The organism is Gordonia oryzae (assembly GCF_003797185.1).
GTDB classification, from domain to species: domain Bacteria; phylum Actinomycetota; class Actinomycetes; order Mycobacteriales; family Mycobacteriaceae; genus Gordonia; species Gordonia oryzae.
Map to the genome: position 1 here is coordinate 1 of NZ_RKMH01000001.1, position 57,671 is coordinate 57,671.

A 57,671-nucleotide genomic window follows, 5' to 3' on the forward strand; every position below is an offset into this window, starting at 1 on the left:
CCGCAGAATCCATCATCGAGAAAGTCCAACGCGGACGCGACGCCCTCAACCAGATCAAATCCCAGACAGACCACTAGCGGGCAGGGGCGTTGATTCCCTGGAGGCTCAGCCTTGTCTCGTACCGATGCTCACGCACCGCTCGCAGTCCGCCTGCATCGCGGCGAACTCGCCGCTTTTGCCGAGCATGACCATTCGAGTGCGGAGGGCGATCTGCCTGCTCGTCCGCCCGTCGATCCCGTGTCGGCCCGCACCGCGTGCCGGTGGGTGTGGCGCTACTGCGGTGTCCACGTCTGCGCGTGTTCTCCGTGCCACGCTGGCGACCACGCTCGTCGCCGCAATCGTGTGGTGCGCAGGCAGGGTCGGCGTCGTCTCGATGAGGCGCTCAACGAATGGCGCGCTGGGGAGAGTGTCGGCGTCGATGATGTCACCGCACCGATATGGCGGCGCGAGTAGCGTTCGGTCGTACCTGGTCTCACGCCGACGCCTGCGCCCCATCGAGGGAGCGCAGGCGTCGGGTGTGCCGAGACCGTGTGGTGATCTGTCAGTGCGTGGCGAACGGATTCGCGGTGACCGGGATGTCCAGGGCGATACCGACTTCTGGGGTGAAGAGTTGTCCGTCGTGGGTCGACAGTCCGGCGGCCAGCGAGGCGTCGTCGCGGCAGGCTGCCTCCCACCCCTTGTCGGCCAGGCGCAACACGTAGGGCAGGGTGGCGCCGGTGAGGGCTTGGGTCGAGGTGCGCGCAACCGTGCCGGGCATGTTGGCCACGCAGTAGAAGACGGTATCGTGCACGGTAAAGGTGGGGTCGTCGTGGGTGGTAGGGCGTGAATCCTCGAAACAGCCGCCCTGATCGATCGCGATGTCGACCAGTACCGAGCCCGGCTTCATCTGTGCGACAAGGCTGTTGGGTACCAAGACCGGCGCCTTTGCACCCGGGACGAGGACCGCGCCGATGACCAGATCGGCCTGCTTGATCGCCTCGGCCAAGGCCAGGGACGTCGAGTAGCGGGTATGCACCCGACCACCGAAGCGTGCGTCGATCGCACGCAGCTTGCTGATGTCGAGATCGAAGACGGTGACCTGGGCGCCCATGCCCACGGCGATTGTCGCTGCGTTGACACCGCTGACGCCACCGCCGATGACGACGACGTTGGCCGGCTCGGTCCCGGGGACGCCGCCCATGAGGACTCCGCGACCACCTTCGGATCGCATCAGGTGGTAGGCGCCGACCTGCGGGGCGAGGCGGCCCGCCACCTCACTCATCGGGGCCAGCAACGGGAGCGAGCCGTCGGCGGCGCGAACGGTCTCGTAGGCGATCGAGGTGGTCTGCGATGCGAGCAGCGCGTCGGTGCAACCTCGGCTGGCGGCCAGATGCAGATAGGTGAACAGGGTCTGCCCGGCACGCATCCGCGAGTACTCGGCAGCGATGGGTTCCTTGACCTTGAGGATCATCTCGGCCTGATCCCAGACTTGGTCGGCGGTGGAGAGGATTTGCGCCCCGGCGTGTTTGAAGTCGTTGTCGGCGATCGCCGATCCGAGTCCGGCGCCGGCCTCGACAACCACCTCGTGGCCGCGGTGGGTCAGCTCGGCGACACCGGCCGGGGTGGCCGCGACGCGGTACTCGTTGTTCTTGATCTCGGTGGGAATGCCGATCCGCATGGTGGGGTGCTCCTCGGTGTTGGTGGTCTGTGTTTCGACGACGGTGATCGTCGGCCGGGATGTACTTCGCCGAATGTTTCTCGATCAACTAGCTTCAAGAGTGAAGTAGCTTCGAAATGTGCACAAGGCTGTCGAAAGTAATTCTCCAGTTCGTCGGTCTGGAGAAGATCCATCGCCCAGGAGGTATCTGATGCCCGCTTCACCGAAGGATGTTCGGCCACAGCTCGACGAGGTCGATCGCCAATTGTTGCGGCATCTACAAGCCGACGCCCGGATCACCAACAGCGACCTCGCCACGCGCGTCGGGATCGCTGCATCGACCTGCCACGGTCGTGTCCGTCGGCTGCGGGATCTCGGTATCATCCGCGGCTTCTTCGCCGACGTCGATCCCGCTGCGGTGGGTCGCCCGCTGCGTGCGATGGTCGCGGTCAGCCTGCAATCGGATGCCCGTGGACAGATCCGCAAGTTCGTCGGTGAGATCACCGGCCACAACGAGGTGATCGACGTGTTCTTCCTCGCCGGCTCCGATGACTACCTGCTGCACGTCGCGACCGCAGACACCGAGGAATTGCGTCGCTTCGTGGAGATGCTCAATGCCCGCCGAGAGGTCGCGGGCACGACCACCTCGCTGGTATTCGACCACCGACGCGGCGACGCGCCGATCTACTGACCCGCCTGCGCACAGCCATTTGGGCGCCCTCGTGTACCGGCCGTGGCGCCTGCGAGCGGGCCGGTCGACGCGTCCCCATAGACTTGACGCGGGCCCAATCGGGTCGTACGCGGTAACCCGTCAAGAGAGGCTGACATGGCGCAGGGCATCAGGGTTGGGGTCTTCGGCTCCAACGGCAAGGTCGGCAGGGCGATCGTGTCGGGCATCGAGGCGGCCGACGACCTCACCTACACCGTCGGTGTCGACAAAGGCGACGCTCCGGAGTTCTTCACCGACACCGACACCCAGGTCGTCGTCGACTTCACCCACCCCGACGTGGTGATGGACAACCTGAAGTTCCTCATCGGCAACGGGATTCACGCCGTGGTCGGGACCACCGGCTTCACCGACGAGCGCCTGGCACAGGTACGCGAATGGCTGGCCGAGGCACCCGGCGTGGGCGTGCTCATCGCGCCGAACTTCGCGATCGGTGCAGTTCTGAGCATGCGCTTTGCCCAACAGGCGGCCCGCTTCTACGACTCCGTCGAGGTGATCGAACTGCACCATGCGGCCAAGGCCGATGCGCCTTCGGGCACCGCCTATCGCACCGCGTCGTTGATCGCCGAGGCCCGTGCGGCTGCCGGCGTCGGCCCCAGCCCCGACGCCACGACCGCGGAACTCGACGGTGCGCGCGGTGCCGACGTCGACGGTGTGCGCGTGCACTCGGTGCGCCTCGCCGGCCTCGTCGCCCACCAGGAGGTCCTGCTCGGCACCGAGGGCGAGACCCTGACCATCCGTCACGACTCGCTGGATCGCACATCGTTCGTCCCGGGTGTGCTGCTCGGCGTACGCAGCATCTGCGAGCGGCCGGGACTGACCGTCGGTCTCGACGACCTCATGGACCTGTAGGGGCGCAGCTCATGGCTCCCGACCCCGATCCGTCGCGTCCCGATCCGACCGGATCGGATGCGGATCAGTCGTCCGCCCGGTCGAAGAAGGTCCGCGAGCGCGACGCCCGTCCGATCGTGTGGATGATCGCCTTTCTGGTCATCGCGATGTGCGTGTACTTCGTGCTGCTCGGGCAGCGTGGCGTCGACCTGATCACCAGCGGGACCGCGGTCGGCATCGGCATCGGGATCGGCGTGCTGATCCTGCCGTTCCTGGGGATCTGGATGATCGCAGCCACCCTGCGGGCGGGTATCGAGCATCAGCGGCTGGCGCGCGCGATCGCCGAGGAGGGCGCCGAACTCGACGTCTCCGAGATGCCGCGCCGACCGTCGGGCCGCATCGAGCGTGAGGCAGCAGACGCACTGTTCGCCCGGATACGGCAGGAGTGGGAGGCCGACCCGGACGACTGGCGCAACACCTATCGCATCGCCCGCGCCTACGACTACGCCGGAGACCGCGGCCGGGCCAGAGAAATGATGAAACGCGCTGTGGCGCAATACCGGGGTCGAGCCTGATGGCAACGCTGCTGATCGTGCACCACACGCCGTCGCCGCACTGTCAGGCGATGTTCGAGGCGGTCGTGTCCGGCGCCACCGACCCCGAGATCACCGGTGTCGAGGTGGTGCGCCGCGCCGCGCTGTCGGTGTCGGCCAGTGACTTCCTCGGCGCGGATGGCTACGTATTGGGGAGCCCGGCCAACCTCGGCTCGATCTCGGGTGCTCTCAAACATGCCTTCGACGGTTCGTACTACCAGATCCTCGATTCGACGCGGGGCCGACCGTTCGGGCTGTACTTGCACGGCAACGAGGGCACCGAGGGAGCGCAAGCCGCCGTCGACCGAATCACCACCGGGCTCGGCTGGGAGAAGGCCGCCCAGTACGTGATTGCGTCGAACAAGCCCGACAAGGCGGTGCTGGAGGCGTGCTGGGAGCTGGGCGCGGCGGTGGCCGCTGGCATCATGGCGACCTGAAGGGGTGACAGGCCCCGCCCTCGGTGGGAGAGGACGGCCGAGCTGATCGGCTCGACCGGGCAGAGGTTCACCTACACTTGCTCCCGTGAGCACGGCGATCCACGGCAACGCGCCGACCGGCACGATCCCCACACCATACGAGGACCTGTTGCGGTTGGTGCTCAACACCGGCACCCCGAAGGCCGACCGCACCGGGACCGGTACGCGCAGCCTGTTCGGCCATCAGTTGCGCTACGACCTCGCCGCGGGATTCCCGCTGATCACCACCAAGAAGGTGCATCTCAAGTCGATCGTCTACGAGTTGCTCTGGTTCTTGCGCGGAGACTCCAACGTGCGATGGCTACAGGACCGCGGGGTCAGCATCTGGGATGAATGGGCCGACGCCAACGGTGATCTCGGCCCCGTCTACGGAGTCCAATGGCGAAGCTGGCCGACACCGTCGGGGGAGCACATCGACCAGATCTCGGCAGCGCTGGACATGCTGCGGACCAACCCGGACTCGCGCCGCAACATCGTCTCGGCCTGGAACGTCGGGGAGATTCCGCAGATGGCGCTACCGCCCTGCCACGCGTTCTTCCAGTTCTACGTCGCCGACGGCAAGCTCTCCTGCCAGCTATATCAGCGCAGCGCCGACCTGTTCCTCGGCGTGCCGTTCAACATCGCGTCCTACGCGCTGCTGACCCACATGATGGCCCAGCAGGCCGACCTCGACGTCGGCGAATTCGTCTGGACCGGCGGCGATTGCCATATCTACGACAACCACGTCGAGCAGGTGACGCGCCAGCTGTCGCGGGAGCCCTTCCCGTATCCAGCACTCGCGTTGCGCAAAGCGGATTCGATCTTCGACTACGACTTCGATGATGTCGCGGTCGTCGATTACCAGTCGCACCCCGGGATCACGGCGCCGGTGGCGGTCTGAGCCGTCGTGGCCCGAGGGTGCGCACCCGCATTGCGCCGCACGAGTTGTCGGGGGTGGCCGTTACGCTGGGTTGATGGGCGGCATCACACTCATCTGGGCGCAGGATCGGGTCGGCGCGATCGGCCGCGACAACACCATCCCGTGGCGCGTGCCCGAGGACATGGCACGGTTCCGCGAGGTCACTGGCGCGCACTCGGTCGTGATGGGACGCAAGACCTGGGAGTCACTGCCCGAGCGTTTCCGGCCGCTGCCCGGTCGGCGCAACATCGTGGTCACCCGCTCGCAGACCTATCGCCCGGAAGGCGCTGAGGTGGTCCATACCGTGACCGAAGCGCTGCAGCTCGCCGGATCCGAGGCGGTGGTGATGGGCGGTGGAGAGATCTACACGGCCGCAATGGAGTACGCGATGCACCTGCGCGTGACCGAGATCGACATGCTGGTTACCGACGCCGATGCGTTCGCCCCGGCGATCGACGAGAGGTGGCACGCGACGACCGAGACCGACTGGGCACAGTCGAGCACGGGGACGTTCTATCGGTTCGTCGACTACGTGCGGCACACGTCCTGACGTGGCCGCCGCTCTCACCACGGCTCAGGTCCGCCGCATCGCGCTGACGGCACAGGGATTCGCCGACCGGCCGCCGACGGGGGCCGTAACCATGCGCCTGGTCGAGCGAGTCGTGGCCCGCACCAAGCTGTTTCAGATGGATTCGGTCAACATCGCGGTGCGGGCGCACTATCTGCCGCTGTTCAGTCGGCTCGGCCCCTACGATCAGGCACTGCTCGATCGGGCCGCCTGGCGGCCCGGGCGTGGGCGCCGTTTGTTGACCGAATACTGGGCGCACGAGGCCGCGCTCATCCCCGTCGACGATTGGCCGCTGTTCGGGTTTCGGATGGCCGAGCACCGCGACGGACGCTACCGTCACACGCGAGACACCATGCGTCGCAACCGTGAACTCGCCGACGACGTGCGCGCCGTGATCTCCGAGACCGGGCCGGTGACCCCGCGGCGCATCGAAGAAGTCCTCGGAATCGAGCGCGCACCGCAGGCCGCGGGCGGATGGTGGAACCGCGGTGAGGTCAAACACCTCTGCGAGGCGATGTTCGCCTCCGGTGAGTTCGCCGCGACCCGCGACGACGTCTTCGGACGTCATTACGACCTCGCCGAGCGGGTCGTCGGTGCCGATCGAGTGCACCGGCGTGTCGAGCGGGACGAGGCGCACCGCGAACTCGTGAGGCGTGCAGCATCGGCGTTGGGGGTCGCCACCGTCGCCGACCTCGCCGACTACTACCGGCTCAAGACCGCAGACGTGCGTCCCGCCGTTGCCGACCTGATCGACTCCGGTGTCCTGCAGACGGTTTCGGTGGACGGGTGGCGCGACCGCGCGTACCTTCACTCCGCCGCGACGGTCCCCGTGCGGGTTCGCACAGGTAATCGTGAACGGGGAGCCATTCTGTCGCCGTTCGATCCGCTGGTGTTCTTCCGGCCCCGTACCGAACGAATCTTTGATTTCCACTATCGCATCGAAATCTACGTTCCCGAACACAAACGCGTACACGGGTATTACGTCCACCCGTACCTGCTCGGCGACGAGATTGTGGCGCGCGTCGATCTCAAGGCCGATCGGCAGCGCGGGGTGCTGATGGTTCCGGGAGCATTTTCCGAGGCCGGGCAACGTCTTTCGGAAGTCGCGTCGGCATTGCGACGCGACCTGCAGGTGTTGGCCTACTGGCTCGGTATGGAGTCGGTCGAGATCGGGTCCCGCGGGGATCTTGCCGGTACGCTGCGTCGTCTCTTCGACTGACAAGCCGGAACTGCGCACGGTAGCGCCTCGACGGGGGTTCCCGGCGTCGATTCGTGCCGGGTCGGCGGCACCGCTGCGGCGATGACCGCGGCGAGGGAGTCGGCGGGCGGATGGGCGGGGCGCAGCCCGCCGCCGGTGGGCACCGTCTCGGCGAGGTCGGGATCGCAATGGATCACCGGGAGACCGGCAGCGGCGGCATCGCGCGGGCAATTCGGCGACAAGGGTACGGATGTGGTGCTCCTCGGCCGCCGTGGCCCCGAAAATCGAGGTGCACCCGGGGTCGCCGCGACCGAAATGATCACCGGTGCGCTCGCAGACGATCTGACTACTCCCCGATGTGCGGCAGCGGTGCATCACGGTGGGATCGGCACGACCTTCGGACGTTTGTTCGCGGGCCCTCCGACACTGATCTGTTCGGTGTCGTTCGACCAGCCGATGTGGGGTGGGCAGGTGGACCCGGCTCGGGTTTGCGGCCACCTCACGTTCGCCGACCTCGTCGCGGATTCGCTGACCAATCCTCTCCCGGCGGTGCTGCGCCCAGAGACCTGTGATCGGCCGGACCGGTTCGATGCACGAGACTGGCCGGGCACTGCGACGTCGCCGCACCCACATGCGACATTGTCGAGACCGCCGCATGAGCCGGAATGGCATCGGTCAGTCGGCGATGACATGCTTGTGCACCGACCACGCGAATACATCCGTACGCACTAATCCATCCACATAAAGAGGTAAGACACGACGATGACGGTGACCTTCGGCGATCACGACTATGCACTGGTGATGTTCGACCTCGACGACACGCTCGCACCCTCGAAGAGTCCCCTCGACGCACTGATGGTCGAGGTGTTGCGGCGGCTGCTGCAGCGGTCGCTGGTGTGCATCATCTCCGGCGGGCGCTACGAGCAGTTCCGCGCCCAGGTCCTCGACCGGATCGGTGGCGTTGAGGAGGTTGCCAATCTCCATCTGATGCCCACATGCGGCACCCAGTACGTTCGGTACTCCGATGGTCAGTGGGAAACCGTGTACGCCGAGAACCTCACCGACGACGAGAAGCAGCGCACCCTCGACGCCCTGGAGGCCGGTGCGAAGGAACTCGGGCTCTGGGAAACCGAGACATGGGGTCCGATCCTGGAGGACCGCGGCAGCCAGATCACCTACTCGGCGCTGGGACAGTCGGCGCCGGTGGACGCCAAGAAGGCCTGGGACCCCGACGGCGCGAAGAAGGAATCGTTGCGGGCCTATGCCGCCGAACGACTTCCGGATCTGGAGGTCCGCAGCGGGGGCTCGACATCGGTAGACGTGACCCGCAAGGGCATCGACAAGGCCTACGGCGCACGCAAACTCATGGAGATCCTCGACCTGGGCCTCGACGACATCCTGTTCTTCGGGGACCGGCTCGACGAGGGTGGCAACGACCGCCCCGTCCAGGACATCGGTATCACCTCCATCGCGGTCGAGGGCTGGGAGGACACCCACGGCAAACTCGTAGCACTGCTGGATAACTGAGCCACCGGGTCTGATCGGCATCGGGAGTCGGGAGTTCGGTCCAGAGCTGACGTGTCCGGTCGCGCGCGTGGTGATCCGGCGGTCACGCGGTATGAACGGCCGTGATACCGGCGCGGTCCGCGTATCGGCCTGGTCGGCGACGAACCGCCAGTCCATCTGTGCCGCAGAGGGTGACACGGTCGGCATGGCATCTCCGTGGGCGTCGAAGTCGTCACGCCGGATCTGCCGGTTGGTTGCCATCGGTGCCGGAAAGAGCGCGGCACCCGCGGTGTGCTCGTGTACGCCGGGACATCATCGTGCGGCATATCCGCCATGTCCCCGGGGTTGATGTCGCAGGGTGCTCGCGTCGGCGCAGGTCGATCCGGCGATGACATCGACTCGGACGTCGAGATTCACCCACTGCTCACCGCGCTGGCCGTCTCGCATGCCGGGCGTGAGTTCGGCACGGGGTGCGCGGAATCGTCGAGGACGCCGGTGGGAGAATCGATGACTGCGTTCTGCTCCCGCCGGGGGAGAGGCGATGACCGGCGAGAGTCATGTGGAGAGGAGGCGACGTGTCCGAGATGGTTCCGTTGCGGGTGCAGATGGTGGCCGCCACCGAGTTCACCGCGCCATCGGAGGTGCCCTGGACCACCGACGCCGACGGCGGAGAGGCGCTGGTCGAGTTCGCCGGGCGAGCCTGCTATCAGAGCTGGGACAAACCTAATCCGCGGACCGCGACCAATGCCGGCTACCTGAGGCACATCCTCGAGGTCGGGCACCTCTCGCTGCTCGAGCACGCCACGGTGACCTTTTACATCACCGGCATCTCCCGGTCGTGCACCCACGAACTCATCCGCCACCGGCACTTCTCGTACTCCCAACTGTCCCAGCGGTTCGTCCCCGAGCATGACTCGAACGTGGTGGCACCACCGGCCATCAGCGGCGATGCGGAACTAGAGCGTCTGTTCACCGAGGCCACCGACGCCAGCCGCGCCGCCTACACCGAACTCCTCGCCGCGCTCGAGTCGAAATTCGCCGACGTCCCCAATGCGATCCTGCGTCGGAAACAGGCTCGGCAGGCCGCGCGGTCGGTGTTGCCCAACGCCACCGAAACCAAGATTGTCGTCACCGGCAACTACCGCGCATGGCGCCACTTCGTCGGGATGCGCGCCACCGAGCACGCCGACGTCGAGATCCGCCAGCTCGCCGTCGAATGCCTGCGCCAGCTGATGCAGGTCGCGCCGACGGTCTTCGGTGACTTCGAGATCGGCACGCTCGCCGATGGCACCGAGGTCGCGACCTCACCGTTCGTGCTCGAGGGCTGAGGTCCTCCCAACGCGGCACCGGCGGCCACAAAGCGCTGGTGGCGCGCCTTTCTGCGACACGCAGTGCCCGTTGGCCGCAGGCCACGGCGCCCCGGTAATCTTGACCACCATGAGCGCAACCGAGTCGCAGCCACAGGCGCACCCGTTCGGGACCAACGTCGTGGCGATGGTCACCCCTTTTCGTCCCGACGGTTCGCTCGATCTGGACAAGGCCGCCGAGCTCGCCGATCACCTGGTTGGCAAGGGCTGTGATGGACTTGTGGTCAGCGGCACCACGGGCGAGTCGCCGACCACCACACCCGACGAGAAGATCGAATTGCTGCGCGCCGTGCTGGATGCGGTGGGCGACCGCGCGCGCATTACCCAGGGCGCGGGTAGCTACGACACCGCCGAGAGCATCCGCTTCGCGCAGGCGTCGGAGAAAGCCGGTGCGCATGGTCTGCTCGTCGTCACGCCGTACTACTCCAAGCCGCCGCAGGCGGGTCTGCTCGCGCACTTCCGCGCCGTCGCGGATGCCACCAGCCTGCCCGTCCTGATTTATGACATCCCGCCCCGCTCGGTGGTGCCGGTTGCCAACGAAACGATGCTCGCGCTCGCCGAACACCCCCGGATCAAGGGCGTCAAGGATGCCAAGGGCGATCTGCATGCAGCCGCGGGACTGATCGCCTCCAGCGGCCTCGAGTACCTCTCGGGCGAGGATGCGCTCAACCTGCCGTGGCTGTCGATCGGTGCGACCGGCTTCGTCAGCGTAATCGGCCATCTCGTCGCAGATCGCTTGCGCGACATGCAGATCGCCGTCGAGAAGGGTGATCTGCAGACCGCCAGATCGATCAACGTCACCATGCTCCCGCTCGTCAACGCGATGGGCCGGCTGGGCGGGGTAACGATGGTCAAGGCGTCGTTGCGCATCCTCGGGCTTGATGTTGGGGACCCGCGCCTACCGCAGGTACCCGCCGACGGGCCGCAGATCGAGTCGCTCATCGCCGATCTGCGCACGGCTGGATTGCTGGACCGATGACCGGCCCCCAGCGCCGCCGCAGCGCCCGACGCCAGGCCGGACCGCCTGCACCACCCACGGATGCCGCTGGCTCGCCCGCCGTGGATCCCCCGAAGGCCTCAGCGTCTGGCGCAGGGGCCGAAAGTGCGACTGCGCAGCAGGATTCGGCCCGCCACGCCGCGTCGGCGCCGACGGAAAACCGAGGTGGGGGACAACCCCGTCGGTCCGGTCGGCATGAGCGCCGCGACAACGCGCGAGGTGCACGAGGCGGTGGTGGTGGCCGGGATCGAGGCACCCCCACGCCGCCGGCACCCGTCGATCGACTCGGTACGCCGCGCCGACTGCCGAAGGGCGCGCTGCGTGTGGTCGCCCTCGGCGGCATCGGTGAGATCGGCCGCAACATGACGGTGTTCGAGTACAACGGCAAACTGCTGATCGTCGACTGTGGGGTGTTGTTCCCTGAGGACGCGCAGCCGGGCGTCGACCTGATCCTCCCGGACTTCCGCTACATCGAGGACCGGATGGACGACGTCGAGGCGGTCGTCTTGACCCACGGGCACGAGGATCACATCGGTGCGGTCCCGTTCCTGCTGCGACTGCGCGGCGACATTCCCGTCGTCGGATCCAAGTTCACGCTGGCACTCGTCGCGGCCAAGTGCCGCGAACATCGGTTGCGTCCCAAGCTCATCGAGGTCCGCGAAGGCGAGCGAACCACTCACGGCCCCTTCGAGTGCGAGTACTTCGCGGTCAACCACTCCATCCCGGACGCGATCGCCGTCGCGATCCGGACCCCGGCCGGACTGGCCCTGCACACCGGCGACATCAAGCTCGACCAGCTGCCACTCGACGGCAGGCTCACTGATCTGGCCGGATTCAGCAGGCTCGGCGACGAAGGTGTCGATCTGTTTCTCGTCGACTCCACCAACGCCGAGGTGCCGGGATTCGTCACCCCCGAACGGCAGATCGGGGGAGTGCTCGACCAGGTGATCGGCAAGGCGCGTGGCCGGGTCATCGTCGCCTCCTTCGCCAGCCACGTGCACCGCATCCAACAGATCATCGACGTCGCGCACACCCATAACCGCCGGGTCACCTTCGTCGGCCGTTCGATGGTCCGCAACATGCAGATCGCCCAGGACCTCGGTTACCTGCACGTGCCCGACGGCGTCGAGGTCGACATGGACACCGCGGCAACCCTGCCCGACCACCGGGTGGTGCTGATCTCCACCGGATCGCAGGGTGAGCCGCTCTCGGCGCTGTCACGGATGGCTCGCGGGGAGCATCGGCAGATCAACATCCGCTCCGCCGATCTGGTGGTGCTCGCCTCGTCGCTCATCCCCGGCAACGAGAACTCGGTGTTCGCGGTCGTCAACGGCCTCGCGAAGCTGGGCGCCACGGTCATCACCCAGCAGAGCGCCAAGGTGCACGTCTCCGGCCATGCATCGGCCGGTGAACTGCTCTACCTCTACAACGCGGTCCGGCCGAGCAACGCGATGCCGGTGCACGGCGAGTGGCGTCACCTCCGGGCGAATGCCGCGCTCGCCGAGGCCACCGGAGTGAATCCGGATCGGATCATGCTCGCCGAGGACGGCGTCGTCGTCGACCTCGTGGACGGGCAGGCTCAGATTGTCGGCCGCGTCCCGGTCGGCCACGTCTACGTCGACGGCCTGTCGGTCGGTGACGTCGGTGAATCGACGCTGTCGGAACGACTCGTCCTCGGGGAGGGCGGATTCATCGCGATCACCGTCGCCGTCGACTCCACCACCGGGCGTGCGGTGAGCACCCCCGAGGTCTCCGGTCGCGGTTTTTCCGACGATCCGGACGCCCTCAAGTCCGCCGCCGACCTCGTCGATCAGGTGCTCGACACGCTGGCCGCAGAGGGCGTCTCCGACACCCACCGGATCGCGCAGGGCATCCGCCGGACGGTGGGCCGGTGGGTGGCCGACACCTATCGGCGCCGACCGATGATCGTGCCGACGGTGCTCGCCGTGGGCGACTGACCCAAACGCGGCGATCTCTCAGAACTCCCTGCGCGTCAACGACTCCGGAAGGTTCGACGGCGACCGTCCTGGTCGACGTCCCGTGGACAGCGTCGGCTACCGATCTCATCGACATCGGTTCCGCCTATCGCCAGTTCGTGGGTAAACCCGGTGGCGCGGCTGGTCTTTCGCGATTCGCTGCTGTCCATCCACGGTGCGGTCGCCGACGGCCCGGCGGTGCTCGTCCAGTGCCCCGCGGCAAGGACCGGACCGATTGGCCCGCCGCAGTGCTGTTGACGATCTGCGAGGTCGACCGCTCGATCGTCGACGCCGACTACCTCGCCAGCACCCGGTTCTGGCACGCGTCGGACGCGGGCCCGCTCGACGGCGTGAAGCTCGGACTGTTCGATACCGTGTTCGGCGCGGTGCAGACGACCTACGGAATCTGTGACAACGACGTGCATCGCGGGCTGGGTCTGGCGACGCAGGCGATGCCGGTGTCGACGCGCTGCGCCACATACTGCTGATCCCGGCACGCTGACACCGACCCGGCCGTGATACCGGGGCGCGGTGATCGACGATCGTCGGTCGCAGACAGTAGCGTAGGGGAGTGAGCTTCGCCCAGGATGAACGCCGTGCCCTTGTCGACTCGATGCGTGAGGTGGGGCCCGACGCGCCGACCCTCTGCGCCGGATGGACCGCGCGCGATCTTGCCGCGCATCTTGTGGTCCGGGAGCGCAGGCTCGACGCCGCGCTGGGAATTCTGATCAAACCCCTCGCCGGGTATACCGAGAAGGTGCAGGCGTCGGTGGCCGCCGACACCGACTGGCACAAACTTCTCGCCGATCTCGCCTCCGGTCCACCGATCTTCTCACCCATGCGCCCGCTGGACCGCTGGGCGAATCTGGCCGAGATGTTCATCCATCACGAGGACGTGCTGCGCGGTGCCGTCGACCCCGACAGTCAGTGGGTTCCGCGCGTCCTCGACCCCGGACTCCAGGACGCACTGCGGATGCCGTTGCGGTCGATGAGCAAGATGACACTGCGCTCGATGCCGGCTCACGTCACGCTGCGCAGTACCGACGGTGCTGATCTGGCCTCTGGCGGCAGAGGTGAGCCGGTGACGGTGACGGGTAGCACCGGGGAGTTGTTGCTGTTCGCCACCGGTCGTACACCGGTGGCGGTGACCTTCGACGGCGATTCCGGACGGATCGATGCGGTGAAGGCGGCGGCTCACGGCTTCTGATCGCCGCACTGTGCTGTTGTACCTCTGAGCGTGGCGGCTTCCGGAATGAGACGGTGCTGACACCGCCACGTCGCGGGTCACGAATTCGACACGCGCCCGTGTTGCCGGTGTTGCCGGTGTGACTGAGGTGATCATTGCCGACTAGTCTGTCGGCATGGCTTCGAGAGTACGCACTGGCACGCGCACGCCCGCCTCTCGCGCGTCGGGGGGCTCCTCATCCGCACGGTCGGGGACATCGGCGCGCTCACGAACGTCGGCGTCGGCGTCTCGGTCGAAGAATGGCGCGAGCGCCAAGGCGACCTCGAAGGCCGGGAAGGCGCGTTCGGCCGGCACGCGTTCGTCCCGGTCGGGTGCGCGAAACGCCGCTGCGGGCACGACACGCACGTCGGGCTCCTCACGCGGGACGTCGCGGTCGAGTGCCTCCGCGTCGGCCGACATCTCGCGGCGGAGTTCGGGTGCTGTGGGTGCTGTGGGCAAGGGTGTCGGCAAAGGTATCGGTGCCGGGTGGGGACTTCTCGCACGCGGAGTCGGTGGTGTCGCGCGTGCGGGTTCGGGGCGCCGGCGACCGTCGAACCGGCGTACCGGGTTCGATGAGTTCGACGACCATGACCTCTACAACGATGACTCTTACGACGGCCAAGACGACGACGTCGAGGTAGCCGCAGAGTACGACGATCCCGATCTCGGCGCCGACCCCCCTCGCAGACGACGCGCAGGCGAACGACATGCACAGCGCGGCCGCGCGTCGGCCACCGGCGACGCTGGCGGCCACACACACCGGCGCGATGGCGTGGCCCTCGGGTTGCTGGCGCTCGCCGTGCTCATCGCGGCCGGAGTGTGGTTTGGTGCCGCCGGTCCTGCCGGTGCCTTCATCACTGCGCTGATGCGAGCGATCGTCGGGTCGTTGGCGGTCCTGATCCCGGTTGCACTGGTCGCTACGGCGATCGTCCTGATGCGACGACCGCCGAACCCGGAGCGTCGGGGCCGCTACATCGGAGCCGCGCTGCTCATCGTGTTGCCGTTGCTGGGACTTATCCATCTGGTGGCGGGGTCGCCGACCGATCTCGACGGTCGATCGAGTGCCGGAGGGTTCCTCGGGTTTGCCGTCGGCACGCCGCTCACCGCCGGTGCCACGGCGTGGGTGTCGGTGCCGATTCTGTTGTTGTGCATGGCCTTCGGTGTTCTCGTCATCAGTGGCCGGACGGTGCGTGACGTGCTCGACGCAGTGCGCACCTACCTCGGCCTGACCGCAGGCGTCGACGACTGGGACACCGACGATGAACTGCCGTGGGATGCCGAGGTCGATCTGGTCGAGGACCCCGACTCCTACGATCGTGACGACCTCGGGTCCGACGATCGGTTCGGCGCGTCGTCCACACGTCGCGGTCGCCCGGTGGCCGACCCGGGATACTCGCCCGATCCCTACGACAACTACCCACCCGACCTCAACGCGGAGAGCCCGCGACGCGCACGTCGATCTCGTCGCCCGGCGCCGGTGAGTGCCGGCGACGTGCTGGCGTCGGCGACGACGGAGAGTTTTGGCGATGACGCCACCACCGATCCGTTCGTCGACGAGGTCACCGAACCGCTTGGTGAGCCACCGGCGCCGCGGCCCGCGCGCAACCGGTCCACCGCAAGGGCGAGCGCGGATACCGCGACGTCCACACGCGCCACGCCGCCCGTGGCGACTCCACCTGTCCCGGCGCCGACCCTTGTCGCCGACGACGCGGACGAGCCGTTCACGGTCGAGCCCGCCGACGGCGACTATCGGCTTCCGCCGACCACGCTGCTGATCGAGGGTGACCCGCCGAAGCAGGGGAGCAGCTCGAACGAGGACATGATCGACCGTGTCACCGGTGTCCTCGAACAGTTCAAGATCGATGCAGCGGTCACCGGTTACACGCGGGGACCGACGGTCACCCGCTACGAGGTCGAACTCGGTCCGGGTGTCAAGGTTGAGAAGATCACCGCCCTGCAACGCAATATCGCCTATGCGGTGGCCACCGACAATGTGCGACTCCTTGCGCCGATCCCAGGTAAATCGGCGGTCGGTATCGAGGTACCCAACTCCGATCGCGAAATGGTGCGTCTTGCCGACGTCCTCACCGCGCCGTCGACGCGCAAAGACGGTCATCCGCTGGTCATCGGGCTCGGCAAGGACATCGAGGGTGACTTCGTCAGTGCGAATCTCGCGAAGATGCCGCACCTGTTGGTGGCCGGCTCGACCGGGTCGGGAAAGTCGAGCTTCGTGAACTCGATGCTGGTCTCTTTGCTCACCCGGGCCACACCCGAACAGGTGCGGATGATCCTCATCGACCCGAAGATGGTCGAGTTGACGCCGTATGAGGGCATCCCGCATCTGATCACTCCGATCATCACCCAGCCGAAGAAGGCCGCGGCCGCATTGGCGTGGCTGGTGGAGGAGATGGAGCAGCGCTACCAGGACATGAAGGCGTCCCGGGTGCGTCACATCGACGACTTCAACGCGAAGGTGCGTTCGGGTGAGATCACCACTCCACTCGGTTCCGAGCGCGTGTACCAGCCGTATCCCTACATCGTGGCGATCGTCGACGAGCTCGCCGACCTGATGATGACCGCGCCGCGCGATGTCGAGGACGCGATCGTGCGTATCACCCAGAAGGCTCGCGCCGCGGGTATTCATCTGGTGCTGGCCACCCAGCGTCCGTCGGTGGACGTGGTGACGGGCCTGATCAAGACCAACGTGCCCTCCCGGCTGGCCTTCGCGACGTCGTCGCTGACCGATTCGCGCGTCATCCTCGATCAACCGGGCGCGGAGAAGCTCATCGGCATGGGCGACGGACTGTTCCTGCCGATGGGGGCCAACAAGCCGATCCGCATGCAGGGCGCGTTCATCACCGACGAGGAGATCAGCGCCGTCGTCGACTACGCCAAGGAGCAGGCCGAGCCCGAGTACACCGAGGGCGTGACGGCTGCCAAGGCAGGCGACAAGAAGGACATCGACTCTGACATCGGCAACGATCTCGACGATTTGCTCCAGGCGATCGAATTGGTCGTCAGCAGTCAGTTCGGTTCGACCTCGATGCTGCAGCGAAAACTGCGTGTGGGCTTCGCCAAGGCCGGACGTCTCATGGATCTGATGGAGACCCGCGGGGTCGTCGGACCGAGTGAGGGATCCAAGGCCCGTGAGGTGCTGGTGAAACCGGAGGATCTGGCCGGTGTCATCGCGTCGATCACCGGCGGTGGCGATCAGGACGGCGATACCGCGCCCGAGTAGAACCGGCCCCGCGATTTCCGGCGTCGCCGTGCGCAGCGAGCTGGTCGCGTGCGCGTTGCCGAGGCCCGCGACGTTCGCAGGAGTACCGATGGGTGACCGTCGAAGAGCGCCGCCGTCAACAACGGTGACCTCGGGTCCCCTACCAACGCCTGCTCGTCGGCCTCCGAGGGCGCCCATAGCACGATTGGCGCCGACCTGATCGATCGGACGATCGGGACCGCCGTTTCCGCTGCTGACGTGCGGCATCGACTGGGCTGCGGTGTGCAGGTCTCTCCATGGTCGCTGCGGGGGTCCGGAGTCGCGCCAGGTCCGCTATCGTTCGGGTGGCGGTCGGGCAGGTCGACGCCGTGATTCACACGGTCGGGTGTGTGTGCCAGGCGAACCGCTCGAATCAGACATCAGATAAGGTGGTCGTAGATCGAAGAGGGGAGTATCCCCATCTCGCGGCGGGTCCGTCAATACGGTCTCGGATTCCGAAGGTGCCGATCACCTTCGGGCCGAGGCCCGGATCCCCGGTCGTCTATCGGCGGGAGAGACCTCTGGCATCGCAACCGTCTTTGTGCTGCGCGCTGGAGGTAGATCGCTCATGCAAGTCTCGTACACGATGTGGATCATCACGTGCCTGGTGATCCTGGGTCTGTTCGTTTTCGACTTCTTCGCCCACGTCCGGGTTCCGCACGCTCCCTCCCTCAAGGAATCGGGCATGTGGTCGGCCGTCTACATCACGATCGCCGTCGTCTTCGGCGGATTCGTGTGGTGGAAATGGGGATCGACCTACGGCGGTGAGTATTTCGCCGGGTACGTCACCGAGAAGGCCTTGTCGGTCGACAACCTGTTCGTCTTCGTCATCATCATGTCGAAGTTCGCCGTGCCCAAGGAGTACCAGCAGAAGGTGCTGCTGCTGGGCATAGTCATGGCGTTGGTGCTACGAGGTTTGTTCATCGCCGTCGGCGCTGCCGCGATCAACGCCTACAGCTGGGTGTTCTACCTGTTCGGTGCGTTCCTGATCTTCACCGCGATCAAGCTCCTGCGCGAGAGCGACGATCCGGTCGAGCACGAGGAGCAGCGCGAATCGCGTATGGAACGGTTCGTCAAGCGGGCTCTGCGTACCACCGACACCTACGACGGTGACCGCCTGTTCACCCGGATCTCCGGCAAGCGGATGGCGACCCCGATGTTGTTGGTGCTCATCGTCATCGGCTTCACCGACATCCTCTTCGCCCTGGACTCCATCCCGGCGATCTACGGACTGACCCAGCAGCCCTACCTGGTCTTCACCGCCAACGCGTTCGCCCTGATGGGTCTGCGCCAGCTGTACTTCCTGCTCGGCGGCCTGCTCGACCGCCTGGTGTACCTCTCCTTCGGCTTGTCGTTCATCCTGGCCTTCATCGGCGTCAAGCTGGTGCTGCACGCGTTGCACGAGAACACCTTGCCGTTCATCAACGGCGGCGAGCACCTGTCGGTCCCGGAGATCTCCACCCCGCTCTCGCTGGGCATCATCGTCGGCACCCTGGTGATCACGACGGTCGCGAGTCTGGTGAGTTCGCGACGACAGAAGACGGTTCCGCCCACGTGATGAGGTCGGTGCGGTGCGGACCGCCGTCGTTCCGTACCGCAGCCGGTCCGTACCGCCGTCCACCACATAGCAATGGTGTGCCACGGCGGCATCCACGGTCTCGGTCATCAGGCTACAAGTCGGGCCGTAGGTCTCCTACGCCTCGACCATGTTCGTGATGTCTCGACACGCTCGGTCGGCTTGCCGGGGTGGAGGATGTCGGACCGAGGGGAGGCCTCGACTCTCGGTGAGCAACTCGCCGCCCGTGCTGCGAACCGCTCGTGCTGCGAACCGCTCGTGGCGCGATAGGTCGCGCGAGATCAGTCCTCGAACGGTCCGTATACCTGGGTGAACTCGACGATGCGCACCGAATCGACGGCCTGGTGCGCGTTGAACGGGTCGTTGGCCATGAATGCCTCGGCAGCGTCGATGTCGCCGTCCACCCGGATCATGATCAATGCTCCGGAACCATCGGGATAGGGGCCGCTGAGGAGGACGTGTCCGGCTTGGTACTCCTCCGACAGCCATTGACGATGGATGGCACGGTGGGCGTCGCGGATGCCTGCCGCTGCCGGCTCGTAGCCATAATGAACCGCATAGATGGTCACGAAGGAATCTCCTTGCTTTGGTGAATGTGGTGTGACACGTTGGGGTTTGGGCTCACTATGCCGATTGTTCGGCGGCCTGCGCGTCGAGGTGCACCAGCATTCTGGTGTTGCCGAGCGTATTGGGCTTGACATAACTCAGGTCGAGGAATTCCGCGACACCGGTGTCATAGGAGCGGCACATCTCCTCGAACACCTCTCGAGTGACCGGCGTGCCCTCGATCTCACGGAATCCGTGCCGGCCGAAGAATGCGGTCTCAAAGGTCAGCACGAAGACGCGTGCGAGTTGCAGCTCGCGCGCCACATCGAGCAATCGCGCGACGATCCGGTGGCCGATACCGCGCCCGGCGCACTCCTGATCGACGGCGACCGTGCGAACTTCACCGAGATCGGCCCAGAGTACGTGGAGTGCACCACAACCCACGACGAGCCCATCGAGTTCGGCCACCCAGAACTCCTGTACGGCCTCGTAGAGTGTGACGAGGTTCTTCTCCAACAGGATTCGCCCGGCGTACTGGTCGATGAGTTCCTTGATGCGGGTCACGTCGGAGGTGCGGGCACGACGGACGACGACCTCGCCACGGGAGTTCATGGGTTCATCTTGCCCCCAGGACCGCCGGGCGCGTCACCGGGAGGTACGCCCATCGACAGGAGGCGCGACGGGGCAGCGGCGAGTGTGGCCCCGAGTGCGCGCGGGTCCGCCGGTCGCCGAGCGCGCATCGGTCGATATCCTGGTGATCGTGCGAATGAACGACACGCGTCCGACGCCGAGTGCAGGAGTCGGCGCCCGGGACGCGGTCTCATGACCGATCGAGTGCGCCGGGCGGTCAACGAACGCGGTCTCGCCGACGTCGGGCGGGGACCCGATCACATCACCGATCCTGTTGACCCGGTGCCCGTCGTCAACATCGCCAATGTGCTGACTGTCTTCCGGATCGTCTTGGTGCCGGTCTTTCTGGTCGTGCTGTTCATCGACGGCGGACATGACACATGGTGGCGGGTCGGTGCCGCGATGATCTTCGGTGTCGCCGCGATCACCGACCACATCGACGGGCGCCTGGCCCGTGGCCGCAATCTCGTCACCGACTTCGGCAAACTCGCCGACCCCATCGCCGACAAGGCATTGATCGGTTCGGCTCTGATCGGACTGTCACTTCTCGGGGATCTGTCGTGGTGGATCGCCGCGATCATTCTGGTCCGCGAACTCGGTGTCACCGCACTGCGGTTCTGGGTCCTTCGGCACGGGGTCATCCCGGCCAGCCGTGGCGGCAAGCTCAAGACGTTGCTGCAGGCCATCGGTATCGGATTGTTGCTCTTCCCGTTGAGCGGATCATTACATCTGGTGGCGGTGATCATCATGTGGGTGGCCGTCGTGATCACAGTGGTCACCGGATTCGACTACGTGTGGCAGGCGCTGCGCATACGTCGTTCCGCCCGTCATCGGGCCGGGCGGACCACACCGCCGCACCACGTCAGCCCCATCACCGAATCGGGTTCCGAGCGACACTGATCCACGCAGGAACGTCATTGGCGCCGGCGCCGGCTTCCCGAGTGTGTATCCGAAAGTGGGACATGCCCCGGCTCGCCGCCGGACAGACGCGGCGGCGGCCACGGAATTCGACTACTGTCGTCCACACGCGCGCTCAACGGTTGCCCGCGCGTGAGCTTCGGGAACGACACACCCCTGTCGGGCGTTGAAGTGCACGATGCTGGTTGGCCAACGCGATGTGGAGCCTCGTCACGGGCATTTCATCGCTGCAGGTGGCGATGCTCGGAAGTGCGAGACAGACAGGGAGGAAGCTCGATGGCAATGCTTTTGCGAGAGGCGCTCGGCGATAGCCTGCGTCGTGTTCGCACCCAGCAGGGCCGGACGCTACGTGAGGTGTCCACTGATGCGCGGGTGAGTCTGGGTTACCTGTCCGAGGTCGAGCGGGGCCAGAAAGAGGCATCCAGCGAATTACTGGCAGCCATCTGCGATGCGCTCGAGGTGGAGATCGCGGATCTGCTCCTCGACGTCGGCACGGCCATGCGTCCCGCTCATGCTGCGGTGTCGTCACCGGCTGCCGAGAGTGCCGACCGGGAGGCGGTGATCGCTTCCAAGGTGGTCATAGCCGCACCCGAGGTGCGTGCCCGCGCGACTGCGCTGGCCGCAGCCTGACGTCACATCATCGACGGACGCTTCGGTCCGCCGGTGTCGACGTCGTGCGTGGTCTCCGGTCACCGATGTAGGTCTGGCATCTGCTGATGTCGTATGTCCGGGTGACGGAGCGACCTGAGTGCGCGCGGCCCGCGCCATCCGGGTATGCCGGGGGTAGTTCCCCAACTGAATGCCGGACTGCATCGCACCACCGATCGAGACGCTAGATTGGTGTGCAGACCGACGCGAAACCGTTCTGAATGGAGCTGACGAGAAGCATGGCGAACCCGTTCGTGAAGATGTGGCGCTATCTGATGGCACTCGGCAACTCGACGATTGACGAGAATGCCGACCCGAAGATCCAGATCCAGCAGGCGATTGAGGATGCGCAACGGCAGCACCAGGCTCTCTCGCAGCAGGCGGCGTCGGTGATCGGCAACCAGCGTCAGCTCGAGATGAGGCTCAACCGCCAACTCGAAGAGGTCGAGCGGCTGCAGGCCAACACCCGGCAGGCACTGACCCTGGCAGATCAGGCCAACGCCGCCGGCGATGCCCAGAAGGCCCAGGAGTACACCAACGCCGCGGAGGCATTCGCCGCTCAGCTCGTCACCGCCGAACAGGGCGTCGAAGACCTCAAATCGCTGCACGACCAGTCCTTGCAGGCCGCGCAACAGGCGAAGCAGGCCGTCGAGCGTAACGCCATGCTTTTGCAGCAGAAGCTGGCCGAACGCTCCAAGCTACTCAGCCAGCTCGAGCAGGCCAAGATGCAGGAGCAGGTCAGCGCCTCCCTCAATCAGATGAGTGAGCTCTCGGTGCCGGGTAACACCCCGAGCCTCGACCAGGTGCGGGAGAAGATCGAGCGGCGCTATGCCAACGCGCTCGGTTCCGCCGAACTGGCGAAGAATTCGGTGCAGGGCCGGGTGGCCGAGGTCGAGCAGGCCGGTGTACAGATGGCCGGACATGCGCGTCTCGAGCAGATCCGTGCCAGCATGTCCGGCGGTTCGCTGCCGACTGGGGGAGCGGCCTCCCCGGCGGCGCAGCCCGCACCGGGCCTGACCAAGCCGACCACCGAACCGCCGCAGACGGGCAACTGACGTCCCCGCTGCCGCCGACGTCGTCCCCGGTGGCTCCCCGGAAGGTTGCCATTGTCGCCGGTCCGGACGCCGGACACGCTTTTCCTGCATTTGCCCTGGCGGAAAAGCTTGCTGCACAAGATATCTCAACCACAGTGTGGACAGGTGCCGTCTGGCACGAGGTGGCGCGTTCGCGAGGAATCGACGTCGCGGAGTTGCCGGGGCTGCGTGCACTCGCCACCGACGATGACTCCGACGCCGGTGCCAAGCTCGCCGCGCGGGCGGCGCGTATGGCGGTTGGTCTCGCCCCGTTGCTGGCGGCGCGGGGCACCGATTTGGTGATCTCCGACGTCATCACCGTCGGCGGACTGTGGGCTGCGGAGCTGTGCGGGATCCCCGCGATCGAATTGTCGCCACATCCGCTCTACCTGCCGTCGCGGGGACTGCCACCGATCGGCGCCGGGCTGAGTCCCGGTGGTGGGGTGGGCGGACGACTCCGCGACATCGCGCTACGCACGGCGAGCAACGTCTCCGTCCGGGCCGGTGAGCGTCAGCGTGCGACAGCACGGCGGGGGATCGGTTTGGCCGGGCTGCGGTCCGGCATACCCCGGGTGATCGCGACCTTACCTGCACTCGAGGTGTCCCGACCGGATTGGCCGCCGCAGGCGCACATCGTCGGGCCACTGCTGTGGGAACCCACCGACGCGATCGTCGAACCGCCGTCGGGCTCGGGCCCGTTGGTGGTGGTGGCGCCGTCGACCGCGGTGATCGGTGCGGCCGACATGCTCACCGAGACGCTGGCCGGATTGGCTGTACTGGCATCGAGAAGTCCTGTGCGCGTGGTCATCTCGTCGCTCAACCCGCCAGGCTCCGAGGGGTTCGGGGCGCCCGGGCTGTCGGTGACGGCGGGCCTGGGACGGCAGGATCAACTCGTCGCCCGAGCCGACGTGGTGGTGTGCGGTGGGGGGCACGGGTTGTTGGCGAAGTCGTTGTCGGCAGGAGTACCGGTGGTCACGGTGCCGGGCGGCGGTGATCAGTGGGAGTTGGCCAACCGTGTGGCCCGGCAGGGCAGTGGGCTGGTGGTGCGGCCGGTCCAGGGGCATGCGATTGCCGATGCGGTCGCCACGGTGCTCGGCGATCCGGGGTACGCGCGCGCGGCGGCGGCCGCCGCCGCGTCGATCTCGGACGTGGTGGACCCGGTTCGCGTGGCGTGCGATGTGTATCGGCGGTCGGTCGCCGGTGGCGATCTCGGACGTGGCGATCGGTACCGGACGCACGGAGGGGAAGTGCCGCGATGCGACTGACCGAGTTCACTGAGTTGATCACCGAGGAATTCGGCACGATGTCGGCGGATTCGATCCTGTCCGATCACGTGCTCACCGAACTCGGTGGGCGGACGGGCGCGCAGGCGATCGAGGCCGGCGTGGATCCCCGCGACGTGTGGGTGGCGATCTGCCGTGACTTCGACGTGCCGCGCCACCGTTGGTAGGCAGTCGTGCTGCCAGAACTCGTCGCCTGCCGCGTGTCGGACTTGCCATCGAACACATGTTCACGCAATTCTGTAGGGGTGTGGAACCAACTCGGCATCGCGTGCGTCCAAAGCTCTCGTGAGGACGTGAACGGTGTTGTCGGACCCCGTCGCTAACGTCCTTCGCGAATCACACAGATACCGACGACCCACCCGATGAACGCCGGAGTCCCCCGGCGCACAGACACGAGGAGACAGCCATGGCAGCAGCGCCCCAGGATCGTGAAAAGGCACTCGATCTCGCACTCGCACAGATCGACAAGAACTTCGGCAAGGGCTCGGTCATGCGACTCGGCGAGGAGACTCGGCAGCCGATCGAGGTGATCCCGACCGGCTCGATCGCCCTCGACGTCGCGCTGGGTATTGGCGGACTGCCGCGCGGCCGCGTGGTCGAGATCTACGGACCGGAATCGTCGGGTAAGACCACGGTCGCCCTGCATGCGGTCGCCAACGCGCAGGCACAGGGTGGCATCGCGGCGTTCATCGATGCCGAGCACGCACTGGATCCGGATTACGCGGCCAAGCTCGGCGTGGACGTCGACGCCCTACTGGTGTCGCAGCCGGACACCGGTGAGCAGGCGTTGGAGATCGCCGATATGCTGATTCGCTCCGGTGCCCTCGACATCCTGGTCATCGACTCGGTTGCCGCACTGGTCCCCAAGGCCGAGATCGAGGGCGAGATGGGCGATTCGCACGTCGGTCTGCAGGCCCGCCTGATGAGCCAGGCGTTGCGCAAGATGACCTCGGCGTTGAGCAATTCCAACACCACCGCGATCTTCATCAATCAGCTGCGCGAGAAGATCGGCGTGATGTTCGGTTCGCCGGAGACCACGACGGGCGGTAAGGCACTGAAGTTCTACTCGTCGGTGCGTCTGGATGTCCGTCGCATCGAGACCCTGAAGGACGGCACCGACGCTGTCGGCAACCGCACCCGCGTCAAGGTCGTCAAGAACAAGGTGGCACCGCCGTTCAAGCAGGCCGAGTTCGACATCCTCTACGGACACGGCATCTCCAAGGAGGGCTCGCTCATCGACATGGGTGTGGCCGAAGGCTTCATCCGCAAGTCCGGTTCGTGGTTCACCTACGAGGGTGATCAGCTCGGTCAGGGCAAGGAGAACGCCCGGAAGTTCTTGCTCGAGAATGACGACATCCGCGACGAGATCGAGAAGAAGATCAAGGAGAAGCTGGGCATCGGCGCGGTGGTCGACGCCGATGACGTCGCACCGGCACCGGTGGAATTCTGACCGGCGCTGACAAGCCCAGCGGTGCCACCGGCCCCACAGCGTGGGATGTGGCGTTGCGGCTGCTGGGTGTCCGGGCGCGGTCACGCGGCGAGATGCAGGAGCGACTGGTTCGGCGCGGCTTCGACGCTGACACGGTCGCCGAAGTGATGCGGCGTCTGGACTCCGCGGGTCTGCTCGACGACGAGGACTTCGCCGCCGAGTGGGTGTGGTCACGCCAGACCCACTCGGGACGCGGGCGTGTGGCTCTACGTCACGAGCTCAAGGCCAAGGGTGTAGATGCGGCGACGATCGAAAGTGTGTTGTCCAACATCGATCCCGAGGACGAGCGCGCTGTGGCCAGCCGCCTGGTCGCCAAGAAGCTGACTCCACGTGTGCTCGAGCAGGTGGCCGATCGCGCGGTGCGGGACAAGCACTTTCGTCGGCTCGTGGGCATGTTGGTCCGTCGCGGATATTCGCAGTCGATGGCGATCGAGGTCGTCGGCGAGCACCTCGACGCCGCAGTGGAATGAATGCGGCCGAACGCGAACTTGCCGGCGCGACGCAGCAGGACAGCTCGATCACAAGTGACGTTTCACCCGGAATCCGATCGGCAATGTCATTCCGATCGGCAACAGCAGCTGATCGGCGCTGAGCGGGGATGCGTTATCGAGGACCGACGCCCGGAATGTTCTCCATCGCGCCGAGGTCCACGTCCTCGCCGTGGGGGACCTCGGTTCTGCGGCGCCCGCGTCGCAACGTCTTCTCGATGAACGTCGCCAGCGACGACAGGCCGAAGTTGATGACGATCATCACGACCGCCACCACGACGAGTGCGGGCAGGTAGTTGCCGTAGTACGACGCCGACTGGATACCCGACCGGACCACCTCGACGTAGCCGATGGCGTATCCCAGTGCGGAGTCCTTCAGTGCGATCACCATCTGTGAGATCAGTGCGGGCAGCATCGCGGTGATCGCCTGCGGAAGCAGCACGATACGCATCATCTGGGACTTGCGCAGTCCCAACGCCACAGACGCCTCGGTCTGTCCTTTCGGCAAGGAATTGATGCCCGAACGCAGGATCTCGGCGATTACCGACCCGTTATAGAGCGTGAGACCCGTGACGACCGCTGCGAAGGCCAGCTGCGACGACGGGAACACCGCGTAATCGGCGAACAGGTAGTAGGCAAAGATCATCAGAATCAGCACCGGAATGGCGCGGAAGATCTCGACGAACATGCCCGCCAGTGTCCGCACCCACAGGTGATCGGACAGTCGGCCGATACCGAGCGCCGAGCCCAGGACCATGGCGAAGATGATCGACAGGAACGCCGCTTTCAGCGTGCCCCACAGCCCCGGCAGGATATAGGTCGTCCAGGTGGTCCCGGTGACGAAGGGATTCCATTTCTCGGCGGTGAGCTGTTGGTTGTCGGTCAGTACGACGACCACGTACACGACGATGGCGATGATCACGGCGAGGAAGATCGCGGCGATGATCGCATTGCGAATCCGCGCCTTGGGGCCGGGTGCGTCGTAGAGAACTGTTGCGCCGCTCATCGTTTCACCGCCAGTCGTCTGGCGAGGTAGCCGAAGACGGCGCCCTCGATCAGGGTGATGATCATGAACCCGATGGCGATGATCAGGAAGATCGCGACGATCTCATTGGCGTGGTCCTCGATCTGTTCCTTCATCAGCAGCGAGGCCTCGGCAACCCCAATCACCGAGGCGATCGTGGTGTTCTTGGTCAGTGCGATCAACACGCTGCCCAGCGGCCCGATCACCGAACGCAACGCCTGTGGCAGGACGATGATCCCGAAGACCTGCGTGAAACCCAGGCCCAGGGAGCGGGCTGCCTCGGCCTGCCCGATCGGGACGGTGTTGAAACCCGATCGCAGTGTCTCGCAGACGAAGGTGGCCGTGTAGAGGATGAAGGCCAGCACCGCCAGGCGGAAGTTGTTGTTCTCGATGAAGGTGCTGTTCTCGGGAGCCAACGCCAGACCGAGGTTCTGATACAGGCCCACCGAGCAGAAGATGATGATCAGCGTCAGCGGGGTGTTGCGCACGATGTTGACGTAGGTGGCGCCGAACCAGCGCATCACCGGGACGGGGGAGACCCGCATCCCGGCCAGGATGATGCCCCAGATGAGCGCGCCGAGCGCCGACCAGAAGGTGAGTTCCAGGGTCACCGTGAACGCGGGCCACAGTTGTGGCCCCATGTCCGACCAGAGTTCATTCATGGTTGGTCACCTGCCTTCCTCAGCTCAGGCCCGGCGGGCACGGGGTGGACGTGGAGTTGACGATCTTGTCGACGGCCTGCGGTCCGGGGTCGGGCAGGAACTTGTAGCTCGATCCGGGAGCTGCGGCGCGGGCCGTCATCTCGTCGACATGCCGATTGCCGATTGCCTTGCGCAGCGCTGCTTCCCATGCGGATTCACCCCCGGCCGGTCCGGGCTGCAGCATGGCGTCGAGTGCCTCATCCACGGCGGTGATCGCGTCGGGGTAGTTCTTGGCCATGCCGATGCCGTAGTTTTCGGTGGAGAACGGCGCACCTCGTTTCTTGAGGACTTTTTTGCCGCCGCTGGCGACGCACGCGTCCTTGGGGTAGGTCATCCCGACGAGCTTGAACTCGTCGGGGAAGAAGTCGGCGTAACCGGCGAGGATGACCTCGTCGGTGGTCAGCGCGTCGACCTTGCCTCGCCGCACGGCCTCCACACACGAGGAGTACGAGTCGTACTCCTGTAGCTGCACACCGGGCAGCTGTGCCTTGACGTTCTGCGCCGACGTCGATCCGGTGACCGAGCAGAGCTTCTTGCCCTTGTTCAGATCGGTCAGCGAGGTGATCGAGTTGTCGTCCTCGCGGACGAGCAGGGCCTGGTAGTTGATCAGATAGGGGCCGGCGAAGTTGACCTGCTTGGCGCGGGAGGCGTTGATCGAGTAGGTGGCCGCGATCATGTCGACCTCACCGTTGTTGATGAGCGTCTCACGCTGGGCCGACGGCGTCTCGCGCCAGGTGATCTCGGGATGAGCCACCCGGAGTTGATCGGCGATGTGATTGACCACGTAGGTCGACACAGACGGGTCGAATCCGGTGACGCTCCGGTCGGGGTTGCGGATACCCAGGCCGGGCTGGTCGTATTTGGTGCCCAGAACCACTCTCCCGTTGCGGATCGAGTCGAGCAGGTTGCGCGGTTCGGAACTGCCACAGGCGCTCACACAGGTGGCAAGAACCGCGGCAACGAGCACAGCGACGCCCAGGGCCGCATTTCGGCCGCGCCGCCGATGACCGGAAGTTTGTGGAAAACGTTGCCGCATATGTCTTGTCGATGATCCCGGGGTGTTGGTGGGGTTGTCCATCTCAGTGACCCAGGATCTTCGACAGGAACTCCTTGGCGCGGTCGGACTGCGGGTTGTCGAAGAAGGACTCGGGGTCGGAGTCCTCGACGACGGCGCCGTCGGCCATGAAGATGACGCGGTCTGCGGCCTTGCGGGCGAAGCCCATCTCGTGGGTGACCACGAGCATCGTCATGCCCTCCTTGGCCAGCGAGACCATCACGTCGAGGACCTCGTTGACCATCTCCGGGTCGAGTGCCGAGGTGGGCTCGTCGAAGAGCATGATCTTGGGGTTCATGGCCAGGGACCGAGCGATGGCCACGCGTTGTTGCTGCCCGCCGGACAGCTGTGCCGGGTACTTGTCCTTCTGGCTGGCGATACCGACGCGCTCGAGGAGTTGGAGGGCGTGCTTCTCCGCCTCGGCCTTGCTCTGTTTGCGGACCTTCGTTGGCGCGAGGGTGACGTTCTGCAGGATCGTCTTGTGCGCGAACAGGTTGAACGATTGGAAGACCATGCCGACATCGGCGCGTAGGCGGGCCAGGTCTTTGCCCTCGGCGGGTAGTGATTCGCCCTCGATGCGGATCTCGCCGCTGTCGATCGGTTCGAGGCGATTGATCGTGCGGCACAGAGTGGACTTGCCCGATCCCGAGGGGCCCAGCACGACCACGACCTGACCGCGCGGGACGTTGAGGTTGATGTCCTTGAGGACGTGCAGCTCACCGAAGTGCTTCTGCACCTTCGTCATGGTGATCATCGGCGGTGAATCGGCCGCGGTCGCCGCATCCGGCGCCGCGTTCGGAGATTCGGTCATACGTAGCAACCCTAATCGGGATAAGTCCGAATGACGCGGTAAATGCGACACCTGCGTGTTCGGTTCGGGAAGCCGATGGTCACGTGTATATCTCCGCCCCGACCCGCTGGAGGTGATCGGTCGGCGACTCCACAGCCGATTTGCCCCCGCCCCGTACTCTGGACCGAGTGAGTATCGACCTGTCCGAATCCTCAGCGACCTCACCGGATGCCGGTGTGGGCGGTGACGCCGTGCGTCGCTATCAGGTCCGCACCTATGGCTGCCAGATGAACGTCCACGACTCCGAGCGGATCTCGGGGCTGCTCGAGGAGGCGGGTTATCTACCCGCCTCCGACGACGACGACGCCGACCTCGTGGTCTTCAACACGTGCGCTATCCGTGAGAATGCCGACAACAAACTCTATGGCAATCTGTCGCATTTGGCGCCGGTGAAGGCCGCTCGGCCGGGTATGCAGATCGCCGTAGGCGGTTGTCTTGCGCAGAAGGACAAGGACGCGGTTTTAGGTCGGGCGCCCTGGGTCGACGTTGTCTTCGGCACCCACAACATCGGGTCGTTGCCGGTGCTACTCGAACGCGCGCGACACAACGAAGCCGCGCAGGTCGAGATCCGCGATTCGCTGGAGGCGTTTCCCTCGACGCTGCCGGCCAAACGTGAATCCGCTTATGCCGGTTGGGTTTCGGTGTCGGTAGGGTGTAACAACACCTGCACGTTCTGCATTGTTCCGTCGTTGCGCGGGAAAGAGGTCGATCGCCGGCCCGGCGATGTGCTCGCCGAGGTGACCGCCCTCGTCGATGCCGGTGTGCTCGAGGTGACCCTGCTCGGGCAGAACGTCAACGCTTACGGCATGTCCTTCGCCGACCCGGGGACCCCGCGTAACCGCGGTGCGTTCGCCGAACTGCTGCGGGCTTGTGGTGACATCGACGGACTCGAACGCGTGCGGTTTACCTCGCCCCATCCGGCAGAGTTCACCGACGACGTCATCGAGGCGATGGCCCAGACACCGAATGTGTGCCCGCAACTGCACATGCCGTTGCAATCCGGGTCGGACCGGATCCTGAAGTCGATGCGACGCAGCTATCGGCGGACCCGGTTCTTGGGCATCCTCGACAAGGTGCGCGCGGCGATGCCACACGCCGCCATCACCACCGACATCATCGTCGGCTTCCCCGGTGAAACCGAGGACGACTTCGCTCAGACCCTCGAGGTGGTCGAACAGGCCCGCTTCGCCAGCGCCTTCACCTTCCAGTACTCGCCGCGACCGGGAACACCCGCGGCCACGATGGACGACCAGGTGCCGCCTGCAGTGGTTGCCGAGCGGTACCAGCGACTGATCGAACTCCAGGAGCGGATCTGTCTGTCAGAGAACCAAGCCATCATCGGACGGCAGGTCGAGTTGCTCGTGGTGGCCGACGAGGGTCGCAAGAGCGCACACTCGCACCGCATGACCGGTCGGGCGCGAGACGGTCGGCTGGTCCATTTCCGCCCCGGGGATCTCGCCGCGGCGATTCGTCCCGGTGACATCGTGACGACCGAGGTCACCGAGGCGGCGCCGCACCACCTCATCGCCGACACCGGCGTGGCCGGGCATCGGCGCACCCGGGCCGGTGACGCGCACGAACAGAGCCGGACCCCGACGACCCCGCCGGTCGGTGTTGGCCTCGGCATTCCCGGCATCGGTCCCGCGCCGGTCGTCGCGGACGACAGCGGCTGTGGTGCCGGGGCATGCGGGGCCGGCACGACCGCACCCGGTTCCGAGGTTCCCGGGCGCGTGATGGCGACGGCAGGACAGTGAGAGACGAGGACATGAGTATCGAGCGCCAGAACCCGAAGGATTCCGATCACCGCGAGGGCGACGACGCCGCGAACGTGGTCGACTCCGATGCTGCGGGCAAGCGTGAGCGCCACGAGAATCTGCGGGGTGACAAGGCGCTGTCGGAGCTTCTCGGTCGCGACGTCCGGCGGCCGTCGGGATCGTCGGAGAGCCTCGCCGATCTGGCTGCCTACGAGAACGACCTGCGCAAGGCCGAACGCAGGGTGGCCGGTGAGATCGATCCGGGTGCGCGCGCCATCGTCGTGGCGGTCGCGGTGCTCCTGGCGATGGTATCGCTGGTGTTGCCGCACACCGGGTCCGCCAGCGGGATCGACGTGCTGACGATGTCGGCGACTGCAGTGACCGAGCGGGTGGCGGTGACCTCCCGGGTTTTCGTGTACCTGCTGTTGATCTTCGGGATCGGCGCGTCGATGCTCGCACTGCTCACCCGGCGCTGGATCATCGCGTGGGTCGCATTGTGCGGGTCGGCGGTCGCCTGCGTGGCCGGGCTGCTGGCCTGGTGGACCCGCAACACCCCGGGCGTCGGCGGCATCGAGCCGCCGTCCGGCGTCGGAATCGGGCTGATCCTCGGCTGGATCGCGGTCTTCGTGCTCAGCTTCCACTGGGCGCGGGTCGTGTGGGCACGCAGCACCTATCACCTCGCGATCGCCGAGCAGCGCCGGGTTGAGGCCGCCAGACGCGAGGAGGTGACCCGTCGCATCCGCGGGCGGACCGACTTCCGGCCACCGACCGGGGACTCCGGGGCCTGACCAGCCGGGACTCCGGGGCCTGACCAGCCGCTGACCCCGGCTGGGCTCAGCGTTCCTCGATTGCCGTCTGGGCGGCTTGTGCCCACTCGTGCCATTGCGCCGCCTGCTCGCGTAACTTGGCCGCCTCCCGTGCCTTGCCGCGCTCCTCAGCCTTGCGGGCCTGCTCCTCCAATTGTGCCGCGCGCTCGGCGAATTGGGTGGCGCGTGCCTGCGCCTGGGGATCGGTGCGCTGCCATTGTGCATCCTCGGCATCGCGAATTCGCTTCTCCAGGGCTCGCGCCCGGCTCTCGAGGCTGTGCATCTGCTCCCGAGGAACCTTGCCGATCTCGTCCCACTTGTCCCGGAAGGCACGGAACTCACGGCGGGCCGCATCGAGGTCGACCGCGGGATCGATGGCGGACTCGGCGGCGGCGAGCAACTCAAGTTTTGCATGACCGTTGGCGGTGAACTCGGCGTCGCGCTCGGAGGTGATCGCATTGCGTGCGGCAAAGAATACGTCCTGCGCCGCCTTGAACCGCTGCCACAGGGCTTCGTCGGCGTCGCGGGGGGCGCGGCCCGCGGCCTTCCATTCGCCCAGCAACTCCCGGAAGTGGGCCGAGGTCGGACCCCAGTCGGTCGACGACGACAGTTCCTCGGCCCGCGCGATCAACTCCTCCTTGCGTGCCTTGGCGCCGGCACGCACCCGGTCGAGCTCGGCGAAATGAGCGCCCCGTCGGCGGTTGAAGGCGTCGCGAGCCTTCGCGTACCGCTTCCACAGCACGTCGTCGGTCTTGCGGTCGATCCCCTTGATCGACTTCCATTCGTCGAGGATCGCTCGCAGCCGGTCTCCCGAGGTCTTCCACTGGGTGGACTCCGCGCCGATGACCTCGGCCTCGGCGGCCAGTTCTTCCTTGCGGGCGATCGCGGCGACACGGGCGGCCTCCCGCTCGGCCTTGAGCGAATCGGCGACCTCGTCGGCGGTCCCGACGATCGCCGACAACCGCGCGGCCAGCGCATCGACGTCACCGATCACCGCGGCATCGGGGAGGGTCTCCAGCAGATGTTTGGCAGCGGCTTGCGCCTTGCGCGGATCGCCGGAACGCGCGGCGAGTCGTTCCTCGAGGATCTCGACCTCGGTGGCCAGGTCGTCAAAGCGCCGCCCGAAGTGTTCGAGCCCGTCGTCGACGGACCCGGCCTGCCACGACCCGATCTGCCGTTCGCCTGACGAGGTCTTCAGCCACACGACGCCGTCGGCGTCGACCCGTCCGAATCGGTGGGGATCGGTGTGTGGCAACGGGTTCGGGGTGACGACCGGGATCGGGGCGGACGCTGCCGGCCCCGGTTGCGGGCGGGGCCGCGGGCCGGGGCGGGGACCCGGACGCGGACCGGGTTTGGGGATCGGGGGCCCGGCTGCCGGTCCCGTGGTGGGTTCGGTGGTGTCGGTGTTGCCGGTGGCGTCGTGCCCGCCGGTCTCCGGTGTCCTGTCTGGTCCGCTCATGTGCAGGTGCCCCTTCCCGCCTCGTGGTGCCGCGCGTCACGGCTGCCGTGTCACTTCGATCCCCGGCCGCGTCGGCCGCCGGGCTGGAGTCCATTCAAGCAGTTCGGAGTTCATCGCGTGTGGGCTGCGGAACAATGGGTACCGCTCGTCGCCCGATCGGTGGGTTCGAGCCGAGAGGCCCGCCCGGGCTGCGCGCCGTGGCACTGCGCCGTCGACTAGCGTCGAGCACGTGTTCACCTGCGCGGTATTCGTCCCGAGTGCGCCCCTGCTGGTACCTGAACTCGCCGGTCCCGACGCCGACGACACGCGGCCGGTACGTGAGGCGACGCGTTCGGCGGTGCGGGCGCTGGCGGACTCGGCCACCCGGTGGGTTGCCCTCGGCGCCGACGACGTGCCGGTCGTTCCGGCGAGCGGTCGCGCCGCAGCAGTGCCCACCGATCGACCGCGATGCGGCACCGATGTGGCCGTCACCGGGACCTTCGCGCGCTTCGGTGTTGACCTACCGGTGACCCTGGATCCCGCCGCGGAGGAGGTTGGCGTGCAGGTCGACGCCGAGCGTGTACGACCACGATTGCCGCTGTCGATGCTGATCGCCGCTTGGCTGCGGGAACAGGCGGGCGCCGACCGCGTGACGCCGGTGGTGCTCGACCCGTCGGCGAGCCCCGCGCAGTGCGCGGCGGTGGGGGACGAGATCGCGGCGGAGCTCTCGGCGGTGTCCGAACCGGTGGGTCTGCTCGTGGTGGGTGACGGCGCGATCGCGTTGTCGCCGAAGGCTCCGGGCGGTGGCGAACGCGCATCGGCGGTGCGTGTGCAGAAGCGAATCGACTCCGCTCTCGAATGCGGGGATGTGGAAGCTCTGGCCGACCTCGACGTGCGGGAGTGCCATGCCGAGGGCGTCGGTGGACGAGTCGCCTGGCAGGTCGCGGCGGCGGTGACCCGGGCATCGGGCGCACACACCTGTGTGACTCCCGCAGACATGCATCCCGCCCGGGTGGACGCCGCCCGGGTGGACGCCGACTTTTTCTATGCCGCAGCGCCGTTCGGTGTGGGATACGTCGTCGCACGCTGGACCCCGATTTCGGCCGGACCACGAACAGGATCCGCATCATGACCGGCGGTGATATCGGGTCGCCCGTTCCGGTTGCGGTGGTGGGTCCCACGGCGGTCGGCAAATCCGATCTCGCGCTCGATCTCGCCGAGGCCCTCGACGGGGAGATCGTCAACATCGACGCGATGCAGCAGTACCGCGGTATGGACATCGGCACCGCGAAACTCGCCGTCGGGCAGCGCCGCGGCATCACCCATCACCAGATCGATGTTCTCGACGTGACCGAGATCGCCACGGTCGCGCGATATCAGGCCGCGGCCACGCACGACATCGAGGAGTTGCTCTCGGCCGGCCGGACCCCGGTGATCGTCGGCGGATCGATGCTCTACATTCAGGGCTTGCTCGACGACTGGAAGTTTCCGGCGACCGACCCGCAGGTGCGTGCGCGTTACGAGGAGATGCTGGCGCAGATCGGCGTCGCCGCTCTGCATCGCAGGCTCGCCGAGGTCGACCCCGCCGCGGCCGAATCGATCCTCGACACCGACGGCCGCCGGATCGTCCGGGCACTCGAGGTCGTCGAACTCACCGGTGAGCCGTTCGCCGCGTCGGCTCCCACGATCGGTGAAGCGCGCTGGGGCACAAGGATTGTCGCTCTTGACAGAGAGACCGCTGACCTCGACGAGCGGATCGCTGCGCGGACCGCGGAAATGTTCGCCAACGGCCTGGTCGACGAGGTGGCCGCGCTGGCCGAGGGCGGTCTGCGTGAGGGGCGTACCGCGCGCCGGGCGATCGGATACGCCCAGACCTTGGCCGCCCTCGACGGCGAGTACGACCTCGACCGGGCCGTTGAGCTGACCGTTATCGGCACCCGGCGTTATGTTCGCCGGCAACGTTCCTGGTTCCGACGTGATCACCGGATCGCGTGGTTCGACGCCGCGGCCACCGACCTGACCGATGGGGTACTGGCTACTCTGGACCGGTGACGACCAGCGCCTCGACCACCGCCACCGAATCGATGAGTGGACTGCCGTTCGTGAAGGGCCACGGTACCCAGAACGACTTCGTCATCCTTACCGACCCCGCGGCCGAGATCGCACTGAGTGCCGACCTCGTCGCCGCTTTGTGCGATCGGCAACGTGGTATCGGCTCCGACGGACTGTTGCGGGTTGCGCGATCGGGTGCGCTGGTGGCTGCGGGGGTGCTGGAGTCCCTTCCGGGCCAGGTGAACCCTGACGACTGGTTCATGGATTATCGCAACGCCGACGGCTCGATCGCCGAGATGTGCGGTAACGGGGTCCGTGTCTTCGCCCATCACCTGCGTGCGTCGGGACTCGTGGGCACCGACGACTTCATCGTGGGCTCGCGCGCTGGCGCGCGTCCGGTCGTCGTACATTCCTTCGACCGACTGCGCGCCGACGTCAGTGTGCAGATGGGCCCGGCCGCCGTGGGGGAGCCGTCGACGGTCCGCATCGGCGACGATCTGTATCCCGGCGTCGCCGTCGACGTCGGCAACCCGCATCTGGCCTGTGTCGTTCCCGAACTCGATGCCGACGGACTGGCCGCCGTGGACTTCTCCCGGGGTGTGGTGATCGACCCCGAGGTCTTCGCCCACGGAGCCAACGTCGAACTGCTGACCGTCCCGGAGACTGTCGACGGACGCCTGCACGCACGGATGCGGGTGTTCGAACGCGGTGTCGGCGAAACCCGAAGCTGTGGAACGGGTTTGGTGGCCGCGGCGGCCGCCGCGCTAGGTCATCGGGGCGAGCGGGTCGGAGAACTGGTGATCGACGTGCCGGGCGGGCGGGTCGAGGTGCGCATCCTCGCCGACGACGCGTGGCTGCGCGGCCCGTCGGAACTGGTTGCCGACGGTGCGTTGCGCGCCGGGTGGGACGGGTCCTGACACGACCGGCAAACGGTTCCGACGACGGCCGGGTGGTACGGCACGGGTCATGGAGTCGTCGCCGCGTCCGCGAAATAGTGGTGTGCGAAATAGTGGTGTGCGCCGCAACGTTGCCGCATGCGACCATGGAAGGCGTATGAGCGACACGACACACACGGGATATCCCATCCCGGCCCCTGATCTTTTCGAGAACACCGGTATCACCGAGGACTCCGACGACCAGCGCATCACCGGAAGTCACCTGACCGACGAGCCGACCGCCGGTGAACTCCAACTCTCCGAACGCGCTTCGCTGCAGCGCGTCGCTGGTCTGTCGACCGAGCTCACCGACATCACCGAGGTCGAGTACCGGCAGCTCCGACTCGAACGCGTCGTACTCGTCGGCGTCTGGACCGAGGGCACCTCGCCGCAGGCGCGGGCGGCGATGACCGAGCTCGCCGCACTGGCCGAGACCGCCGGGTCGGCGGTTCTCGACGCCGTTATCCAGCGACGCAGTGCCCCCGACCCTGGCACCTACATCGGATCGGGCAAGGCCGAGGAATTGCGTGAGATCGTGCTGGCCACCGGCGCCGACACCGTCATCTGCGACGGTGAGCTCACCCCCGGTCAGCTCACCGCGCTGGAGAAGGTCGTCAAGGTCAAGGTGATCGACCGGACCGCATTGATCCTCGACATCTTCGCCCAGCACGCCACCTCCCGCGAGGGCAAGGCACAGGTGTCGCTGGCCCAGATGGAGTACATGATGCCCCGACTGCGTGGTTGGGGTGAGTCGATGTCCCGGCAGGCCGGTGGCCGTGCCGGTAGCAACGGTGGTGTCGGCCTGCGCGGACCCGGTGAGACCAAGATCGAGACCGATCGCCGGCGGATTCGCGAGCGCATGGCCAAGCTACGACGCGAGATCCGGGACATGAAAAAGGCGCGTATGACCAAGCGATCGGCTCGCAGCCGCAGCGCGGTGCCGTCGTTGACGGTCGCCGGCTACACCAATGCCGGGAAGTCGTCGTTGGTCAACGCAATGACGGGCGCGGGCATGCTGGTGCAGGACGCACTGTTCGCGACCCTCGATCCGACGACCCGCCGGGCCACGCTCGACGACGGGCGTGAGGTGGTCTTCACCGACACCGTCGGCTTCGTCCGCCACCTGCCGACCCAACTCGTCGAAGCGTTCCGCTCCACCCTCGAGGAGGTCGTCGACGCCGACCTGCTGTTGCACGTCGTCGACGGCAGCGACGAATTCCCCGCCGAGCAGATCGCCGCGGTCCGCCGGGTGATCAACGAGGTCGTCGCCGAGGAGGGGGTGTCGGCGCCGCCAGAGCTGCTGGTGATCAACAAGATCGACGCGATCGACCATACCCGGATGGCCGAGTTGCGGGCGATGGCCCCCGACGCGGTGTTCGTGTCGGCGCGCACCGGTGAGGGGTTGCCGGCGCTATTCGATCGGGTTCGGGACTTCGTCGGCCGCACCGACGTCGAACTGACACTCGCCGTGCCCTACACCCGGGGTGACCTGATCTCGCGCATCCATCAGGAGGGGGAGGTACTCGCGAGCGACCACACCGCCGACGGCACCCGCTTGACGGTACGGGTGCCACAGGCTTTCGCCGGTCAGCTCGCCGACCTCGTGGTCACGCGATCCTGAGGGTCACCGGTGCCGATCGAGTCACGGTGATGCCGCGGGGGCGGGTCACGTTGCACACCCACGTTGCACACCCCCGCGACGATCGCCTCGCGCGCGCCCGCGACCTGATGCTCGCCCACCTCTCGGTGCCGCCGCTGAGCGGCGGCCGCGGATGCGAGGCGAACTCCTTGCGCGGCTGTTCCGCGCCGATGACATTCCCGCAGGGGTGTGTACCAACTTCCGGGTGAACCAGGCGACGATCGCGCTCGCCGAGGGGTGCTCGATCACCGCGACCGCGCACGACTGCGGGTGGGCCCAAGCGCTGCGCGACAACGCCATCGGCCATCGACCTGCGGGGGTCGGTGGCCGATGGTTGTCGGTGTCGGGCTACCCGGTTAGTCGGCGTCGAGATCGGTGGCGACCAACGTGGCGATCGCGTCGACGGTGGCCGGGTCCTCGGCGGTCACGACCACGTTGGTGCCCTTCTCGGCGCCGAGCGTCATGATCATCAGCGCCGACCCGGCATCGACGGGCTCGCCGCCCTCGACGGCCAGGGTGATCAGGCCGCCGGCGTTGGCTGCGGCCTCGGCGATGATCGTCGCGGGGCGGGCGTGCAGTCCGACTGCGGAGCCGACGGCGACTGTGGTGCTGGGCATGATGAGTTCTCCTTGACAGTTCGGATGGGGTGTACGCGCATGGGATCTAATCGGATGGGATCGGTGGTGAGGGACGGACCCTCTGCGGGCGGGACCTTCGATTGTGCCCGCGTTGGTCGGTAGACGTGGGCGAACCGCGCCATCAGGCGGGGGGCTACGCCGGGGTGGTAGCGGCGGCCGAGCGGACGCGGTTGCGGCCCCACTGCTTGGCGGCGATGACGCACAGCGCCGAGAGAACGGTGCCCGCGGCGAGGGCGACGAGGAACCACCACCAGGCGTTCATGGCGAAGAAGACGAATACACCGCCGTGCGGGGCGCGCAGTTCGACGCCGAGGGCCATGATCAGCGCGCCAGACAGAGCCCCGCCGGCCATCATCGACGGGATCACCCGCAGCGGATCGGTCGCGGCGAACGGGATGGCACCCTCGGAGATGAACGAGGCGCCCAGAAGCCACGCGGCCTTGCCGTTCTCACGCTCTGGTTCGGTGAACAGCTGCGGACGCAGGACCGTGGAGGCCAGGGCCATCGCCAGCGGCGGGACCATACCGGCACACATGACCGCGGCCATGATCTCCAGTTGCGCCGAGCCGCCGATCGCGAGGCCGGTGGTGGCGAACAGATAGGCCGCCTTGTTCACCGGGCCGCCGAGGTCGAAGCACATCATCAAGCCCAGCACGATGCCCAGGATGATCGCCGAGCCACCGGTCATGCTGCTGAGGCCGTTGTTCATCTCGGTCGTAAGCCACGCCAACGGCCTGCCGAGGAACATGAACATCACCGCACCGACGACGAGGCTGCCGAAGAGCGGGATGATCACCACCGGCATCAGGCCACGCGCCCATTGAGGCAACGGAAGTCGCGAGATCGCCAGGCAGACGACGCCGGCCGCGAGGCCGCCGATCAGGCCGCCGATGAAACTGGCACCGACGGCCACCGACACCAGGCCGGCGACGAAGCCGGGCGCGATACCGGGCCGATCGGCGATCGCAAACGAGATGTAGCCGGCCAACGCCGGGACCAGCATGCCCATCGCCAGCGAACCGATCGCGAAGCTCACCGCACCCAGGTAGGTGCCGAGTCCTCCAGCCGGGAGATTCCAGAGTGTGTTGTGCAGCGCGATGTAGGCACCGTCGCTCATCGTCTTGTCGATGTTCTTGTTGGCGATCTGGTAGCCGGCGAGTAAGAATCCCAGAGCGATCAGCAGACCACCCGCGGCGACGAACGGGATCATGTAGCTGACGCCGGTCATCAGGGCCTGTTGAACCTGCTTGCCCAGGCTCAGTCCGCCCTTCTCGGTGGCACCGGCACCGGCACCGTCGCCGTCGCCGGCGCGCACCACCGCCGCGTGTGGATTCTTCGCTGCCGCAAGCGCTTCGGCGATCATTGCGTCGGGCTCGTTGATGGCGCGCTTGACTCCGGACTCGATGACCGGCTTGCCGTGGAAGCGGCTCTTACCCTTGACGCCGACGTCGGTGGCGAAGATGACGGCGTCGGCGCCGGCGATGACGTCCGTGGTGAACGGCGTGGTGCCCGAGGACCCCTGGGGCTCGACGTGGAAGTCGACACCGGCGCGCTCGGCGGCGTACTTCAGCGCGTCGGCGGCCATGTAGGTGTGGGCGATCCCGGTGGGGCATGCAGTGATCGCGACGATCGACATCGGCTTGTCGCCCCTCGGTGCGTCCGGGGTCGACGAGTCGGCCGGAGCGGACTTCTGGGTAGCCACAGTGTCGGTCGGCACCTTCTGCGTTGTCGCCTTCTCGGTACTCGAGCCCGCCGCGGGAGCATTGATCGCACCGTCGACGAGGTCGACGATCTCGTCGTCGGTGCGCGCTGCCCGCAGCGAGGCGACGAAGTCGGGACGCACCAGCGCACGAGCGAGCGAGCTGAGCAATTTCATGTGTTCGGAGGCGCCGCCCTCGGGGGCGGCGATGAGGAAGACGATGTCGGCCGGACCGTCAGGAGCGCCGAAGTCGACCTTTCTCGACAGTCGCGCCATCGCCAGGCTCGCCTGCGACACTGATGCGGCGCGGGCGTGGGGGATGGCGATCCCACCGGGTAGACCCGTGGCGGACTTGGCTTCTCGGGCGAGCGCGGCGCGCGCGAGGTCGGCGGGTTCGCTGGTGCGACCGGCTTCGCCGAGGTTCTCGGCGAGGTGGTTGATCACCGCCGACGGGTCGTCGCCTGCGTCGACGTCGAGATTCACCGTGGCTGCGGTGATGATCTGGTCGGACATGGGTTTCCTCACTGCTCTGTCCTGTGGGGGGTGCTGATGCTGGATCGGGTTGTGGAGTTGTTCGGGGGTCAGGGGTTGTGTGTCATGTGGTGGGGGCGGCTCCGGCGAGATCGGTGATCACGACATGGTCGGGATCGAGGTGGTCGGGGCGGGGAGGCTGGGTGCCGGCGAGTGCGGCCGCCGCGGCGCCATAGGCGACCGCGTTGCGCAACCGCCCGGGCTCGTCGGCGCCCCGGGTTTCGGCGATCAGATAACCGGCGAGCGAGGAGTCGCCTGCGCCGACGGTGCTGCGCGGGACGATCGGCGGCGGCGTGGCGAACCAGCTGCCGGACTCGGTGGTCAGTAGTGCGCCGGCCGCACCGAGGGTGGCCAGCACGGCGCCGCCGATGCGGTGGGCCATATCGGCCGACGCCGAGACGATGGGCGACAGATCACCCTCGGCGGCGGCGCGACGCAGGATCTCCGGATCGGTGCCACTGACCTCGGCGAGTTCGTACTCGTTCGGCTTGATCAGGTCGATGCGTCCGGTCACCGCTGCCGACAGGGGAGCACCCGAGGTGTCGATGGCGACGCGGTGTCCGCGAGCGATGAGCTGGTCGGCGAGTACGCGGTACCAGTCGTCGGTGACACCCGGTGGCAGCGACCCGCACAGGGCCACCCAGTCGGCACCGGTCGCTCGGGCCAAGACGAGGTCGGTCAGCGCACGCACCTGATGGTCAACGAGGACCTGGCCGGAGGCATTGATCTTGGTCGTGGTGCCGTCGGGTTCGGCGATGGTGATGTTCGACCGGACCTCACCGGGCACGGCGAGGGTCTCGTGGCGGAGTCCGACCTGGTCCAACGCGGTCAGCAGTGGATCGCCGGCGCGGGCCGGCAGGACCGCGAGAGTGGTCAGCCCCGCCTCGGCGATGACGCGGGAAACGTTGACGCCTTTGCCGCCGGGCTCGGCGCGGACACCGATGGTGCGCTGGACTTCCCCGCGTAGGAGGGGGCCGGCGATCTCCAGGGTGCGATCGAGGCTCGGGTTGGCGGTGACGGTGAGGATCATGCGATCACGACCTCGATGCCGCGCGCGGAGAGAGACGCAGTGAAGGTGGGATCGACACCGGCGTCGGTGATGAGAACATCGACGTCGTCGAGGTCGGCGAAACCGGCGAAGTCCTCGCGGTTCATCTTCGAGGAGTCCGCGAGCACGATCACCCGTTGCGCCGAGCGCACCAGAGCCGACTTCACCGCCGCCTCGTCGGGGTCCGGCGTGGACAGTCCTTGACCCTCGCTGACCCCGTTGGTGCCGATGAAGGCGACAGTGGCGTGAAACTGCCGTAGTCGGGACACGGTGTCGGCGCCGACCGCGGCCTGTGTCAGACTGCGGACTCGTCCGCCCACCAGATGCACTGTGGCGCTGGGATGTTCGGCAAGAAGCGTGGCCAGGGGCAGGCTGCTGGTGACCACGCTCAGGCGTCGGTCGGTGGGGATGTTGAGTGCGGCCTGGTAGGTGGTGGTGCCGGCGTCGAGCGCGAGCGAGCCGCCGTCGGGCGGCAGAAAACGCATCGCCGCACGGCCGATCGCCACCTTCTGATCGGCATGGCTGGCCTCGCGCTCGCCGATGCCCTGCTCGTCGAGGATCTGGACCAGTCCGGGACGAACCGCACCACCGTGTACGCGCTGGAGGTGGCCGGCGCGTTCGAGGCTCGCCAGATCGCGTCGCACCGTCTCGCTGGTGACCTCGAAGCGGTCGGCGAGCGCGCTCACCGAGGCGCGGCCCTTCGAGCGGACCAGCTCGGCGATGGCCTGCTGTCGTTCTTCCGCGTACACGATTCTCCGATCTCCTTCCGGCCACCGACCCATGTGGGTTTCTGTGGGACTCGGTGTTGGTATATCTGTGTTTACGCCTGTTTGTGTTGACAAGTCAAGGATTTCTTGTAACTTCGATCACAGGCAGTGGTGATATGTCGGCGTCTCACATCCTTCGGACACCTCGATGGATCACACAGAACGACCGCTTGATGAGTACGACCCGCATGACCGCAGCACCGAACGACCGCAGCACCGAACGACCGCAGCACCGAACGACCGCAGCACCGAACGACGAGGAAAGGCCGGAACCGTGGATCAACAGGTTCGCCAGCAGCACACGCAGACCGAGCGCAGTGCGTCGGATGCCGACATCACGCTGCACGGGACGCCCGTCGTCGGCGGCAAGGCATACGGGCCGGTCGTCCGTCCGGGCGAGCGGGTGGGCCTCGAGTCTGCCGATCCCGGCCCACAGCTGGTGGACGAGGCTGACCGTGAGGCCGAGAAGTCCCGCTTCGTCGCTGCCGCCGCCGTGGTTGCCGCGCGACTTCGTGAGCGCGCCTCGCACGCCTCGGGTGCCGCGGCAGAGGTATTGATCGCCACCGCGGGCCTCGCCGAGGACCGCGGATGGATTGGCACGGCCACCAAGCTGATCGCCGGCGGCACCCCGGCCCCGGCCGCTGCTGCCGCTGCCACCGAACAGTTCGCCACGATGTTCGCCAAGCTCGGCGGGATCATGGCCGAGCGCATCACCGACCTCAACGATGTCCGAGATCGGGTGGTGGCCGAGGTGATCGGCGAGCCTGAGCCCGGAGTGCCCGTGCCAGACGAACCGTCGGTGCTCCTCGCCGACGACCTCGCACCGGCCGACACCGCCGGACTCAATCCGACACTGATCACCGCGTTGGCCACCCGGCTCGGTGGGCCGACCAGCCACACCGCGATCATCGCCCGCCAACTGGGGATTCCGTGCGTGGTGGCGGTGGCCGACCTTGGCGACGTGCCTGCGGGGACGCCCGTTCTCGTCGATGGAACCGCGGGAACCGTTGTCGTTCACCCCGATCCGGCGCGGGCCCAGGACGAGGTCGAGCAGAGTCGCCGCGAGGCAAAGGCGATTGCGGAATGGACCGGACCCGGGCGCACCGCCGACGGTGTGGAGGTGGCCATCCTGGCCAACGTCGCCGATGGCGTCTCGGCGCGGGCGGCGAGGGCGTACCCCGTCGAGGGGGTCGGTTTGTTCCGCACCGAACTCGCTTTCCTCGATCGGTCCGACGAGCCGTCGGTGGACGAGCAGGCGAGGCTCTACCGCGAGGTCATCGAGGCCTTCGGCGGCACAAAAGTCGTGGTCCGGACGCTCGATGCCGGCTCGGACAAGCCGCTGAAGTTCGTCGACCACGGCACCGAGGCGAATCCCGCACTGGGCGTACGAGGCAATCGGATCGCCGCGACACGTCCCGAGATCCGTGCCGGTCAGCTCGACGCGATCGCCCGCGCCGCGCAGGAGACCGGCACCACCCCCTGGGTGATGGCGCCGATGATCGCCTCGGCCGCCGAAGCCGCCGAGTTCGCCGCCGAGGTCCGCCGTCGTGGGCTGGTGGCGGGGGTGATGATCGAGATCCCCTCGGCAGCGATCCTCGCTCCGTCGATCCTCGCCGAGGTCGACTTCGTCTCGATCGGGACCAACGATCTGACGCAGTACACGATGGCCGCCGACCGCATGTCGGCCGAGCTCGCCGGGCTTACTGATCCGTGGCAGCCGGCGGTGCTCTCGCTGATCGCCACCGTTGCCGAGGCGGGCACCCGCAGTGCGACACCGGTCGGTGTGTGCGGTGAGGCCGCCGCCGATCCCCTGCTCGCATGCGTCCTGGTCGGACTCGGCGTCACCTCGCTGTCGAGCGCCCCGGCCGCGGCGCCCGCGGTAGGAGCGAAGCTCGCCGGCGTCGACCGCGAGGCGTGCCGCGTCGCCGCGCAGGCCGCATTGGCGACCGACTCACCGGCCGATGCGCGTGCTGCGGCTGCGGAAGCGTTGCGCGGCTGAGTCATTCGGCTGAGTGGTCCTGCGGCGGATGTGACTGAAATCAGATACGCCGCATCACCGTCACGACCTTGCCCAATACGGCGGCGTCGTCTCCGGGGATGGGCTCGAAAAGTTCGTTGTGCGGCATCAGCCACACATGGCCATCCTTGCGTTTGAAGGTCTTGACCGTCGCCTCGCCGTCGATCATCGCCGCGACGATGTCGCCGTTGTCGGCGACGCTCTGTTGACGAACGACTACCCAGTCGCCGTCACAGATGGCCGCGTCGATCATCGATTCGCCGACGACGCGCAGCAGAAACAGTGACCCGTCGCCCACGAGCTCGCGCGGCAGCGGGAAGACGTCCTCGACGGCCTCCTCGGCCAGGATCGGCCCGCCGGCCGCGATACGTCCCAGAACCGGCACGAACGTCGGCGTGGGGAGGTGTGACGCATTCGGGTTGTCGTCGGTGGGCGTGGGATCGCCGTCCTGGACGTTCACCGCGCGAGGTCGGTTGTGATCCCGTTTGAGCAGGCCTTTGCGCTCAAGGGTCCGGAGCTGGTGAGCCACAGATGAGGTGGACGCGAGGCCGACGGCGTCGCCGATCTCGCGGATACTCGGCGGGTACCCGCGTTCGCGCACGGACTTGCGGATCACATCGAGCACGCCCTGCTGGCGCGGGGTGAGCGCGGCCTCGACGGCCACGGGATCGATCGGGCCGGTCGCGACGGCGTCATCGGGATCGGTGACGGATACCGCGTCGGGGTCACCCGAGCGGCCCTTCTTCTCACTCATCGGGTTCGCATCCTTTCGGTCGGTGCGCTGATCCTCACGGGGTACGCCCTGGTTGACGGGCCCTGTGGAGCCCTGACCACCGGCCAGGGTAGCTGAGGCGATAAGCAACCTCAAACATGTGTTCGACGTGTCGCGAGAAATTGTCGGGGCCGCGTGGTAGAAATCGAACATCCGTTCTTCGAATACACGATCGAGTTAGGGAGACGCCATGCCGACCGTACTTTTGCCCTCCGTGCCGGGCGCCGACGACCTGGAGGTTCGGTCCCGTCGGACGGGCTACCGCGCGGCCGCCGTACGCCGCGGGTCGTCGATGCAGACCTGCGCCACAGTCGAACACCGCGTGCCTGAACACCGCGTGCTCGAACAGCGGTCATCCGACCGCTGCCGCCCGGAATGGCGCATGCTCGAGCGCGACCCGGCCCGCCGGCGGCCGGTATATGCGGGCCCGGCCCGGACCGGTGCGCGCCGCCTTCCTGCGGTTGGGGGCACCCGTTGCGCGACTCCGGTCGGCCCGCGGGTCGCCGCGCACCGCAGCGCTCGCCGTACCGGTGCCATGGTCGCGGTGCTGACTGGTGTCGCCCTGGCACTGCTGGTGTGGCTGGTGGCCGTGGCCGGTAGCGACTATCAGCAGTCGACCGCACCGACGCCCGCGGCCACCGAGGTGGTGCACGTGCGTGCCGGAGAATCGCTGAACTCGGTTGCCGCACGGGTTGCGCCCGACCTGCCCCGGCAGGCCGTCATCGACGAGATCGCGCGGATGAACGAGATATCCGGCAGCGGGCTCCAGATCGGTCAGGCGCTGCTGGTACCCGCCTACCGGTGACGACCGGGGTAGGAGATCACACGGCTGTTCCGCCGCGGTGGAGCGGTATTGTTGGCGTATGCGCTGCCCGTTCTGCAGGAATGATGACACCAAGGTCATCGACTCCCGAGTTGCCGACGAGGGGCAGGCGATCCGTCGGCGCCGCTCGTGCAGCGCATGCGGTCGCCGGTTCTCGACGGTGGAGACCGCTGTCCTCGCCGTCGTCAAACGCAATGGTGTCACCGAGCCCTTCAGCCGCGAGAAAGTGATGCGTGGGGTCCGACGCGCGTGTCAGGGACGTCAGGTCAACGAGGACGACCTTGCACAGCTCGCCCAGCAGGTCGAGGAGACTGTTCGTGCCTCCGGAGTCGCCGAGATCCCCAGCAACGAGGTCGGATTGGCGATCCTCCAACCCTTGCGCGATCTCGATGAGGTCGCCTACCTGCGATTCGCGTCGGTGTATCGCTCTTTCGATTCCCTTGCGGACTTCCAACGCGAGATCGACGATCTGCAGGGCAATCTGACCCACGGCCGGACGACGCCCGCAGCCGGAGTCGTGTCAGCCGAGTCGGTCCAGAGTACGTAGCGCGCGTTTCTCCGAGATCGGATAGCGCGTTCCGAGTCGCTGCGCGAAGAGCCCGACCCGCAACTCCTCGACGAGCCAGTGTGCCTGTTCGTTGACCGCGTCTCGCCTGCCGTCGGGCACCTGTGCGAGCCGCTGATTCCAGCGCTCCACCACCCGATCCAGCGACTGCATCCCGGCGCGATCGCGCTCGGCGGATGCCGGCAGATGCTCCAGGCGCTCACGCGCGGCCCGTAGATAGCGGGGAAGCTCGCTCAGGTGCTCACGCGGGGTGGCGGCGATGAAACCGTCGAACACCAGATGGTCGAGCTGTTCGGTGACATCATCGGCGGCGAGTTGTCCCGCGTGGGTGTCGATCACCGCCCGCAATCCCATCAATTCCCGCAGCGCATCGACCGCGAGGCGCAGATACTCTGGAGCGGCATCGGTTACCGCTGGTCGCAGCCGGTGGGCGAGTGCGGCGAACGACTGGGGGGAACGTACCGTACGCAGGTCGTCGGCGTCCACGAGATCACGGATTGCTCGGCGTGTGCAATCGCCGAAGAACCGCGCCGACTCCTGATAGGGGCTCTGGCTCAACGCGATTCGACCAGCAGGGGCGAGACCGGCGGCAGCCTTCGGGCTCAGCGAGGGAATCGCGTTCTCCAGCAACGCCATCACCCCGGCCGCCAGGGCGGTGCTGGCCTCGGCCGCCGTTGCCGCTCGGGCCACCGTGACTGAGTCGGGGTGGCCGGGGCGGCGGTTCACGTGCAAAGTCGGGTACCGGGTGATCGTTTGGCCGGCGACGTCGGCGGACTCGCTCGATGCGAGTGTTCCGATGCCCTCGTCGGTCCACGTGGTGAACACGGGCATAGCCGTGTGCACGGTGGCGGCGGCTGTCGGTTCTGTGAGTTCGGCGAACGATGAAGTACGGGTGAGAATCTCGCCCCTGTCGTCGATGACCGCGAAGTGGATCCGCAGATGCGTCGGCAGTCGGTCGGGGTCGAAGTCGGTAGGTGAGACCGAGTGGCGGGTGATGGTCGACAACTCCCGTGCCAAACCCCGGATCAGCGGCTCCGAGCGCGGGCTCAGCCGGGACAGCGCCAGATCGGCGAACCGTTGGGCCGGTGCCATCGTCTTGCGCAGCGACTTCGGCAGCGTCTTGACGAGTTCGGTCGCCAACTCCGAGCGCATCCCCGGGACCAGCCAATCGAATCCGGCGTTACGCACATGGGGCAGAAGATCTTTCGGGATGATCACGGTGACACCGTCGTCGGGCGCGCCGGGCTCGAAGCGATACCGCAGCTCCAACCGGGTCTGGCCTTGCTGCCAGACCCCGGGATAGTCGGTGTCGGCGACGGCGACGTCAGCCGCCACATCGGCGGCGGTGAGGTCGAGTAATCGCGGCTGCGCAGACCGCGTTTTCTTCCACCAGGAGTCGAAGTGCCGCGCCGAGGTCACCTCGGCAGGGATGCGCTGATCGTAGAACTCGAACAGTTGCTCCTCGGAGAGCACCACGTCGCGACGTCGGGCGCGGTGCTCGACGTCGGCGGCATCGCTGAGTAGTTGTCGATTGCGCTGGAAGAACTCGTGATCGGTCTTCCAGTCGCCCTCGACCAGCGCGTGCCGGAGGAATAGCTCCCGGGAGACCGCTGGGTCGATGGGGCCGTAGGTCACCCGGCGTCGCGCAACGAGGGTGACCCCGTAGAGGGTGGCGCGCTCATAGGCCATTGCCGCGCCCCGCCGCGACGACCAGTGCGGCTCGCTGTAGGTGCGTTTGACCAGGTCGCCGGCCAACCGTTCCACCCACAGCGGGTCCACCCCGGCGACTGTGTGCGCGAACAGCCGTGACGTCTCGATGATCTCGGCGGCCATCAGGAACGACGGCGGCTTCTTGGTGACCGACGACCCGGGGAAGATCATCAGCGTGGTGTTACGGGCCCCGGTGTACTCGCGGCCCTCGGCATTGCGTGCGGCTATATTGCCGAGCAGCCCTGCGAGGATCGCGCGATGGATGGCATCGGCGTCGATGTCGGTGCGTGGAGTCTCCCAGTCGAGGTCGGTGACGATGCCGCGCAACTGACGATGCAGGTCCTGCCATTCCCGGATGCGTAGATAGTGCAGGAACTCGCGCTCGCACAGTCGCCGGAATTGATTGCCCGACAGCTCTGTGCGCTTCTCCCGTAGATATGCCCACAGCGCCGGGTAGGCGAGGAAATCCGAGCCCGGGACCGCAAAGCGGCGGTGTGCGGCGTCGGCGGCCTCCCGGTGCTCGGCTGGTCGCTCACGGACATCGGGCAACGACAATGCCGCGGCAATGACGAGCACGTGCTCTAGACATCCTTCGTCGCGGGCGCCGACGAGCATACGAGCGATCCGCGGATCGACCGGAATACGAGCCATGGTCGCCCCGACCGGTGTCAGCCGGGGCGCTGTGTCGGAGTCCGACCGGGCTGTGCCGCGTGACTTCTGGCCGCCGTTGGTAATCGCGCCGAGTTCACTCAGGACTGCCATGCCGTCGCGGATCGCTCGGGCGTCGGGTGGCTGCACGAACGGGAAGTCGGCGATGTCGCCGAGGCGTAGCGCGGTCATCTGCAGGATCACCGACGCCAGGTTGGTACGCAGGATCTCCGGGTCGGTGAAGGCGGGTCGAGCCTCGAAGTCCGCCTCGGAGTAGAGCCGGATGCACACGCCGGGCGCGACGCGACCGCAGCGCCCGGCACGTTGGCGGGCGCTGGCCTGCGAGATGGGTTCGACCGGCAGCCGGAGCACCTTGGTGCGCGTCGAATAGCGGGAGATGCGTGCGGTGCCCGAATCGATGACGTAGCGGATGCCCGGAACTGTCACGGATGTCTCGGCCACGTTGGTGGCCAACACGATTCGACGGCCGTCCGACGGCGAAAACACCTTCTGTTGGTCGGCGATGGACAACCGTGCGAACAGCGGAACCACCTCCGCGCCTGCGGCGACATGACGCGACAGCACAGCCGCGGCCTCTCTGATGTCGCGTTCGGTGGCCAGGAACACCAGGATGTCCCCGCGACCGTGCATGCCCCACAATTCGCCGATCGCGGCGTCGATTCCTTCGAACAGGTCGAGATCGGCGTGCTCGCCGCCACCGGTGTCGTCGCCGGAGTCCGGACTCTCCCGCAGCGTGAGCGGGCGATAGCGCACCTCGACCGGATAGGTGCGCCCCGACACCTCGATGATCGGCACCTCGGTGTTCGCGGTGGCGAAATGCCGTGCAAAGCGACCGGGTTCGATGGTCGCCGAGGTGATGATGACCTTTAAGTCGGGACGGCGGGGCAGCAGGCGGCGCAGATAACCGAGGATGAAGTCGATGTTAAGGCTGCGTTCGTGGGCCTCGTCGACGATGATCGTGTCGTAATGCCGCAGCATCGGGTCCGAGGAGATCTCCCGCAGCAGGATGCCGTCGGTCATCACCTTCACCAGCGTGTCGGAGCCCGAACGATCCGAGAACCGCACGGAGTAGCCGATGGCGTCACCGATGTGGGTGCCCGTCTCGTCGGCGATCCGGCGCGCCACCGAACTGGCCGCGATCCGACGCGGTTGGGTGTGACCGATCGCCCCCCGCACACCGCGGCCGAGCTCGAGGCAGATCTTCGGTAACTGGGTGGTCTTGCCCGACCCGGTCTCCCCGGCGACGACGACCACCTGATGGTCGGAGATCGCCGCGGCGATTTCCGCACGCGCCGCCGACACGGGGAGTTCTGCCGGATACTCGATGACCGGGATCGCAGCGCGTCGAGCGGTGATCCGTTTCTCGGCGCCCTCGATCGCACGGAGCAGGCTGTCCAGGCGTTCGGGTGCCGCAGCGGCTCCGCGCTTGTCCGGTCCGCGCTTGTGGAGACTGACGTTGTCAAGTCGGAGTTTGTCGAGTCTGCGGCTCATCGCGTGCTCGTCGACGATGCTCAGCGAAGCGATGCGCTCGCGTAGTTCGTGAGGATCGACGTCCTCCGGGTGGGCGGTGGAGCGGGCAGGGGAGGAGGACATGATGTCTTCCAGGATATGGGGTCCGGCGGGGGTGGGCCGGATCGCACCGGCTCTTGCCCGCCCCCGCGACGCACGAGCGCGGCGGCGACCGGCATCATGGTGACCATGGCTGGTTCGCTGTGGCATGGCTTCGCCGACATGGGTTCGGTGAGCACCGATGGTCCGTTCGTCGTCACCCGCGGTGAGGGGGCGCGCATCTGGGATGCGCAGGGCAACTCCTACCTCGACGCCACGGCGGGGCTCTGGTTCACCAACGTCGGTCACGGTCGCACCGAAATCGCCGACGCCGTGCGCGCACAATTGACGACGTTGGCCCACTACTCCGGATTCGGTGACCTCACCGCCGATATCACCGACGCCCTCGCCGATCGGCTTGCCGCGCTGGCACCGGTGCCCGGAAGCAAGATCTTCTTCACCTCGGGTGGCAGCGATTCGGTCGACACCGCGGCCAAGTTGGCGCGTCGGTATTGGACCGAGGTCGGCAAGCCGGAGAAGACTGTGCTCGTCGGCCGCACCAAGGCCTACCACGGCATGCATGTCGCGGGTACCTCGCTGGCTGGCATCCCGGCCAACCACGACGGCTACGGACAACTCATGCCCGACGCGGAGTCGGTCGGCTGGGACGACGCCAAGAGTCTGCTCGGGCTCATCGAACGGGTCGGCGCCGATCGGGTGGCCGCCTTTTTCTGCGAACCGATTATCGGTGCGGGCGGGGTGTATCTCCCGCCCGAGGGGTATCTCGCCGAGGTGCGCCAGATCTGCCGTGATCATGACGTCCTGTTCGTCGCCGACGAGGTGGTGACCGGTTTCGGCCGCATCGGCGGCGACAGCTGGTTCGCGTCGTCGCGGTTCGATCTGCAGCCGGATCTGATGACCACTGCCAAGGGACTGACGTCGGGGTACGTGCCGATGGGCGCGGTCTTCGTAGCGCCGCGGATTGCCGAGCCGTTCTACGCCGGCGGCGTCTGGTGGCGCCACGGCTACACCTACGGCGGTCACGCCGGAGCCGCGGCGGCGGCGATGGCCAACCTCGACATCATCGAACGCGAGGGACTGCTCGCCGAGGCCACGCGCCTGGAGACCGAACTGGCGACGGTGCTACGCCCGCTCGCCGATCTCGACGCTGTAAGCGAGGTCCGCACCGGGTTGGGTGCGGTCAGCGCCGTCCAGCTCGCCGATCCCGCGCGCGCCCAGGACGCGGTGGCGGCGATGCGCAGACACGGGGTGAGCGGACGCGCCGCCGGGCAGGGTGCGCTCCAGATATCCCCGGCCTTCGTGATGAGCACCGCAGAGGTCGGCGACCTCGCGAGCCGCATCGGCGACGCTCTGAGCTGACTCCCGGCGCTCGCACGCCGGCTACGGCTCCGGCGACGACTCGGGCCCGGCGCCTGCGCGCACGCAGACACCGGGCCCGATTCCATCTGTCACCGACGGTCTCGCACAGGCCGATCAGACGCCGCTGAGTACCTCGGTGGTGGCGATCGCCTGGCCGACGCCGGCCACGATCGAGGCGACCTTGAGCGCCTCGAAGATCGCCTCGCGGTCCACGCCCGCCTCGCGCAGGGTGGCCTCGTGCGCGCCCACGCAGTGCTCGCAACCATTGATCGAGCTGACCGCGAACGACCATAACTCGAAGTTGGCTTTGTCGACGCCGGGATTACCGATGATGTTCATCCGCAGACCGGGGCGCAGGTCGTCGTATTTGCCGCCGAGGAATCCGCGGCCGCGATAGAAGACGTTGTTCATCCCCATGATCGACGCGGCGCCCAGGGCGGCGTTGTAGGCCTGGGCGGACAACGTGTCGGCGGCCTCCTCGCCGATCTCGGCCAGCACCTTGGCATTTCGCGTCGCCGCAGCGGTCGCGAGCAGGGTGCCCCATAGCTGCTCCTCGTTCAGTGCGGTGGTGCGGCTGATCGAACCGAGGTTGAGCTTGAGGTCCTTGGCGTACTCGGGAAGGGCTTCCTTGAGATTGTCGATGCTCATGCCGTGCTCCTCTCAGACGCTGGCGGTCAGTAGTTCGCCTGCGTTGATGGTGGGGTCGCCCTTGCGCCAGTTGCAGGCGCACAGTTCGTCGGACTGCAGCGCGTCGAGGACGCGGAGCACCTCATCGACGTTGCGGCCCACCGACCCCGCGGTCACCGAGACGAACTGGATCTCGTTGTTCGGATCGACGATGAAGGTGGCGCGGTCGGCGACGCCGTCGGCGTTGAGAACACCTGCCGCGGTAGCCAGTTCGCGCTTGAGATCGCTCAGCATCGGGAAGGGGAGGGTCTTGAGGTCCTCGTGCTGGGCGCGCCACTGGAAGTGGACAAATTCGTTGTCCACCGAGGCGCCGAGCACCTGGGCGTCGCGGTCGGCGAACTCGTCGTTGAGCTTGCCGAAGGCGGCGATCTCAGTCGGGCACACGAAGGTGAAGTCCTTGGGCCAGAAGAAGATGATCCGCCACTTGCCGGGATGATCATCGCTGGAGATCTGGGTGAAGTAATCGTCGGGCTGCTGGGCGTCGACCTTCGACAGGTCGCCGCCGATCACAGCGGTGAGGTTGTAGGCGGGGAACTGATCGCCGATCGTGAGCAGAGCCATGGTGTGCAATCTCTCCTTTGGTTGCGCGGCGGCCGGCGATCCGGACGGATCGGCACGGCCGTACCGATAGTGCTTCGCACCGACCATTGTGCGTGGGAATCGGTGAAAGTGAAACGTGATGATTAGCACTAGAATGATAGGTATGTCAGATAAAACTTATCAGCCGTCGCTGGCTGGCCTGCGTGCCTTCGTCGCGTTGGCACGCAGGCTTCATTTCGGCTCTGCGGCAAACGAACTGGGGATCAGCCAGCCATCGCTGTCGCAGGCGTTGGCGGCGCTGGAGGCTGGTCTCGGACGCACACTCATCGAGCGCACCACCCGGCGTGTCTTCTTGACGCCGGAGGGGCTGACCCTGCTTCCTGCAGCGATCGCGGTCACCGACGCTGCCGAGGAATTCTTGTCGGCGGCGGCCGGCGCCGACGACCCGCTCTCCGGCGCGGTACGTCTCGGGGTGATTCCTACGGTCGCGCCCTATGTACTGCCGCGGATGCTTCGGGGGTTGCCGGCCAGGTTCCCTGGTCTCGAACTGCGGGTGGTCGAGGATCAGACCGCCCGTCTGCTCACCGCGCTGCGCGAGGGCTCGCTGGACGTCGCTGTCCTGGCTCTGCCCGCAGAGGCCCCCGGGATTGCCGAGATCCCGATGTACGACGAGGATTTCGTGCTCGCTCTGCCGGTCGGCCATCCGCTCGCCGGCCGAAAACGCGTCGATCCGAGCAAACTCGCCGAGCTACCGCTGCTCCTGCTCGACGAGGGGCACTGTCTGCGTGAGCAGGCTCTCGAGGTCTGTCGACTGGCCGGGGTCTCACCCGACCTCGGGCATACCCGCGCGGCGTCGCTGGCCACCGCTGTGCAATGTGTCGAAGGCGGGCTGGGGGTGACGCTGATCCCCGAGACTGCTGTCGACTCCGAAACGGCGGCAGGAGAACTGGCGATCGCACGATTCACCGCGCCGCGTCCGGGACGGCGGATTGGGTTGGTCTATCGGGTGTCGTCGGGTCGCGACGAACCATATCGGCGGCTGGCCGCCGTGATCGCCGGACTGGTCGAGGAGATCGCGCCGGTGCGGATTACCGCGTAGCCGATTCCGATCTGACCGCGCCGGCGATCAGGCCGGGTTCGTGGCCACGGCGTGGGCGAGCTCTTCCCACTCATCGAGCAGGCTGGAGTCCACGTCGCGGATCATCGCGCCGACGCCGTCGGTGATGTCCTCGATCTGCTCGGTCGCTACCGCGAGCGGAAGTCCTTGCCGCAGAGCGCGGTAACAGTCGGAGAGATAGCGCAGCACGACGCCCTCGCTGCGGGCGAGGCCATAGGCGGAGATCAACTCGGTGAAGGTCATTGCCCGTTCGAGCATCTCGCGCAGGACCGACTTCGGTTTCGGCGGGAACGACGACACCCACGGATGGCCTCGGCGGTAGACGTCGAAGGCGTAGGTGATCTCCTCGGCGAGGGGCCGGGGCCAGGTGATCTCCTCCAGCCGCGACATCCGCTCCTCGTATTCGATGCCGTCGGCCTTCATCTCCGCGATCGCGGCGTCGCGGGCGAGTTTGCGCTGCGCGAGTAACAACGGCCGTGGATCCTCGAGTGTCGACTCGAGGATCGACACCACGTCGAGGGCGTACGTCGTCGAGTCCGGGTCGAGGAGCTCGAACGCGGCGAGCGCGAACGCCGACAACGGATTGGTCAGCGCGAAGTTCTCCGGCATGTCCACCGACAGCGCCACGTGTCTGCCTTCGGCGTCGGGCCGGTCGAGCTGCACCACGATGCCGGCGTTGCGGAGATCGCGGTAGAGGGCGATGGTGTGACGGATATGACGCAGCTGTCGATCGCGGGGCTCGTGGTTGTCCTCGAGGAGATGCCGCGTCGCCGCGAAACAGTCGCCGGGCCGGCCGAGGACCTCCATGAGCATCGCGGTGGTCATCTGGAAGTGCGAGCGCAGCGGCTCGTCGGGGGCCTCGGCGAGCTGAAGGAAGGTCTTCTCGCCCCAGGAGACGAATCCCTCGGGAGGCTTCTTGCGGACAATCTTGCGCAGCTTCTTCGGGTCGTCACCGGCCTTGCCGACTGCTCGCGCGTTCTCCACGTCATGTTCGGGTGCCTGGGCGACGACGTAACCGATCGTGTCGAATCCGGCGCGACCGGCCCGTCCGGCGATCTGGTGGAATTCCCTGGCCCGCAATCGCCGTACTCGGGTGCCGTCGTATTTGCTGAGTCCGGCGAACAACACGGTCCGGATCGGGACGTTGATCCCGACTCCGAGCGTGTCGGTGCCCGCGACGACCTTGAGCAGACCACGCTGGGCCAGACGTTCGACGAGGCGTCGGTATCTGGGCAGCATGCCCGCGTGATGGACCCCGATTCCGGCCCGCACCAGCTTGGACAGGGTGGAGCCGAATCCGGTGGAGAACCGGAAATCGCCGATGGCGTCTGCGATCTCGGCGCGCTCGGCTTTGTCGCAGATCCGCGCCGACAACAGTGCCTGTGCCCGCTCGACCGCGGCGGCCTGGGTGAAATGCACGACGTAGATGGGGGCCCGTCCGCGATCGATGAGGTCCTCGATGGTCTCGTGGATCGGCGTCATCGCATACGCGTACTCCAGCGGTACCGGGCGCTGCGTCCCGGTGATCGCAGTGGTGTCGCGGCCCGTGCGGCGCCGTAGATCATCGACGAAGAAGGTGACATCGCCCAGCGTCGCCGACATGAGCAGGAACTGCGTGCGGGGGAGCTCGATGAGTGGTACCTGCCACGCCCAGCCCCGGTCGCGCTCACCGTAGAAGTGGAACTCGTCGGCGACGAGCACGCCGATGTCACTGTCGGGGCCGTCACGCAGCGCAAGGTTGGCGACGATCTCGGCGGTCGCGCAGATGATGGGGGCGTCGGGGTTGACCGCGGCGTCTCCGGTCAGCAACCCGACCTGCTCGGCGCCGAACTGCTCACACAGGTCGAAGAACTTCTCGCTCACCAGCGCCTTGATCGGGGCGGTGTAGAAGGCACGCCGGCCATGACAGCGAGCGAAATGGATCGCGCCGGAGGCCACCAACGACTTGCCCGACCCGGTTGGCGTGGCGAGGATGACGTTGTTTCCCGACACCAGCTCGAGTAGCGCGTCCTCCTGATGCGGGTAGAACGCGATACCGCGGCCCGCCCACCAGTCGGTGAATTCCTCGAAGGCGGTGTCCTCATCGGCGGCGGGGGCCAGGAACTCTGGGGTCGGGGGCACTGGGGTCGGGGGCACTGGGGTCGGGGGCGAGGACACATCCGGGTCGGCGATCCGGGCGTCGTCGGCCGGATCGGGTCGGCTTAGATCGCAGATGGTCGGCCACCGCTGTCGTCGTCGGGATCGCTGCCGCGCTGATGATCGCTGTCGTTGTGATGACCGCCTTGCGGCTGATCGCCGGCACCCTGATGCAGGTCTGCGAGGAAGCGCTCGAGCTCGGCGCCCAGTTCGTCCCCACTGGGCAGCGATTCCTCGGTGGCCAGCAGCGACGCCCGTTCGGTCTGCGCCTGCTGGAATGCGTCGTATTGCTGCTCGAGCGCCGTCACCACCGTCTCGATCTCGGCGTTACCCGAGACCTCGGTGTCGACTTGCTCGCGAACCTTCACCGCGGCCGTGTCGAGCGCGGCGACGGGCAGATCCAGGCCGGTGATCGCCGTCACGGCCGACAAGAGTCGCGACGCGGCGGCGGGGTAGTCGGTCTGGGACAGATAATGCGGCACGTGCACCGACAGCCCCGAAGCGCGGCGTCCACCCTGCCCCAGGCGTAGTTCGAGCAGCATCGACGCGCTGGCCGGCACTTTCATCGCGGTACCCCATCGCGGCAGGTCGCCGAGGATATCGGGATCACTGCCGTGGGCGGTGATCGATGCCGGCCGGGTGTGCGGAACGGCCATGGGGATGGCATTGAGCCCGACGACATCGGTGACGCCGAAGCGGTCTGCCAAGCGCCGTACGGCCTCGGTGAATTTCTCCCATCGCAAGTCCGGTTCCGAACCGGACAGCAGCAGAAACGGGCGGTCGTTCGCGTCGCGGACGGCATGCAGGGTCAGCGTCGGCATCGCCACATTGATGAACGTCTCCCCGCTGAAGTCGACCATGGGACG

52 protein-coding genes (1 of these 52 running past the window's edge) are annotated in these 57,671 nt (G+C 67.0%); 33 read left to right on the forward strand and 19 right to left on the reverse strand.

Going from position 1 to position 57,671, the window contains the following annotated elements; translation table 11 throughout:
- Positions 1-541: 541 nt before the first annotated feature.
- Positions 542-1,657 (reverse strand): alanine dehydrogenase, encoded by a 1,116-nt coding sequence (gene ald / locus EF294_RS00005; RefSeq protein ID WP_123924993.1) that lies wholly within the window; start codon positions 1,655-1,657, stop codon positions 542-544.
- A 190-nt stretch (positions 1,658-1,847) separates the two neighbouring features.
- Between ald and EF294_RS00010 the strand changes: the two genes are divergently transcribed.
- From EF294_RS00010 to EF294_RS00085, 13 genes are all read left to right on the forward strand, one after another.
- Positions 1,848-2,327, forward strand: a complete 480-nt coding sequence (locus EF294_RS00010; protein ID WP_123924994.1) for an Lrp/AsnC family transcriptional regulator — start codon at positions 1,848-1,850, stop codon at positions 2,325-2,327.
- 135 nt (positions 2,328-2,462) lie between these two features.
- Complete coding sequence (gene dapB / locus EF294_RS00015; RefSeq protein WP_123924995.1) at positions 2,463-3,215, forward strand: 4-hydroxy-tetrahydrodipicolinate reductase; 753 nt, start codon at positions 2,463-2,465, stop codon at positions 3,213-3,215.
- Between the two features lie 11 nt (positions 3,216-3,226).
- Positions 3,227-3,769 (forward strand): hypothetical protein, encoded by a 543-nt coding sequence (locus EF294_RS00020; RefSeq protein WP_123924996.1) that lies wholly within the window; start codon positions 3,227-3,229, stop codon positions 3,767-3,769.
- On the forward strand, positions 3,769-4,224 hold the full coding sequence (locus EF294_RS00025; RefSeq protein WP_123924997.1) for a flavodoxin family protein: 456 nt from the start codon (positions 3,769-3,771) through the stop codon (positions 4,222-4,224). Before EF294_RS00020 ends, EF294_RS00025 begins: the two co-directional genes overlap by 1 nt.
- An 85-nt stretch (positions 4,225-4,309) precedes the next feature.
- Positions 4,310-5,143: a thymidylate synthase gene (locus EF294_RS00030; protein WP_123924998.1), complete on the forward strand. Its 834-nt coding sequence runs from the start codon at positions 4,310-4,312 to the stop codon at positions 5,141-5,143.
- 73 nt (positions 5,144-5,216) lie between these two features.
- Positions 5,217-5,711, forward strand: coding sequence for a dihydrofolate reductase (locus EF294_RS00035; protein WP_123924999.1), 495 nt, complete (start codon positions 5,217-5,219; stop codon positions 5,709-5,711).
- A 1-nt stretch (position 5,712) separates the two neighbouring features.
- Complete coding sequence (locus EF294_RS00040) at positions 5,713-6,948, forward strand: winged helix-turn-helix domain-containing protein (RefSeq protein ID WP_123925000.1); 1,236 nt, start codon at positions 5,713-5,715, stop codon at positions 6,946-6,948.
- 741 nt (positions 6,949-7,689) lie between these two features.
- Positions 7,690-8,454 carry an HAD-IIB family hydrolase gene (locus tag EF294_RS00055; RefSeq protein WP_123925002.1) on the forward strand — a complete coding sequence of 255 codons (765 nt, stop codon included), beginning with the start codon at positions 7,690-7,692 and terminating at the stop codon, positions 8,452-8,454.
- 554 nt (positions 8,455-9,008) lie between these two features.
- Complete coding sequence (gene thyX, locus EF294_RS00065; RefSeq protein WP_123925003.1) at positions 9,009-9,761, forward strand: FAD-dependent thymidylate synthase; 753 nt, start codon at positions 9,009-9,011, stop codon at positions 9,759-9,761.
- A gap of 109 nt (positions 9,762-9,870) precedes the next feature.
- Positions 9,871-10,779 carry a 4-hydroxy-tetrahydrodipicolinate synthase gene (dapA, locus tag EF294_RS00070; protein ID WP_123925004.1) on the forward strand — a complete coding sequence of 303 codons (909 nt, stop codon included), beginning with the start codon at positions 9,871-9,873 and terminating at the stop codon, positions 10,777-10,779.
- Between the two features lie 341 nt (positions 10,780-11,120).
- Positions 11,121-12,755, forward strand: coding sequence for a ribonuclease J (locus EF294_RS00075; RefSeq protein ID WP_006371402.1), 1,635 nt, complete (start codon positions 11,121-11,123; stop codon positions 12,753-12,755).
- Positions 12,756-12,982: 227 nt separating this feature from the next.
- Positions 12,983-13,261: a tyrosine-protein phosphatase gene (locus EF294_RS21710; RefSeq protein WP_246007583.1), complete on the forward strand. Its 279-nt coding sequence runs from the start codon at positions 12,983-12,985 to the stop codon at positions 13,259-13,261.
- Between the two features lie 83 nt (positions 13,262-13,344).
- Entirely contained in the window at positions 13,345-13,980 is a 636-nt protein-coding gene (locus EF294_RS00085; protein WP_123925005.1) for a TIGR03085 family metal-binding protein, read from the forward strand.
- A 141-nt stretch (positions 13,981-14,121) separates the two neighbouring features.
- On the opposite strand, the gene EF294_RS00090 is transcribed toward EF294_RS00085, so the two are convergent.
- On the reverse strand, positions 14,122-14,457 hold the full coding sequence (locus tag EF294_RS00090; protein WP_246007584.1) for a hypothetical protein: 336 nt from the start codon (positions 14,455-14,457) through the stop codon (positions 14,122-14,124).
- On the opposite strand from EF294_RS00090, the gene EF294_RS00095 reads away from it, so the two are divergent.
- A complete protein-coding gene (locus EF294_RS00095) occupies positions 14,441-17,236 on the forward strand; it encodes an FtsK/SpoIIIE family DNA translocase (protein WP_123925006.1) in 2,796 nt (931 codons plus the stop codon). The genes EF294_RS00090 and EF294_RS00095 overlap by 17 nt on opposite strands.
- 586 nt (positions 17,237-17,822) lie before the next feature.
- The gene (locus EF294_RS00105; protein ID WP_123925007.1) at positions 17,823-18,812 is read left to right on the forward strand and encodes a TerC family protein; all 990 of its coding nucleotides are present in this window, start codon (positions 17,823-17,825) and stop codon (positions 18,810-18,812) included.
- A 299-nt stretch (positions 18,813-19,111) separates the two neighbouring features.
- Here EF294_RS00105 and EF294_RS00110 read toward each other — a convergent pair whose 3' ends face one another.
- Both EF294_RS00110 and EF294_RS00115 read right to left on the reverse strand, forming a co-directional pair.
- Positions 19,112-19,399, reverse strand: coding sequence for a YciI family protein (locus EF294_RS00110; protein WP_123925008.1), 288 nt, complete (start codon positions 19,397-19,399; stop codon positions 19,112-19,114).
- A 55-nt stretch (positions 19,400-19,454) separates the two neighbouring features.
- A complete protein-coding gene (locus EF294_RS00115) occupies positions 19,455-19,988 on the reverse strand; it encodes an amino-acid N-acetyltransferase (RefSeq protein WP_123925009.1) in 534 nt (177 codons plus the stop codon).
- Positions 19,989-20,198: 210 nt separating this feature from the next.
- Here EF294_RS00115 and pgsA point away from each other — a divergent pair, with 210 nt between their 5' ends.
- From pgsA to EF294_RS00150, 7 genes are all read left to right on the forward strand, one after another.
- Positions 20,199-20,906, forward strand: coding sequence for a CDP-diacylglycerol--glycerol-3-phosphate 3-phosphatidyltransferase (gene pgsA, locus EF294_RS00120; RefSeq protein ID WP_123925010.1), 708 nt, complete (start codon positions 20,199-20,201; stop codon positions 20,904-20,906).
- 294 nt (positions 20,907-21,200) lie between these two features.
- Positions 21,201-21,554 carry a helix-turn-helix domain-containing protein gene (locus EF294_RS00125; RefSeq protein ID WP_123925011.1) on the forward strand — a complete coding sequence of 118 codons (354 nt, stop codon included), beginning with the start codon at positions 21,201-21,203 and terminating at the stop codon, positions 21,552-21,554.
- A gap of 257 nt (positions 21,555-21,811) precedes the next feature.
- Complete coding sequence (locus EF294_RS00130) at positions 21,812-22,627, forward strand: PspA/IM30 family protein (protein ID WP_123925012.1); 816 nt, start codon at positions 21,812-21,814, stop codon at positions 22,625-22,627.
- A gap of 8 nt (positions 22,628-22,635) precedes the next feature.
- Positions 22,636-23,910 carry a glycosyltransferase gene (locus EF294_RS00135; RefSeq protein ID WP_185090901.1) on the forward strand — a complete coding sequence of 425 codons (1,275 nt, stop codon included), beginning with the start codon at positions 22,636-22,638 and terminating at the stop codon, positions 23,908-23,910.
- Positions 23,901-24,095 (forward strand): DUF3046 domain-containing protein, encoded by a 195-nt coding sequence (locus EF294_RS00140; protein WP_006371417.1) that lies wholly within the window; start codon positions 23,901-23,903, stop codon positions 24,093-24,095. The genes EF294_RS00135 and EF294_RS00140 overlap by 10 nt, the downstream gene beginning before the upstream one ends.
- Positions 24,096-24,334: 239 nt before the next feature.
- Positions 24,335-25,378 carry a recombinase RecA gene (recA, locus tag EF294_RS00145; RefSeq protein WP_123925014.1) on the forward strand — a complete coding sequence of 348 codons (1,044 nt, stop codon included), beginning with the start codon at positions 24,335-24,337 and terminating at the stop codon, positions 25,376-25,378.
- On the forward strand, positions 25,372-25,887 hold the full coding sequence (locus EF294_RS00150) for a regulatory protein RecX (protein ID WP_246007611.1): 516 nt from the start codon (positions 25,372-25,374) through the stop codon (positions 25,885-25,887). The genes recA and EF294_RS00150 overlap by 7 nt, the downstream gene beginning before the upstream one ends.
- A 133-nt stretch (positions 25,888-26,020) precedes the next feature.
- Here the strand turns inward: EF294_RS00150 and EF294_RS00155 are convergent, their stop codons facing one another.
- The 4 genes from EF294_RS00155 to EF294_RS00170 are packed head-to-tail and all read right to left on the reverse strand — an operon-like array spanning position 26,021 to position 29,438.
- Complete coding sequence (locus EF294_RS00155; RefSeq protein WP_123925016.1) at positions 26,021-26,911, reverse strand: amino acid ABC transporter permease; 891 nt, start codon at positions 26,909-26,911, stop codon at positions 26,021-26,023.
- Positions 26,908-27,591: an amino acid ABC transporter permease gene (locus EF294_RS00160; protein ID WP_123925017.1), complete on the reverse strand. Its 684-nt coding sequence runs from the start codon at positions 27,589-27,591 to the stop codon at positions 26,908-26,910. Before EF294_RS00160 ends, EF294_RS00155 begins: the two co-directional genes overlap by 4 nt.
- 19 nt (positions 27,592-27,610) lie before the next feature.
- Positions 27,611-28,666 carry a glutamate ABC transporter substrate-binding protein gene (locus EF294_RS00165; RefSeq protein ID WP_123925309.1) on the reverse strand — a complete coding sequence of 352 codons (1,056 nt, stop codon included), beginning with the start codon at positions 28,664-28,666 and terminating at the stop codon, positions 27,611-27,613.
- A 43-nt stretch (positions 28,667-28,709) separates the two neighbouring features.
- Positions 28,710-29,438, reverse strand: coding sequence for an amino acid ABC transporter ATP-binding protein (locus EF294_RS00170; protein WP_185090902.1), 729 nt, complete (start codon positions 29,436-29,438; stop codon positions 28,710-28,712).
- A 224-nt stretch (positions 29,439-29,662) separates the two neighbouring features.
- Here EF294_RS00170 and miaB point away from each other — a divergent pair, with 224 nt between their 5' ends.
- The gene (gene miaB / locus EF294_RS00175; protein WP_123925019.1) at positions 29,663-31,288 is read left to right on the forward strand and encodes a tRNA (N6-isopentenyl adenosine(37)-C2)-methylthiotransferase MiaB; all 1,626 of its coding nucleotides are present in this window, start codon (positions 29,663-29,665) and stop codon (positions 31,286-31,288) included.
- A gap of 11 nt (positions 31,289-31,299) precedes the next feature.
- Entirely contained in the window at positions 31,300-32,076 is a 777-nt protein-coding gene (locus EF294_RS00180) for an Rv2732c family membrane protein (RefSeq protein ID WP_123925020.1), read from the forward strand.
- A 46-nt stretch (positions 32,077-32,122) separates the two neighbouring features.
- On the opposite strand, the gene EF294_RS00185 is transcribed toward EF294_RS00180, so the two are convergent.
- A complete protein-coding gene (locus EF294_RS00185) occupies positions 32,123-33,553 on the reverse strand; it encodes a DUF349 domain-containing protein (protein WP_185090883.1) in 1,431 nt (476 codons plus the stop codon).
- 229 nt (positions 33,554-33,782) lie between these two features.
- On the opposite strand from EF294_RS00185, the gene EF294_RS00190 reads away from it, so the two are divergent.
- From EF294_RS00190 to hflX, 4 genes are all read left to right on the forward strand, one after another.
- Positions 33,783-34,664: a class III extradiol ring-cleavage dioxygenase family protein gene (locus tag EF294_RS00190; protein WP_123925021.1), complete on the forward strand. Its 882-nt coding sequence runs from the start codon at positions 33,783-33,785 to the stop codon at positions 34,662-34,664.
- A complete protein-coding gene (gene miaA, locus EF294_RS00195; RefSeq protein WP_123925022.1) occupies positions 34,661-35,584 on the forward strand; it encodes a tRNA (adenosine(37)-N6)-dimethylallyltransferase MiaA in 924 nt (307 codons plus the stop codon). Before EF294_RS00190 ends, miaA begins: the two co-directional genes overlap by 4 nt.
- Positions 35,581-36,501, forward strand: coding sequence for a diaminopimelate epimerase (dapF, locus tag EF294_RS00200; RefSeq protein ID WP_123925023.1), 921 nt, complete (start codon positions 35,581-35,583; stop codon positions 36,499-36,501). Before miaA ends, dapF begins: the two co-directional genes overlap by 4 nt.
- A gap of 136 nt (positions 36,502-36,637) precedes the next feature.
- Positions 36,638-38,140: a GTPase HflX gene (gene hflX / locus EF294_RS00205; RefSeq protein WP_123925024.1), complete on the forward strand. Its 1,503-nt coding sequence runs from the start codon at positions 36,638-36,640 to the stop codon at positions 38,138-38,140.
- A 374-nt stretch (positions 38,141-38,514) separates the two neighbouring features.
- Here the strand turns inward: hflX and EF294_RS00210 are convergent, their stop codons facing one another.
- The 4 genes from EF294_RS00210 to EF294_RS00225 all read right to left on the reverse strand — a co-directional run bounded on the left by EF294_RS00210 (position 38,515) and on the right by EF294_RS00225 (position 42,823).
- Positions 38,515-38,775 carry an HPr family phosphocarrier protein gene (locus tag EF294_RS00210; protein ID WP_123925025.1) on the reverse strand — a complete coding sequence of 87 codons (261 nt, stop codon included), beginning with the start codon at positions 38,773-38,775 and terminating at the stop codon, positions 38,515-38,517.
- Between the two features lie 154 nt (positions 38,776-38,929).
- Complete coding sequence (locus tag EF294_RS00215; protein ID WP_123925026.1) at positions 38,930-41,008, reverse strand: PTS fructose transporter subunit IIABC; 2,079 nt, start codon at positions 41,006-41,008, stop codon at positions 38,930-38,932.
- An 82-nt stretch (positions 41,009-41,090) separates the two neighbouring features.
- A complete protein-coding gene (locus EF294_RS00220; protein WP_123925027.1) occupies positions 41,091-42,056 on the reverse strand; it encodes a 1-phosphofructokinase family hexose kinase in 966 nt (321 codons plus the stop codon).
- Positions 42,053-42,823 (reverse strand): DeoR/GlpR family DNA-binding transcription regulator, encoded by a 771-nt coding sequence (locus EF294_RS00225; protein ID WP_123925028.1) that lies wholly within the window; start codon positions 42,821-42,823, stop codon positions 42,053-42,055. Before EF294_RS00225 ends, EF294_RS00220 begins: the two co-directional genes overlap by 4 nt.
- 292 nt (positions 42,824-43,115) lie before the next feature.
- On the opposite strand from EF294_RS00225, the gene EF294_RS00230 reads away from it, so the two are divergent.
- Positions 43,116-44,840, forward strand: coding sequence for a phosphoenolpyruvate--protein phosphotransferase (locus EF294_RS00230; RefSeq protein ID WP_123925029.1), 1,725 nt, complete (start codon positions 43,116-43,118; stop codon positions 44,838-44,840).
- A gap of 40 nt (positions 44,841-44,880) precedes the next feature.
- On the opposite strand, the gene lexA is transcribed toward EF294_RS00230, so the two are convergent.
- Complete coding sequence (gene lexA, locus EF294_RS00235) at positions 44,881-45,612, reverse strand: transcriptional repressor LexA (protein ID WP_123925030.1); 732 nt, start codon at positions 45,610-45,612, stop codon at positions 44,881-44,883.
- Between the two features lie 208 nt (positions 45,613-45,820).
- Here lexA and EF294_RS00240 point away from each other — a divergent pair, with 208 nt between their 5' ends.
- Entirely contained in the window at positions 45,821-46,435 is a 615-nt protein-coding gene (locus tag EF294_RS00240; protein ID WP_123925031.1) for a LysM peptidoglycan-binding domain-containing protein, read from the forward strand.
- Between the two features lie 58 nt (positions 46,436-46,493).
- The gene (gene nrdR, locus EF294_RS00245) at positions 46,494-47,000 is read left to right on the forward strand and encodes a transcriptional regulator NrdR (protein ID WP_123925032.1); all 507 of its coding nucleotides are present in this window, start codon (positions 46,494-46,496) and stop codon (positions 46,998-47,000) included.
- Here nrdR and hrpA read toward each other — a convergent pair.
- Positions 46,974-50,990, reverse strand: a complete 4,017-nt coding sequence (hrpA, locus tag EF294_RS00250) for an ATP-dependent RNA helicase HrpA (RefSeq protein WP_123925033.1) — start codon at positions 50,988-50,990, stop codon at positions 46,974-46,976. The two genes, nrdR and hrpA, sit on opposite strands and share 27 nt — an antisense overlap.
- 105 nt (positions 50,991-51,095) lie before the next feature.
- Between hrpA and EF294_RS00255 the strand changes: the two genes are divergently transcribed.
- Complete coding sequence (locus EF294_RS00255; protein WP_185090884.1) at positions 51,096-52,325, forward strand: aminotransferase family protein; 1,230 nt, start codon at positions 51,096-51,098, stop codon at positions 52,323-52,325.
- A gap of 114 nt (positions 52,326-52,439) precedes the next feature.
- Here EF294_RS00255 and EF294_RS00260 read toward each other — a convergent pair whose 3' ends face one another.
- A complete protein-coding gene (locus EF294_RS00260) occupies positions 52,440-52,973 on the reverse strand; it encodes an alkyl hydroperoxide reductase (RefSeq protein ID WP_123925035.1) in 534 nt (177 codons plus the stop codon).
- Between the two features lie 12 nt (positions 52,974-52,985).
- Complete coding sequence (locus tag EF294_RS00265) at positions 52,986-53,573, reverse strand: peroxiredoxin (RefSeq protein ID WP_006371161.1); 588 nt, start codon at positions 53,571-53,573, stop codon at positions 52,986-52,988.
- A 142-nt stretch (positions 53,574-53,715) separates the two neighbouring features.
- Here EF294_RS00265 and EF294_RS00270 point away from each other — a divergent pair, with 142 nt between their 5' ends.
- Entirely contained in the window at positions 53,716-54,651 is a 936-nt protein-coding gene (locus EF294_RS00270) for a hydrogen peroxide-inducible genes activator (RefSeq protein WP_123925036.1), read from the forward strand.
- Between the two features lie 27 nt (positions 54,652-54,678).
- On the opposite strand, the gene EF294_RS00275 is transcribed toward EF294_RS00270, so the two are convergent.
- Positions 54,679-56,790, reverse strand: a complete 2,112-nt coding sequence (locus tag EF294_RS00275) for a DEAD/DEAH box helicase (protein WP_185090885.1) — start codon at positions 56,788-56,790, stop codon at positions 54,679-54,681.
- A gap of 80 nt (positions 56,791-56,870) precedes the next feature.
- Positions 56,871-57,671 carry the 3' portion of a PAC2 family protein gene (locus EF294_RS00280; protein ID WP_123925038.1) on the reverse strand. The gene runs 252 nt beyond the window's last position, so the window shows 801 of its 1,053 coding nt (coding positions 253-1,053); its start codon lies beyond the right edge, outside the window; its stop codon occupies positions 56,871-56,873.

Bases quoted from the DNA above. Each gene is read 5' to 3' on its own strand.
- EF294_RS00105 (WP_123925007.1), top strand. From the start codon at position 17,823: ATGCAAGTCTCGTACACGATGTGGATCATCACGTGCCTGGTGATCCTG.
- EF294_RS00125 (WP_123925011.1), top strand. From the start codon at position 21,201: ATGGCAATGCTTTTGCGAGAGGCGCTCGGCGATAGCCTGCGTCGTGTT.
- EF294_RS00260 (WP_123925035.1), bottom strand. From the start codon at position 52,973: ATGAGCATCGACAATCTCAAGGAAGCCCTTCCCGAGTACGCCAAGGAC.
- EF294_RS00170 (WP_185090902.1), bottom strand. From the start codon at position 29,438: ATGATCACCATGACGAAGGTGCAGAAGCACTTCGGTGAGCTGCACGTC.
- dapB (WP_123924995.1), top strand. From the start codon at position 2,463: ATGGCGCAGGGCATCAGGGTTGGGGTCTTCGGCTCCAACGGCAAGGTC.
- EF294_RS00165 (WP_123925309.1), bottom strand. From the start codon at position 28,666: ATGCGGCAACGTTTTCCACAAACTTCCGGTCATCGGCGGCGCGGCCGA.
- EF294_RS00255 (WP_185090884.1), top strand. From the start codon at position 51,096: ATGGCTGGTTCGCTGTGGCATGGCTTCGCCGACATGGGTTCGGTGAGC.
- pgsA (WP_123925010.1), top strand. From the start codon at position 20,199: ATGACCGATCGAGTGCGCCGGGCGGTCAACGAACGCGGTCTCGCCGAC.
- EF294_RS00215 (WP_123925026.1), bottom strand. From the start codon at position 41,008: ATGTCCGACCAGATCATCACCGCAGCCACGGTGAATCTCGACGTCGAC.
- EF294_RS00055 (WP_123925002.1), top strand. From the start codon at position 7,690: ATGACGGTGACCTTCGGCGATCACGACTATGCACTGGTGATGTTCGAC.
- lexA (WP_123925030.1), bottom strand. From the start codon at position 45,612: ATGAGTGAGAAGAAGGGCCGCTCGGGTGACCCCGACGCGGTATCCGTC.
- dapA (WP_123925004.1), top strand. From the start codon at position 9,871: ATGAGCGCAACCGAGTCGCAGCCACAGGCGCACCCGTTCGGGACCAAC.
- EF294_RS00240 (WP_123925031.1), top strand. From the start codon at position 45,821: ATGCCGACCGTACTTTTGCCCTCCGTGCCGGGCGCCGACGACCTGGAG.
- EF294_RS00140 (WP_006371417.1), top strand. From the start codon at position 23,901: ATGCGACTGACCGAGTTCACTGAGTTGATCACCGAGGAATTCGGCACG.
- EF294_RS00220 (WP_123925027.1), bottom strand. From the start codon at position 42,056: ATGATCCTCACCGTCACCGCCAACCCGAGCCTCGATCGCACCCTGGAG.
- EF294_RS00265 (WP_006371161.1), bottom strand. From the start codon at position 53,573: ATGGCTCTGCTCACGATCGGCGATCAGTTCCCCGCCTACAACCTCACC.
- EF294_RS00180 (WP_123925020.1), top strand. From the start codon at position 31,300: ATGAGTATCGAGCGCCAGAACCCGAAGGATTCCGATCACCGCGAGGGC.
- EF294_RS00130 (WP_123925012.1), top strand. From the start codon at position 21,812: ATGGCGAACCCGTTCGTGAAGATGTGGCGCTATCTGATGGCACTCGGC.
- miaA (WP_123925022.1), top strand. From the start codon at position 34,661: ATGACCGGCGGTGATATCGGGTCGCCCGTTCCGGTTGCGGTGGTGGGT.
- EF294_RS00115 (WP_123925009.1), bottom strand. From the start codon at position 19,988: ATGAACTCCCGTGGCGAGGTCGTCGTCCGTCGTGCCCGCACCTCCGAC.
- EF294_RS00270 (WP_123925036.1), top strand. From the start codon at position 53,716: ATGTCAGATAAAACTTATCAGCCGTCGCTGGCTGGCCTGCGTGCCTTC.
- EF294_RS00020 (WP_123924996.1), top strand. From the start codon at position 3,227: ATGGCTCCCGACCCCGATCCGTCGCGTCCCGATCCGACCGGATCGGAT.
- EF294_RS00210 (WP_123925025.1), bottom strand. From the start codon at position 38,775: ATGCCCAGCACCACAGTCGCCGTCGGCTCCGCAGTCGGACTGCACGCC.
- EF294_RS00160 (WP_123925017.1), bottom strand. From the start codon at position 27,591: ATGAATGAACTCTGGTCGGACATGGGGCCACAACTGTGGCCCGCGTTC.
- EF294_RS00185 (WP_185090883.1), bottom strand. From the start codon at position 33,553: ATGAGCGGACCAGACAGGACACCGGAGACCGGCGGGCACGACGCCACC.
- EF294_RS00010 (WP_123924994.1), top strand. From the start codon at position 1,848: ATGCCCGCTTCACCGAAGGATGTTCGGCCACAGCTCGACGAGGTCGAT.
- nrdR (WP_123925032.1), top strand. From the start codon at position 46,494: ATGCGCTGCCCGTTCTGCAGGAATGATGACACCAAGGTCATCGACTCC.
- hflX (WP_123925024.1), top strand. From the start codon at position 36,638: ATGAGCGACACGACACACACGGGATATCCCATCCCGGCCCCTGATCTT.
- EF294_RS00035 (WP_123924999.1), top strand. From the start codon at position 5,217: ATGGGCGGCATCACACTCATCTGGGCGCAGGATCGGGTCGGCGCGATC.
- EF294_RS00025 (WP_123924997.1), top strand. From the start codon at position 3,769: ATGGCAACGCTGCTGATCGTGCACCACACGCCGTCGCCGCACTGTCAG.
- hrpA (WP_123925033.1), bottom strand. From the start codon at position 50,990: ATGTCCTCCTCCCCTGCCCGCTCCACCGCCCACCCGGAGGACGTCGAT.
- ald (WP_123924993.1), bottom strand. From the start codon at position 1,657: ATGCGGATCGGCATTCCCACCGAGATCAAGAACAACGAGTACCGCGTC.
- recA (WP_123925014.1), top strand. From the start codon at position 24,335: ATGGCAGCAGCGCCCCAGGATCGTGAAAAGGCACTCGATCTCGCACTC.
- EF294_RS00155 (WP_123925016.1), bottom strand. From the start codon at position 26,911: ATGAGCGGCGCAACAGTTCTCTACGACGCACCCGGCCCCAAGGCGCGG.